Source organism: Streptomyces sp. SID13666 (genome assembly GCF_010548325.1).
Classification (GTDB): Bacteria; Actinomycetota; Actinomycetes; order Streptomycetales; family Streptomycetaceae; genus Actinacidiphila; species Actinacidiphila fildesensis.
In genome coordinates this window covers 112349-169385 of record NZ_JAAGLX010000001.1, presented here as the reverse complement: position 1 = coordinate 169385, position 57037 = coordinate 112349, and the positions used below count along the sequence as shown (strand labels likewise).

The following is a 57037-nucleotide window of genomic DNA, read 5'->3' as shown; positions in this document are numbered from 1 at the left end:
GGCGGCGCGGCCGGCCGTCGACGGCGAAAGGCCCGGGAACATGCGGCGTGTCTGCTTCCTGCTTCAGGTCCGCCAGGACCGGATCGACGCATACCGCCGCCGGCACGAAGCCGTGTGGCCGGAGATGACCGCCGCGCTGTCCGCCACCGGCTGGCACAACTACTCCCTCTTCCTCCGCGAGGACGGGCTGCTGGTGGGCTATCTGGAGACCGAGGACTTCGCCGCGGCGCAGAGCGCGATGGCCGCCACCGAGGTCAACACCCGCTGGCAGACGGAGATGGCCGAGTTCTTCGAAGCCCCCGACGACGACCGGCCCGACCGGGCCATACGCCCCCTCACCGAGATATTCCACCTCATGTGACGGCCGGCGACCCGGCCGGCCCGCTCCCCGGCCGACCCCACGAACGGAGACATCCGCCATGACCCGCACCCCCGCCACCGCGCGCAGGCCGAAGATCGGTCTCGTGGCGGGGGGACTGGGCGCCTACTGGCCCCAGTTCCCCGACCTGCTCCCCCAGTTGCGCCGCTCCGCCGCACGCGTCACCGAACGCATGAAGGACTTCGACGCCGATGTCGTCGACGTCGGGTTCATCTCGGACGCCCAGGAGGGCGCGGTGGCCGCGGAGAAGCTGCGTGCCGCCGGATGCGACCTGATCGTCGGATTCCTCACCACGTACATGACCGCCACGATGCTGGCGCCGGTGGCCCAGCGCTCGGGCGCTCCGGTCCTGCTGATCAATCTGCAGCCGACCGAGGCGATGGACCACGCCACGTTCGACACCGGTCAGTGGCTGGCGTACTGCGGCGCCTGCCCGCTGCCCGAGATGGCCAACTCCTTCGAGCGGGCCGGCGTCCCGTTCCGCTCCGTCTCCGGCTATCTGGAGGACGACCGGGCCTGGGCCCGGATCGGCCGGTGGATCCGGGCGGCCGGGGTGCGATCGGTGCTGCGCAACGGCCGGCACGGCCTGATGGGCCACCTGTACCCGGGCATGTACGACGTCTCGACCGACCTGGCCATGGTCTCGGGCAACCTCGGCGGCCATGTGGAGGTGCTGGAGTTCGACGATCTGCGGGTGCGGGTGGACGACGTCACCGACGCGGAGGTCGCCGACAGGCTCGCCGAGGCCAGGGAGACCTTCGCGTTCGACGATTCCGTCGTCGCGGACGATGTGGAGTGGGCGGCCCGGGTGTCGGTCGGACTCGACCGGCTGGTGGCCGACTTCGACCTCGACAGCCTCGCGTACTACCACCGGGGTCTGGCCGGGGAGATCCACGAGCGGCTGGGCGCCGGCATGATCCTCGGCGCGTCGCTGCTCACCGCGCGTGGTGTGCCGGCGGCGGGCGAGTACGAGTTGCGTACGTCGCTGGCGATGCTGATCGCCGACCGGCTCGGCGCGGGCGGTTCCTTCACCGAGCTGCAGGCGCTCAACTTCCGGGACGGCGTGGTGGAGATGGGCCACGACGGGCCCGCGCACCTCGGCATCAGCCGGCACCGGCCGCTCCTGCGCGGCCTGGGTGTCTTCCACGGCAAGCGCGGCTGGGGCGTGTCCGTCGAGTTCGACGTTCGGCACGGCCCGGTCACCCTGGTCGGTCTCGGCCAGACCCGCGACGGCCGCTACAAGCTGGTCACCTCGCAGGGCGAGGTGGTCGGCGGCCCGCTGCTGAAGATCGGCAACACCACGTCCCGGGTGGACTTCGGCACCGATCCCGGCGAGTGGACCGACGCCTGGAGCGCCACGGGCGTCGCCCATCACTGGGCACTGGCCACTGGCCACATCGTGCCCGAACTGCGCGCGGTGGCCGACCTCACGGGTCTGGAACTGGTCGAGGTCTCTTGACCGGGGACCGGTCGCTCTCCCGCCGCGCGGACGGCGCCGGCGGACCCGGACGGCTTCCCGGCCGCGCGCCGGGCAGCCGGGTGAAGCGCAGCGCGATCGGCATCAAGGACGTCGCCGAGCAGTCGGGGGTCTCGCTCGGCACGGTCTCGAACGTCCTCAACCGGCCGGACACGGTGTCGGAACCCACCCGGCGGCGGGTGCTCGCGGTGATCGAGCGGCTCGGGTACGTCCGCAGTGAGACGGCCCGCCAGTTGCGGGCCGGTCGCAGCAGAATGCTCGCCCTCCTGGTGCTGGACCTGGCCAATCCGTTCTTCGTCGAGCTGGCCCGTGGCGCCCAGCAGGCCGCCCGCGAGGCGGGACTCGCCGTCATGGTGTGCACCAGTGCGGGCGATCCGGCGCAGGAGGCCGAGTACCTGGGCATGTTCGCCGAACAGCGGGTGCGCGGTGTGCTGGTCACTCCCACCGACGGCACCGGCCAGGATCTGCGGGCGCTGCGGAGCCGCGGTATATCCTTCGTCGTCGCCGACCGGGAATGGGCCGGTGACGAGGCCTGCTCGGTGTCGGTCGACGACGTGGCCGGCGGCCGGCTCGCCGTACGGCATCTGCTCGCGTCGGGCCACCGCCGGATCGCCTACGTCAGCGGTTCCCCGCACCTGGCCCAGTCCCGGGACCGGCATCAGGGCGCACTGTCCGCCCTCGACGAGGCGCGGGTCGCGCGGGAGAGGCTGACGGTGGTCGAGGCGGAGCGGTTCGACGTCGCCTCCGGCCGGACGGCGGGCGCCCGGCTGCTGGCCGCCGCGGACCGCCCGTCCGCCGTGTTCTGCGCGAACGACCTGCTGGCTCTGGGCGTGCTGCAGACCCTGTTCGCGGCCGGGATCCGGGTGCCGGACGACATGGCGCTCGTCGGCTACGACGACATCGAGTTCGCCGCGGGCGCCGCCGTCCCGCTCAGCTCCGTGCGCCAGCCCTCGTTCCGCATCGGCCGCACCGCCGCGGAACTGCTGATCGAGGAGACGGACGGGCGCCCCGACGCACACGAGCATCAGAAGATCGTCTTCCAGCCGGAGCTGGTCGTCAGGACATCGTCGCTCGGTGTCCGCGGCGGAGGCTGATCACACAAGATGTGCGTAGCATGAGACCGCGGCCGCGGAGAGCCGCGGGAGACGGTGGTTCGGAGCTCGTGGCGCGCATGATGGGCATCAAGGACGTGGCACGGCAGGCCGGGGTCTCCGTCGGCACCGTGTCGAACGTGATCAACCGCCCCGACATGGTCTCCGAGCAGACCCGCACCCGGGTGCTCGAGGTGATAGACCAACTCGGCTATGTACGCAGCGAGTCGGCCCGCCAGCTGCGCGCCGGCCACAGCCGCATCATCGCCCTGCTGGTCCTGGACATGGCCAATCCCTTCTTCGTCGACGTCGCGTCGGGCGCCGAGCGGGCCGCCCGCGAGGCCGGACTCGGCGTCATGCTCTGCAACAGCGCCGGCAGCGCGACCGAGGAAGCGGAGTACCTGAGCCTGTTCGCCGAGCACCGCGTACGCGGAGTGCTGGTCACCCCCGCCGACGCCACGGGGCGCAACCTCGACGCGTTCCGGCGCCATGACATCCCCTTCGTCTTCGTCGACCGCGTCGTGCCCAGCGCGTCGGCGTGCTCGGTGTCGGTCGACGACATCGCCGGCGGGCGGCTGGCCGCCGGCCATCTGCTGGACCAGGGCCACCGGCGGCTCGTCTACGTCAGCGGACCCATGCATCTGACCCAGTGCCGCGACCGGCGGACCGGGGCCCTCGACGCGCTGGCCGCGGCGGGACTCCCCCCGGAGGCGCTGTCCCACATCGAGACGGACCGGCTGGACGTCGCCGCGGGGCGGGACGCGGGCGCGCGGCTGCTGGGCATGGCCGGCCGCCCCACCGCGGTGTTCTGCGCGAACGACCTGCTCGCCCTGGGCGTGCTGCAGGCGCTGTACGCGGCGGGGGTCGCCGTGCCGCAGGAGCTCGCGCTCGTCGGCTACGACGACATCGAGTTCGCGGCGGCGGCCGCGGTCCCGCTGACCTCGGTGCGCCAGCCCGCCCACCGCATGGGCCGGACCGCCGCCGAGCTGCTCATCGCGGAGACCGGCGACCACGCCGGCGAGCACCGGCACCATCAGATCGTGCTGCAGCCGGAGCTGGTGGTCCGGGGTTCGACACTGGGCAAGCAGCGCTGAAGGCGTAGGAACCTCCCTGCCGGGCCGGCCTCACCCGCGCCGCTCCCGCCTCCCGCCTCCCGCCTCCCGCCTAGGTCGTACCGGGTGGGTCTGACAGACCTACCCTGGGCCCCGGAAAGCGCTCCGGGCGCGGCAATACTTGAGTCATGGGTCTGGACCACAATGTCGAACTGGGTGAGTTCCTCCGTTCCCGCAGGGCCCGGCTGGGCCCTGGGGACGCGGGGGTCGCCGTCAATGGATCCGCCCGCCGGGTGCCCGGGCTGCGCCGGGAGGAGCTGGCCCGGCTGGCCGGGGTCAGCACCGACTACTACGCGCGGCTGGAGCAGGGGCGGCACCACAACGTCTCCGCGAGCGTCCTGGACTCCGTCTCCCGCGCGCTGCGGCTCAACGAGGTGGAGCACATCTACCTCATACAGCTCGCCCGTCCGCAGCCACGCGCCGCACGGCGTCCGACGGCCCGCCCCCAGCGGGTCCGGCCGGGGCTGCACCGGATGCTGGAGACGCTGGACGGACTGACGCCGGCCTTCATCGTCGGCCGCGGGATGCAGGTGCTGGCCAGCAACCGGCTGGCCCGCTCGCTGATCTCCGATTTCGAGGCGCTGCCGCACCGGGAGCGGAATCTGGCCCGGTTCATCTTCCTCGACGAGTCCGCCCGGCAGCTGTACCCGGACTGGGAGCAGATCGCCGCGGAGACCGCCGCGGTGCTGCGTCTCGACGCGGGGCGCAACTGCGAGGACCGGGCCTTCTGCGAGCTGATCGGCGAGCTCGCGGTCAAGAGCGAGGAGTTCCGTACGGCGTGGGCGGCACACGACGTGAGCCGCCGCTCGCACGGAACCAAGCGCTACCGGCACCCCCAGGTCGGGGAGATCACCGTCGCGTACGAGGCCCTCAGCCCGCCGGGCGACACGGACCAGACCCTCTTCGTCTACACCACCGAGTCAGGTTCGCCCTCCGAGACCGCGCTGCAGTTGCTGGCCAACCTCACCGCGTCCCTGACCTCACCGAGTCCGGCCGCGCCACGGCCCGTGCTCACCGATCCCGACGATTTCCTGGAGATCCACGCACGATGACGACCACCGTCCCCGCTTACGCCGCTCCCGCTGCCGACGCACCGCTGGAGCGCACCACGATTCCCCGACGCGCCGTGCGTGAGCACGACGTGCTGATCGACATCAAGTTCGCCGGCATCTGCCACTCCGACATCCACCAGGCCCGGGACGAGTGGGGTGGCGCGAAGTTCCCCATGGTGCCGGGCCACGAGATCGCCGGCATCGTCACCGAGGTCGGCCCGGGCGTCACCAAGTACGCCGTGGGTGACCGGGTCGGCGTGGGCTGCTTCGTCGACTCCTGCCGGGAGTGCGAGAACTGCCTGGCCGGTGACGAGCAGTACTGCCTGAACGGCGGCACCGGCACCTACAACGCCACCGGCCGGGACGGCGAGCCCACCTACGGCGGCTACAGCACCCACATCGTCGTGGACGAGCACTTCGTCCTGCGCATCCCGGAGGGCGTCGAGCTCGATGTCGCCGCTCCGCTGCTGTGCGCCGGGATCACCCTCTACTCACCGCTGAAGCACTGGAACGCCGGCCCCGGCAAGAAGGTCGCCATCGTCGGCATGGGCGGCCTCGGTCACATGGGCGTGAAGATCGCCGCCGCTCTGGGCGCCGAGGTCACCGTTCTGAGCCAGAGCCTGCGCAAGCAGGACGACGCGAAGAGGTTCGGCGCCGAGCACTACTACGCCACCAGCGACGAGTCGACGTTCGAGCAGCTCGCCGGGGCGTTCGACCTGATCGTGAACACCGTCTCGGCCAACCTCGACCTGGACGCCTACCTCGGGCTGCTGCGGGTGGACGGCACCCTGGTCAATGTGGGCGCGCCCGAGCACCCGGTCTCGCTGAACGTGTTCTCGCTGATCGGGGGCCGGCGCAGCCTGGCCGGCTCGATGATCGGCGGCATCCGGCAGACCCAGGAGATGCTGGACTTCTGCGCCGAGCACGGCCTGGGCGCCGAGATCGAGGTGATCTCCGCCGACCGGATCAACGAGGCGTACGAACGCGTCGTCGCCAGCGACGTCCGGTACCGCTTCGTCATCGACACGGCCACCATCTGACGGCAGCCCCGGGCTGCCGAAAGGCCCTGCCCTCCCGCGGAAGCGGGGTGGCAGGGCCTTCGGCGTCGACGCCCGGACATCAGTCCGGGTGTCGTGCCCGGTCAGCGCTTCGCGTACTCCGCCTCCCGGACGGCGGCCTTGCGCAGCTCGGGGACGCTGCCGGTCACCACGACGGACTCCGTGGTCACCGTTCCCCGACGCGGTATCGCCAGTCCCAGCAGCGCGAGCGCCCCGAGGGCCATCACGGCGATCCCGTACTCCCGGGTCGTCGGCAGCAGTCCCCCACCGTGCACGACCAGGAAGCCGCCGATAACCGCGGGCAGTCCCATGGCCAGGTACGACAGCACGTAGATGGTGGAGAGCAGCCCGGACCGCTCGTGCGGCGCGGCCAGCGGGACGATGGTGCGGATCGCGCCCTGGAAGCCGCCGCCGAAGCCGACGCCCGCGATGACCGTTCCGATGAAGAAGCCGGTAGCGGAGTTGTGGTCGATCGCGAGCAGGGTGAGGCCGACGCCCACGATGAGGGCCGCGGTGCCGAGCAGCATGACCCGGCCCGGGGCGGCGTTGCGGAGCAGCAGCACCGACACCGCGCCGCTGCCGGCCAGGGCGAACAGCGCCAGGCCGCCGAGCAGCAGGGAGTCGGAACCGACCACGCTGCGGATGACCGCCGGGATGACGGAGCCGTAGAGCCCGGCCAGTGCCCAGACCGCGACCAGGACCGGGGCGGCCACCAGCAGCGGTCCGCGTGCCGTCTTCGGGACACCGAAGCGGGGCCGCAGCGAGGCGAGCGCGCCCGGCTTGGGCTCGGAGGTCTCGCGCATGAGGGCGACACCGATTCCCTGCAGGACGAACACGGCGAGGAGGGTCAGGTAGACGAGGTGGGTGGGCTCGGGAAGGAACTGGACCAGCAGCCCGGAGGCGAGCGCCCCGGTGGCGGTGCCGGTCATGGGGGCGATCGCGTTGGCGATGGTGCCCTTGACCTTGTCGAGGTCGAGCATCCCCGCGCCGACCGCGCCGACGGCCGCGCCGGTCGACAGGCCCTGGACGACCCGGGCGATCATCAGCTCGGGCACCCCGCCCGCCGTGGTGAGCACGACCATCGCCACGACCTGCAGCACGATCGCCGCGAGCAGCACCGGACGGCGTCCGATGTGGTCCGACAGCGACCCGACGGTGAGCAGTGCGGCGAGCACGGCGAGGGCGTAGATACCGAAGACCATGGTCGTGGTGATCGGCGAGAAGCCCCATTCTCCCTGGTAGACGGCGTAGAGGGGGGTGGGAGCGCTGGAGGCGGCGAGGAAGGCCACCACGATCGACGCCTGGAGGTAGAAGGCGGCACCCGAGCCGAGCCGCCGGCTTCTGCGGACGAAGGGGTCGGTCACGGGGAACGTCGGCGGCAAGGACATCGGCTGGCTTCTTTCGCCTAGCGGGAGCCGGTCCGATCAGACCGGTCTGTCTAGTGGCCCTTACGGTAGACAGACCGGTCTGGTACTGTCAAGTCATGGCTACGAAAGCGATCGCAGACCGGCCCGCCGCCCCGGGGCGCCCCACCGCACGTGAGCGTCTGCTGGCCGCCGCCAACGAGCTCTTCTATGAGGAGGGCATCCATGTCGTCGGCATCGACCGGGTGATCGAACGCGCCGGCGTCGCCAAAGCGACCCTCTACAGCGCGTACGGGAACAAGGACGGGCTCATCAGCGCCTATCTGGCCGGCCGGCACGAGATCCGCCGCCGCCGGGTGACCGCTGCCGTCGACCGCCACGAAGCGCCGCGGGAGAAGCTGCTCGCCGTCTTCGACGCACTCGGCGAGGCGTTCGCCGAGCCGAACTACCGCGGCTGCGCCTTCCTCAACGCCAGCGCGGAGGTCGGCCCCGACAGCCCGGTCATGCAGGCCACCGACACGTACCGCGGCTGGGTCCGCTCGCTGTTCACCGACCTCTCCCGGGCCGCCGGCGCGCCCGATCCGGAGCAGCTGGCGAGCCGGCTGGTGCTGCTCTACGACGGCGCGGGCGTCGCCGCCAGGATGGACCGCAACCCCGGTGCCGCCGACATGGCGAAGACGGTCGCCGCCACACTCATCGACGCGGCGACCGCGCAGCACTAAGGCCTCGCGTTCCGGGGCAGGTCAAGCCGTCACACACCAGCGAACGGGCAGCGAAGAGGGGCGGGCCTCCTGGGAGGTCCGCCCCTCGGTCACACGCTGACGGGTGTCAGCCGATCTGCGCGCCGTACTCGGTGAGTGCGGCCGTCACCGGCTGGAAGAACGTCTCCCCGCCGTTGGTGCAGTCACCGCTGCCGCCGGAGGTGAGGCCGACCGCGGTGTCGCCGGAGAAGAGCGCGCCGCCGCTGTCGCCGGGCTCGGCGCAGACGTTGGTCTGGATCAGTCCGGTGACCGACCCTTCCTGGTAGTTGACGGTGGCGTCGAGTCCGGTGACCGTGCCGTCGTGCACCTGGGTGGTGCTGCCGCTGCGCTGCACCGCCTGGCCGACCGTCGGATCGCCGGCCTTGGTGATCGCCTGCGTGCTGCCGTTGTACAGGTCCACCGAGCTCGGGTGGGCCACGCTCGTGTCGGTGTACTTGACCAGCGCGAAGTCATGGCCGGGGAAGGTGGCGGCCTCGACGTTGCCGATCTCCTGGCCGCCGGACGAGCCGGACCAGCTCTTGAACGCCACACCGCAGTGACCCGCGGTCAGGAAGTACGGCTGCCCGTCCTTCACCACGTTGAAGCCGAGGGAGCAGCGCGCACCATCGGCGAAGATCGCGTCCCCGCCGGCGACGAACGGCTTGAAGCGGCCCGCCGAGCGGTGCAGTTGCGCGGTGCCGCCGAGCGCCTTGACGCTCTTGGTGAGGCTGTCGAGCTGCGCACCCTTCACGGTGCTGTCGGCGGTCACCACCACCTGGTTGGTGCGGGGGTCGATGGACCATGCGGTGCCCGGGATACGCGGCTGCGCCCGCAGGGTCTCTGCCGAGCGGTGCAGTTCGGCCATGGTGTGCTGGACGGTCCGGGCAACTGCTCCCGCGTCCTTCACCTTCTGGTCCGCGGTGGCGTCAAGAACGTTGACGACGAGCTGCTTGGTCTTCGCGTCGTAGTACGAACCCGCGGTGCGGTCACCCAGACGGGAGGTGAGGTCGCCCGCGAGCTGAGCCGCGGCGGCGGGGGCAAATGCCTGGGGGGACGGTGCGGTCGGCTGGGCGGCGTTGGCGTGGGGAAGGAGAACGCCCGCTGCGACGACGGCGGCGGCGCTCGCCCCGGCGATCGCGATACGACGCCTGGTTATCCGACGGTGCTTCAACTCAGTGCCTCCTGTGGGGGGTGGGCCCGCCGGGTCAACGGTGGGCCCGCAGGATGTGCGGTCACGAACGGGCGGAACAGCAAGGTCTGCCCGTCCGTGCCAGTTGGTGCGGCTGAGTATCCCGATACCGGCCAGTACCCTGCAAGGTCATGATCAAGCCCCGCCTGCACATCTGTGAACAGGGCGGAGATACCTCGCAACCCTCGCCATTGACGGCCCCGATCGGGGTTTCCGGACCACGGTGCGACGACCTGTGCGCCCGGGGTGAGGACTACACCTGTCCGAGAACCGACGCTCGAATTCCGTTTGTGGAGCCCGGTTTCTCCCGGTACGTCAGGCGCGGAACGCGCCGTTCACGCCGCCCGTGCGCAGTCAGCCCCCTGGTTCATGTTCTTCCTCATGGATCAGTTCAACGAGTTGTCCCGTAGAGGTTTTGTCAAAGCCGGAGTGGGCGGACTGGGGGTCGCCGCCCTGTCGCTCCCCGCGGGGAACACCCTCGCTTCCCCGCTGCTGACTCCCACCACCGGGCCGTCCGCGGACGCCGCCGGGACCGGACCCTCCATTTCATCGGCCGGCACCAACGCCTCGGTGACCGCCTCCCCCGCCGGCGACCGGCTGATCGTCGAGGTCCAGGGGGCGGTCGCGGCCGGACGCACGGCCGGGCCCCGGCTGTTCACGACCGGTGAACTGCTCGACGGCAGCCGGGTCGCCTACAGCATGAGCCGGGCGCACCGCACCGAGGCCGGGGTGAAGCGCTCCCTGCTGCTCGGAGCACGCGTTCCATCTGTAGCGGGCCGGCGGTCACCAGTGGTTCATGCCGCTGGTGACCGCCCGCCGCGGCCCGCGTCCGTGCGGCTTGGACGCGGGCCGTGGCTTCGAGGGCAGGGCTCCGTTCAGAAGGCTTTGTTCAGTTCAGCAGGCGCCGAGGTCCTGCCAGACGCCCCACTGGCCGGTGGTGCCGGGCTCCTCTCCGGTGGTCCACCACTTGGCCCGCCAGTTGTGGCCCTTCCAGCTGACCTGGTTGCCGCCGACGTAGATGGCGTTCGGGTCCCAGGTCGTGCCGGTGCAGCCGCCGCCCCCGCCGGTGACCGTCAGCGAGTAGGTGGTGCTGTGGGTGGCGGTGCCCGTGCCGGTGACGGTCACGGTGTAGGTGCCCGCGGTCACCGACGCTCCGACGGCCACGGTCATGGTCGCGGAGGAACCGGACTGCACGGAGGCCGGGGCGAACGAGACGTTCACACCGGTCGGAGCGCCGGACGCCGTCAGGTTGACGGTCTGGGCGCTGCCGCTGGTGGTGGCGGTGGAGACCGTCGCGGTGGTGGTGCCGCCCGGCTGGACGCTGCCGGAGACGGGGTTCACCGCGACCGAGAAGTCGTTGGCCGGGGTCGTGGTGCCGACCGCGGTCTTCCACAGCGTGTAGGCGACTCCGTCGGCACTGCGGTCGAGTGCCGTCGCATTGATGTTGGCCGTGGTGTCACAGGACTGGTGGTAGCAGGAGTCGTACGACCGGTTGGCCGTGCCGCCCCACTTGGTGGCCTGGGCCGCGGTCTTGATGGCGTCGGCGCCCGTGGCGTAGGCCGAGGTGGGAATGCCCGCCTGCTGGAAGGAGTGGTCGTCGGACCGTCCCTGGCCCTCGATGTTCTCCTCCGGACGGAGGTTCAGCGAGTCCCAGTACTCCTTCATCGGGGCCGCCGCGGACGAGGTGATGTTGTTGATGAAGTAGCCGGCGTTGGTGGAGCCGACCATGTCGAGGTTGTAGTACGCCTTGATGGCGCCGCGCTGGGCGGAGCCGAGCTGACTCACATAGAACTGCGAGCCCTGCATGCCCTGTTCCTCGCCGTTCCACCAGGCGAAGCGGGCGTGCTTGGCCATCGTCGGGTTCTGCTGGGCCAGGACGAGGGCGTTCTCCAGCAGGGAGGACGAGCCGGAGCCGTTGTCGTTGATGCCGGGGCCGGCCGACACGCTGTCCAGATGCGCCCCGAACATGATGACCTGGTCGGTGGGCCCGCCCGGCCAGTCCGCGATCAGGTTGTTGCCGCGGTTGGTGCAGCCGGTGCAGGGCTGCTCGGTGACGCTGTAGCCGGCCGCCTGCAGCTTGCCCTTGACGTAGGCCAGCGACGCCGTGTAGCCGCCGGTGCCGGCCTGCCGGGTGCCGCCGTTCTGCTGGGCGATCGTGTACAGCTGCGCCAGGTGCGCCTGGACGTTCGCCACGCTGATGTCCGGCGCTGTGCCGCCGGGATCGGTCCCGCCAGGAGTGACGGTGAGGGTGTACTGAGCGGTGTGGCTCTGGGTTCCGCTGCCGGTCACGGTGATGACGTACGAGCCCACCGCGACCGCCGACCCGACGGTGACCTTCATCGTCGAGGAGGCGCCGGACTGCACCGAGGCCGGGGTGAACCCGACCGTCACACCGGTCGGGGCGCCGGACGCCGTCAGGTTCACGGTCTGCGCGTTGCCCGAGGTGATGGTGGTGTTGACCGTGACGTTGGCCGAAGCACCCTGCTGCACCGACCCGGCGGTCGGGCTCAGCGACATCGAGTAGTCACTGTTGCCGCTGGGAGTACAGGTGGGTTCGCCGCTCTGCGCGGGGATGGTGATGGCGTCCCAGGCGGCCTTGGTCCTGGTGTACAGCACACAGCTGGGGTCGAGGTTCTTGGCCGCGGTCAGGGTCGTGGTGCGGTACCGCTTGTAGGTCATACCGCTGGTCTTGAGCAGCATCCCGCCGTAGAAGACCTTGCCGGCCTGCTGGATGCCGACGCCGGTGACGGTGGAGTTGTTGCAGGTCGGGCTGGTCGGCTTGCCGCCGCCGGGGTTCGAGCCCTCGGCCAGCAGATAGAACCAGTGGTTCAGCGGGCCGGCCGCCGCGTGCTCCTCGGTGCTGGGTATCGAGGAGCTGTAACAGTTCGGGTCGCCGAGCTGGGAGGGGTTGTACATGATGCGGATCGGACCGCTGCCGGTGAGGTTGATCTTCTCGCCGACGGTGTAGTCGGGGTTGTCGTACGGTGCCGGCTCATTGGTGTACGCCTCGGTGAGGGCGCCCATGATGTCGCCGGTCGCCTCGCCGAGACCCGACTCGTTGTTGGCTCCGCCGGGGGTGTACTGGTCGATGCCGTGGCCGAACTCATGGCCCACGACGTCGATCGCACCGATCCACTGGTTGGCCGTGTTGTGGCCGATGGAGACGGACGAGCCGTCCCAGTAGGCGTTGACGTCGTTGAGGCCGACCTTCACCGGCCAGCTGCCGCCGTTGCCGTTGTGACCGTTGCGGCCGAGCCAGTCCCGCAGCATGTCCCACTCGTGCTGCGCCGCCCACATGACGTCGACGCAGCCGGTCTCCTTCGAGGTGGCGCTGCCGGTGCCCCAGGAGTCGGTGGACTTGGTGAAGACGCCGCCGGTGGTGTAGTCGGCGCAGGTCAGGCCGGGGCGTCCCGGGTCGCGCAGTGAGTAACTGCCGCCCGAGTTGGTGGTCGCGATGGTCAGCGGGTTCGGGCCGTTCCACTGGCTGTTGCCGGTGCCGGCCTTGACATCGTCGTAGCTGTCGAGCACCGCTCCGGTGGTCGCGTTCACGTAGACGTGCAGATGACTGGGGGCCTTCGCGGTGCGGCCGGTGAGCACCGTCTCCCAGGCCAGCTGGTCGCTGCCGTCCTTGACGCGCACCACGAGGCGGTGCGAGTCGACCTTGTCCACCGTGGCCAGCGCGCGGCGTGCGGTGGTCTCGGCGGTGGTGGCCGGGACCGTCGGTGTGGTCGGGACGTTGATCCGTGTCGAGTCGGCGGACCGGGTGGCCTGCACCCGGCCCTGGCCGTCGGCCAGGACCACCGCGTCCCCGCCGACCACCGGCAGGCCACGGTAGGTGCGCTCGTAGGCGACCGAGTAGAGGCCGTTGACCCAGGGCGTCACCTGACGCCGTTCGTAGCTCTCGCCCGGCCCGTTCACCAGCGTGTCGAAGCCGCTGGCGGCGGCCCGGTCGGCCGCCGACACCGCCAGCGCCAGCGGCCCTGGGGAGACGGTCGGGGCGGCGGCCGCGGCGGCCGGCGGGCCGCTGATGGCGACCATCATCCCGGCGAGGACGGCCAGGGTTGTCCCGGCCGTCACTGCTCTGTGTTTCATCGGAGGCTCCTTGACTAGGGGCATGCCTCGACCACGAAGTCGCCACTCAGCGGCCGGACGATCGGCCCGGACCGGTGAGCGAGGGGCGAGACTTTCGCGTTTCGAGTGAGCGAGCGAAACGTTCACATCGCGCCATGACCCCGTCAATGGACTAGTCCAACTCCGGCAACATCCGGCAACTTCTGGCAACCCGCGAGCTCGATCGCACCGCTCATCGGACACCGAACCGATGGCGGAAGAGGGGTCGCCGAAGGCAGACGCCCCCGTCAACACTCAGACGCGGTAGGGCAGTTGCTCCAGCAGACTCCGTGCCTCCCGGGCGCCGGGGTATCGCGTCGTCAGCCTCGTCCGCAGTCCGTCGAGCTCGCGGTTCACACTCGTCCGGTCCGCGGCGACCGCCTCCGGGAGCACCGACGCGGCGGCAGCCACGGCGGCGTCCAGCTGTCCGGAGCACACGAACGCGTCGGCCAGTCGCAGCGTGAGCAGCAGAACGGTCGGCCGGTGCGTGACGGGCAGACAGCTGAGCGACGCCTCGGTGGCCTTGACGGCCTGCCGGGCGACCCACAGATCCCCGGTGATCGCGGCGGCATCGCGCAGCGTCCCGCCGATCGACGCCTCCACCTGTAAGCGGCCCGTGGCGCCGGCGAGCCAGGGCGCCTCGAGGAAGTCCCGGCCGTCGAGGCGGTCCAGCGCCCGGCGGGAGAGCACGACGCGCTTGCGGCACTCCGCGAGGTCGCCGCCCAGCGCCCGCGCCCGCGCCTGGTGCAGATGCGACATGGCCACCATCCAGACCCGGCGCGGGTCCACCGCCTCCAACTCCTGTGCGTAGGCCAGCGCGGACGCGCCGTCCCCGTCGAGCCGGACCAGGGTGCAGACGTCGCACAGCAAGGTGGCCCGGGCCACCACGTCATCGGCGACGTCCGCCCAGGTCAGGCCGCGCGCGAACCAGGCCATCCCGAGGATGCGCTGCCCTCGCTCCACCCGGAGCCAGCCCGCGATCTGCGCGCATTCGGCGGCGAGCCGCAACTGCGGCACCGGCAGCGTCCCGTGCCGGTTCAGCGTCTCGGCCCACCGCACCACGACGCGCAGCACCCGCTCGACCGAGCCGACGGTTTCGGTGGAGACGCTCTCCAGGCCGTCCTGGGTGTACCCGACGATCAGGGCGGTCAGAGCGTGCATGGCGTCGGCGTCCGTGCCGGGCCACATCGCCGTCCGGCCGTGGTCGCCGTCGGCGGCGGTCAGGAGCGTGAGCGCGTCGGCGAGCGGTGGCACCTCGCAGTCGCCACCACCGTGCAGCGGGCAGGACACCAGCCGGGTGGGCCAGTGGTGGACGGGCTGCGGCGGGGCCGGGTCGGCGGCTCCTTGGGGCGTGGTCGAGAACAGTGTCGCGGGCAGCATCGGCACGGCGTGGTGGACGTCCGGCCGGCCGGCGAGGATCGCGAGGAGTTCGCCCCGGCTTCCCAGTAACGAGTCGAGCCGCAGCGGCAACCCGGCGGGCGGCTCCCGCACGCCGCCCTCCAACTTGCTGATCAGCGTGTGGTGATACCCGACACGCAGCGCCAGTTGACGCTGGGTCAGCCCGGCCGACCTGCGCAGCGTGCGCAGCCGTCGCCCGAACTCCGCCCATGACTGCCGCGCTGCGACCGTGTCGGCGCTCATGGACCCTCCCGGCCGGAAGTCGTCGTACCGCCACTGCCGTCCCCGACACCGGCGTACACCGATCGGCGCTGGATCCTACTAGAAGATTGCGTTCGTCGACGTCGCGAATTCCGGCCGCGGGCGGTCATGACAGGGGTCAGGAGAGGCTGGCGACGAGTTCCTCGCGGCCGGCGACGCCGGTCTTGCGGTAGATGGCCTTCATACGGTCGTTGACCGTGTGGTGGGACAGCTCCGGACGGCGGGCGATGTGCGTGACCGGCAGGCCTTCCAGCACCTGCTCGACCACCGTCTGTTCCCGGGAGGTGACCCCGTACCAGGCGGAGACCGCCGGGAGCAGCGGGGCGGCCGAGGCGGACCGGATCGTGACCGCCACGTCCCGGGCTGCCGATCCTGATGCTCGCGATCATCTTCGGGCTCTCCAGCGACTACGAAGTGTTCGTCGTGCCCCGTATCGCCTCGACATCGAGGGCGACCGTCTCCAGCACCAGCACCAGCACGGGCCGAGCGGCCCCGCCAGGACCCCTGACGAGCAGCCTGTCCGAGGCCGGGCGGTGCCGGGGTTCCGGGCCCGATCGGCCATGGTCGATGATGTCGGCCATGACCAGCCCACGAAGAAGAGCAGAGATGTTCATCGGCCCCGAGCACGATCTCCGGTTCCGCGCTCCCGCCACCGGTGACGAGCGGAGCATGCTCGTCGATTTCCTCACGTCGCAGCGCACGACGCTGGAGCTGAAGTGCGCGGGCCTGGACGCCGAGTTGTCCCGTCGTTCCGTGGAACCGTCCACGCTCTCGCTGCTCGGCCTCGTCCGCCATCTCGCAGATGTGGAACGCCGTTGGTTCCGGGTGGTCCTGGCCGGGCAGGACGTGCCGCTCCGCTTCTCGTCGCAGGACAACCCCGACCAGGACTTCGACGGCGCGGTGCCGGATCCCGCGGTCGCCGCCGCGGCCTGGGCAGCCTGGCGCGCCGAGGTGACGTTCGCCGACGCCTTCGTCGCCGATGCGCCCGACCTCGACATCGAGGGCGATGACGCGTGGCGCGGGACGGTGTCCCTGCGCTGGGTCCTCGTCCACATGGTCGAGGAGTACGCCCGGCACAACGGCCACGCCGACCTGCTCCGTGAGCGGATCGACGGAGCGCGGGGGATCTGAAGGCGAGCCGCTCCGGCTCCCGTCCGCCCGCCCCCGGAGCCGGCGGGAGCCATGGTGGCGCGATACGGGGGCTTGTCAGTTCCCGTCGGGTGCGGCGGTCGCCGCGGCGGTGGCCAGCGGGATGGGTTCCTCGGAGACCCAGGGCATGACCCAGGCGGCGTCCTCGTTGGTGATCCCGGTGTCACAGACGTCGCAGTGGCTTCCGTCGGCGGTCGGCAGGCCGCACGGCAGGTGCACGATCCGCACGGCGATCGTGGGCTCCGCGGGATTCGCGTAGGTGTGGCCCCAGGCGGCGAGTGCTTCCAGGACGGGGCGCAGGGCGACCCCCGCCTGTGTGATCCGGTAGTGCGAGCGGATCCGGTTGCCGTCCTCGTAGGGCTCCTTGGTGAGAACCCCGGCATCGACCAACTTGCCCAGCCGGTTGGACAGGATGTTGTCCGCGATTCCCAGGCCGGTACGGAACTGCTCGAAGCGCGTCGCGCCGAGCGTGGCGTTCCGCATGATCAGCAGCGTCCAGCGGTCACCGAAGATGCCGGCGGCGCGTCCCAGCGGGCAGGGCCCGGAGGCGAGATCTGCGCTGTTCATGTCGGGTTCCCACTTCACTTGCTCTACGACTTGCAGCTTGCAAGCCACAAGCCCCCATGTTAGCTTCCTTTATGCAAGCTTGCAATTTGCAAGCTTGGTCCGAGGCTCCATGAGAAGAGTTCCGTCATGAACATCTCCGAACAGACTGCCCTGGTCACCGGCGCCAATCGCGGCCTGGGCCGGCTTCTGGCCACCGAGCTCGTGGCCCGCGGCGCCACCGTCTATGCCGGAGCGCGCAACCCCGACACCATCGACGTGCCCGGCGTGATTCCGATCAGCCTCGACGTCACCGACCCCGAGTCCGTCGCGGCAGCCGCCAAGACGGCCGGCGCGGTGACCCTGCTCATCAACAACGCGGGGTCCTCCACCGGGGCCGATCTGCTCACCGGCGACCTCGGTGACCTGCAGCTGGAAATCGATACGCACTATTTCGGTTCCCTGTCGATGATCCGCGCCTTCGCACCGGGGATCACGGCCAACGGCGGCGGGACGATCCTGAACATCCTGTCCGTCCTCTCGTGGATCTCCCTGCCCACCGTCGGCGGGTACTCGGCCGCGAAATCGGCCGCCTGGTCGATGACCAACGCCCTCCGGGTCCAGCTCGCCGAGCAGAACATCCGGGTCGCCGGACTGCACGTCGGATTCATGGACACCGACATGGCCGCGCAGGTCACCGCTCCGAAGATGGACCCCGCCGCTGTCGCCGCCCTCGCGATCGACGGCATCGAAGCCGACGCGTACGAGATCCTCGCCGACGACCTCAGCCGACAGGTGCAAGCGGGCTTCGCCGGGGGCGTGGGCGCCCTCTACCCGGCCCTGACCTGATCCACCCGGCCCGCGACACGAAGCGCGAACGGACGACAAGCGGGTGCCCCCGCCCGGCGCGCACGATGCCCGGGCGCGCGAACAACGCCGGACTCACGTACCTGCTGGGCGGGGGCGGTTCGGGTCGTCCCGCGGCATTCCGTCCCCGGGCAGGGAGTGCGGGCAATCCCTGAGCAGCTGGCGAGGCGTCAGCCCGCTGCCCGGAAGTTCTGGTTCACGCGATCAGTTGTGCATCGCGGAGAAGCGCCAGGCCTGACCGTTGAATCCACCGCAGGTGGACTGGTCGAGAGGCTGACCGCTGTTGGTCATACCCCAGGCCGCCGTCAGGCACAGGCCGCTGGAGCGGTTCCTGAGCCGGTAGCTGTCGTTGCCGAGCGACTCGGCCACCCACACCTGCGCGTCGTTGTTGGAACAGTACGACTGGACGACCAGGGCATGGTTGGCCGGGCCCTGCGGGGTGACGCACTGACCGGTCGAACGGACCCGGAGGAAGTAGGCGCTGGTGCCCGCCCAGCCCGACGAGAACTGCTTGTTGTACTTGTTGTCGCACGGAAACTGGATCAGGCCGGCGCCGGGCTGCGTGGAGTTGTTGCCCACCGTGGCGCACATGCCGGAGTTCAGATTGGTCAGCTTGTTGAAGAAGCCGTTGTCGGGGCTGTCCGCCTGGGCGGAGTTGGCAGCGCCGAGCGACAGGAGCGCCGCGGAGGAGAGTGCGGCTAAGACCTTGGTCACGTGTCTCACGAAAGACCCCAGTTCCTGATACCGGATGGATGACAGGGCATGCTCGTGCACCGGTGAGCGAACACCCGGCGCCGAATATGCGATCACCCACGGTGCCCGACCGTGCGCCGTCCGTCCAGGGGCGATTCGGCCCACTCAAGCGCCGTTCCAGGACGGCGTTCCGGCGCGCGGTTCCGCCCGCGCCGCGAGCGGGCCGCTACTCCGGCCCCATCACCGGGTGCGGACCGTAGTCCGCCTCCAGACGCGCCATGTGCGTCGGTGAAAGGGTGACGTCCAGTGCCGCGACGGCGTCCTGGAGGTGGGCGAGCTTGGTCGCACCGACGATCGGGGCGCTCACACCCTCCTTGTTCAGCAGCCAGGCGAGGGCGACCCGAGCCGGTGGCACACCGAGCTCGGAGGCGACAGCACCGAGCGTGTCGACGACGTCGAAGTCGGCTTCCGTGTAGAGCTGGTCGGCGAGCGGATCGGCGCCGCCGCGGGTGGTGGTGCGCTCGCGGCCGCGCCCCCGGCCACCCGCGAGGAGTCCGCGCGCGAGCGGGCTGTACGGCAGGACGCCGACGCCCTGGTCGAGGCAGAGCGGGATCATCTCCCGTTCCTCCTCGCGGTAGACGAGGTTGTAGTGGTTCTGCATGGACACGAAGCGCGTGCCACCCGCGAGCACGGCGGTGTGCTGCGCCTTGGCGAACTGCCATGCGTACATGCTCGATGCGCCGATGTAGCGGACCTTCCCGGCCCGTACGACGGTGTCGAGCGCGTCCATCGTCTCCTCGATGGGCGTCTCCTGGTCCCAGCGATGGATCTGGTAGAGGTCGATGTGGTCGGTGCCGAGACGGCGCAGGGAGCCGTCCACCGAGGCGAGGATGTGTTTGCGCGACAGACCCCGGTCGCCCGGTTTCTCGCTCATCGGGTAGTACACCTTGGTGGCGAGGACGTAGTCGTCGCGGTCGTCGAAGAGCCGCGCGAGCAGCCGTCCGGTGACCTCTTCACTGGCGCCCCGGTCGTACATGTCGGCGGTGTCGAACAACGTCACGCCCTGCTCCACCGCATGCCGCACGATCGGCTCCGCCTCCTCCTCGGAGAGGTGCCAGGCACGCCGGCTGGTGTCGCCGTAACTCATCATGCCGAGACCCAGCCGGGACACGACGAGTCCTGAAGCACCCAGGCGGGTGTATCGCATCGCATTTCTCCTTCAGAACCGCTGGGATAACGCACCGGTTCGGATCGGCTCGGGTTCCCGGACCGATTCAACGCCGAACGGGCCCGGATTCCCATCCGAATAATCGGTTCCGCCGGTCCGCACCATCAGGCACCATCAACCGATGGGCATGTCGGACACACTCCCCGACCGGGATCGGAAGCCAGGACGGTGAATCCCACGATCAGAACCGCGGCCATCGGCACGGAGCGTCTGGAACTGCTGCCCCTCCTCGTGGATCACGCCGGGGAGATGGCCGCCACGCTGGCCGACCCGGCCCTGCACACTTTCATCGGGGGCGCCCCGGACACTCCGCAGGACCTGCGGGCCCGCTACGAACGCATGGTCGCCGGCGCACCCGACCCTGCGGTCTCGTGGTGCAACTGGGTGATCCGGCTGCGCGAGGAGACCTCCCTGGCGGGCACGGTCCAGGCGACGATCGGCCCTTCCGGAGACGGCCTGACCGCCGAGATCGCCTGGGTCGTCGGCACCCCGTGGCAAGGGCGCGGCATCGCCACGGAGGCGGCGCTGGGCCTGGTCGGCTGGCTGGAGCGCCAACCCGTGGAGACCCTCGTCGCCCATGTCCATCCGGACCACCGGGCGTCGGCCGCCGTCGCCGCCGCCTGCGGACTGGCGCCCACCGGCCAATGGCACGACGGCGAGATCAGGTGGCAGCGAAACCTGCGGTGAGGCCTTCGGGCCACGGCTGTGCCGGCCTCACGCAGCGGTGTTGGCACCCCTTCGGCTGCGCCCCGCATCGCGCGCGTCCGCCCGCTGTGCTCCGTGCGTGCTTCTGTCCATCGGTCCGCCGAGCGGTGATGCGGACCGGAGGTGGGCAGGTCTAGATGCTTCCGGGCCTTCGCACGGCATCAGCGAGTGCCGTGCGCGGTCCGAACCGTCGAACCGTCGAAGGACGCCGCCATGACTCGCGCCATACTCACCTGCCGCACGACGCCGCACACCCACCCCGCAGACGCCTGGGCGGTGCGGCGATGAGGAGGTGGTTACGACGGCCACGGCCCGTCGAGAGGGTCGTGTCCGACAGCGAACAGCTGCTGTTCGGCGGGGCACTGCACTACGACTACGGATGGGCCCGGCACGATTTCACGATGCTGGAGCAGTCGGCGCTGTCCATGGCCCGCTCGGCACCGCGGCTGGTGGGCAGCACCGTCCGGCTGGCCTGGCGGGCCGACCGGACCGCCATGCTGACGATGGTCCTCGCCGAGATCTACCAGGGTGCGGCCCATGCCGTCGGGTTGCTGGTCACCAACGAGGTGCTGCAGTCGCTGTTCGGGAGCGGGGACACGGTCGCGCGGGTGCGCGCGGCGGTGCCGGCGCTGATCGTGGGCATGGTCATCGCCGTGACCAGCGCGGTGGCGGCGTCGCTGTCGACGGCCAGCACCGGCCGGCTGGAGCCGAAGGTCGAGCGGCTGGCCACCCAGGAGTATCTGCGGCACGCCGAGCGGGTGGAGCTGGAAGCCGTCGAGGACGGGGCGTTCCGCAAGCTGCTGGACTCCGCGCAGTTCGGCGCCCAGTCCTCCCGCCAGATGATCAGCGCCATGGTGGCGACGCTGAACGGCACGTTCTCCCTGGTCGCCGCGGCCGGGGTGCTCACCGTGCTGCACCCGGTGCTCCTGTTCCTGCTGATGCTGATCGCGGCGCCGCGCGGGTGGGGCGCCCTGCATGTGGCCCAGCGCCGCTATGCCTCCACCATGGCCTGGATCGAGCACGAGCGTGCCGCCCGGGTCATCGGAGAGTCGATCACCGGCCGCAGCGCCGCCCAGGAGACCCGCGTGCACGGCGTCGGGAGCTTCCTGCTGCGGCACTTCGGCCAGATGGCCAGAACCGCGGAGGCGGAGCAGACGCGGCTGGCCAAGGAGAAGGCCGCCACCGAGCTCCTGGCCGCCTCCCTGTCGGGCGCCGCGTCGTTGCTGGCGTACGTCACGCTGGCGTGGCTGCTGCTGTCGGGCCGGATGAGCATGGCGGTCGCCGGTACCGCGGTCATGGCGGTACGGACCGGATCGGCCAATCTCGGCGCGCTCGTCGGATCGGTCAACCGGCTCCATGAGGAGTCCCTGTACGCCGGTGACCTGGAGCGGTACATCGTGGAGGCGACCGCCCGCGCCATTCCCGTCGGCGGCGTTCCGGTGCCCGGGCACCCGGCCGAGATCCGCTTCGAGCACGTCACCTACCACTATCCGGATCGTGAGCGGCCCGCCCTGGACGACATCTCGCTCACCCTTTCCGCCGGCACCGTGGTGGCGCTGGTGGGAACGAACGGATCCGGCAAGAGCACGCTGGTGAAGCTGCTCGCCGGCCTCCACAAGGCCCAGGCCGGCCGGATCCTGTGGGACAAGGTCGATCTGGCGGAGGCCGACCGGGACCAGGTCTTCTCGCACATCGCGCTGCTCGACCAGTCCTTCGCGAGGTGGCCCTTCACCGCGGAGACCAATCTGGCGATCGGCAAGCCCGCTCGGGTCCCTGAGCCTGAGCAGCTGGCCGCGGCGGCCGCGTTCTCCGGCGCGGACGCGGTCATCAACGCCCTCCCCCACGGCATGAAGACCCTCCTGGCCCTGCAGTTCCGCGGCGGATCGGAACTGTCCGGCGGCCAGTGGCAGACCATCGGGCTCAGCCGTACCCGGTATCGCGACGCGTCTCTGATCATCGTCGACGAGCCGACCTCGGCGCTGGATCCTGAGGCGGAGATCGCCTGCTTCGAGAAGATCCGCCGGCTCCGCTCGCCGACCACCACGGTCGTCCTGGTGACGCACCGCATGGCAGCCGTCCAGCACGCCGACCTGATCTACGTCCTCCACGAGGGCCTCCTGGTGGAACAGGGCACCCACCAGGAACTCCTGGCCGACAAGGCCGGTCGCTACCACCGCATGTTCCAGTCCCAGGCGGACCAGTACATCTCCGGCACCGACGGAACCGTCCCCGGCCAGCAGAACCACCCGGCCACGGCCGACCAGCAGGGCCCGGTCGATCGCTGAGTCGGGTGCCGTGGACCGATGGCCTGGAGGGGCGTGGCGGATCGCCGTGGGAAGATCCAGGTAGGTCGGCAGTGAGCCGGTCCAGTGAAGGGGCGCCCTCGCATGGCAGCAGGATTTTCGGACTGGAAAGTCAAGAAGCAGTATTCGGCGAATGACCGGGTGTCGTATTTGGGAAAGGAATACCGCTGCCTGGCCACACACACCTCGAATTCGGCGTGGAATCCCAAAGCGGCCGTCACGAAATGGCAGGAATACAAGCCGTAGCCTCCGCATTTCCGTCCCCGACGGGGAGCAGCGACGGGCTGCGGTCGCGTGCCGCCTGCGGCGGTCGTAGCGTCGAAGTATCGCTCACCGTTGGGAGTACGCCATGTCCGAGCGCGCGGGCTTCGAGCTCACCTTCACCAACCCTCTTCCGGTGGACGGCGCACCCGCCCAGCAGGTCGTCGAGGTCTTCGCGACGACCGCGATCGGGTCGGGCGGATATCCGATCTATGTCGACGCAAGCAAGATCATCCGCGCCGAGATCAGCGACGCGGGCCAGGTCCGCATGATCGCGAGCGGTGGCGGACAGCGCCCGCAGTCCCCCTCCGCGGTCCATCGTCTGCCGCCGGCCGACGACCGATAAGGTCAGGCCGCCGGACGAGGCGACCTGGGCGATCCGGAACGCGGCGGCGGTCGCCGACCTGGTGACCGGCCGACAACGCTGTTCACCCTGCCGAGTCCCCATCTGCACCCGCGACCGCGTCCATGGCCTCGGACAGCCTTTCCAGGACGCGAAGCGTCGCCGCGAAATCCTCCGGACCGAGTTCGTCGGCCAGTCGCGCGGCCAGGTCCGCGTGAGCCGGGCCGATCCGCTGCACCGCGGCTCGTCCCTGCTCGGTCGGGCGCAGCAGTTTCGCCGTGCGGTGGGCCGGATTCGGCACGTACTCGGCGAGGCCCTTGCCGGCCAGCAGGTCGGCGATGCGCTGAACACCCTGCCGGGTCACGCCCATCGCCCTGGCGATACCGGAGACCGGCAGCGGCTCGCGCAGCAGGGCGCCCAGCACCTGCCACCATGCCGCGGTCAGGCCCACCGGCCGGGCCATCCGTTCGGAGACCTCGAGGAACTGGCCGTTGAGCCGGAAGACGGCCAGCGCCGTCCCGGACAGCAGCTCGCCGTCCTTCACGATCCGGCCGCCATCAGCACGGGGAACGCGCTCGGGTCGGAGTGCGCGAACAGCCGGTACCAGGCGTCCAGGACGCGCGGCTCGTAGAGGTCGAGCCTGGCGAAGATCTCGCGGGCGAACGCGACCGGTTCGGTCGGCCCGGCCGTGATCAGGTCGCCGGTCGTCACCGCCGGCGCTTCCAGGTAGCGGTCGCCGCCCTTGTAGCCGGTCGCGGCGAGGTACTCGGCCGCGGCGCTGGTGTGTTCACGGTCGTCGAGCAGCCCTTCACGGGCCAGACCGGCGGTCGCACCGCAGATCGCGGCGACGGGGACACCGGCCGCGAGGAAATCACGCGCCGCGCGCCCGAAGGCGGCGAGATCGTCCGACAGGTCCCACAGGCCGGCGCCCGGCAGGATGAGCAGCGCGGCCTCCTGCGGCGAGATCCCGGCCAGCGCGACTTCGGGGACGATCCGCACACCTCCCGCTGTGGTCACCGGCTCCGTGCTCGTACCCACCGTCCGCACCTGGTACCGGCCGGGCCGGCGCTGCCACTGCGTGCTGTTGATGTGCGCGATCGCATGCCCGACCTCCCAGTCGGACCATGTGTCGTACACCGCCACGTACACCGTCTTCGTCTCGTGCTCTCGCGTCTCCATACGCAACATGTTGTCACATCGACAGCATGTTGTCGAGTACTGGCCCCACTGGCCCCACTGGCCCCGCTGTCGTGTCCGCTGCCTGTCGTGACACGGCGCACCCCCGCCGCCCACTTCGGTCCACGTCAGAACGCGTGCGGTTCCCGGAGTGAACCGCCGTGGCCCGCCAGGGAGATGGCGCCGCCGTCGAGGAGCTGGAGCCCCAGCGGCGTCCGCTGTCAGCGCCCGCCTTGGCGGCCGCCGGACCCGCACTCGGACTGCGGCGACGCGGATCAGGCCGAGGTGAACAGTACGTCCCGCAGGGCCGCGCCAGGCCGCACAGGCGGCGAAACGGCTCAATCCTGACCCTCGCCGGCATCGATCGGCGGCGATCCGGCCGGTCAGAGCAACCGCAGCACTTCGGGTGTCCTGCCACCCTCCGTCATGATGTCCACCAGCCAGTCGAAGACCGTCCTGCCCTGTTCCGCCTCGGCGCGCTCCAGGTCCCGTTGGACCAGCCCCCGGTTGGTGGGGTGGCAGCGCCCCAGCCGGATGCGGAGCTGCCGCACGGTCTCCGGGTAGCCGAGGGCCTGCCGGGAGAGCTGGTGGTCGCGCCACTCGATGAAGAAGTCGTCGTCATCGGGTGTTCCGAACCCGCCGCGCAGGCAGTCGTTGAACGCGTCGAGGTTGCGGCCGAAGTACCCGCCGGGGCCGTTCACCGCCTCGCCGATCAGCTGCCAGAAGCGCTCCAGGTCCGTGACCTCGCCGCCGTCGATCACATAGCTCACCGTCATGGGCCGAGCATACGAAACCCCTCGTGCAGCCGGCTCCCGCGGGGGAACTCCGGTCGGATAATCAGCCGCGATGCCGGCGGGATTTTTCGACACCAAATCCAAAACCTTTTCCAGAATTCCTTTCATGGGACCCGCGTGGAATACTCCACGCCAGCGTGGATCACTGATGGGTCGTCACCCCGACCGGCCCCTGCCGAATTGCGGGCGCGAGCGCCGCCACTCCTGTGCGGCCCTGCGACGCCGCCGCTGCCATCGCCACCGTCGCGCTCCGAAAGGCCGATCGATGACTCCGCTCAGCCGCCGTACCTTCCTGTCGGCCACCGCCGCCGGCGCGGCCACCATGGTCGGTCTCGCCCAGGACGCGGCCGCGGCCCCCACCGGCACCGTGGCCGACGTGAAGCACGTGGTCATCCTGATGCAGGAGAACCGCTCCTTCGACCACTACTTCGGAACCCTGAACGGCGTCCGCGGCTTCGGTGACAAGCAGGCCCTGCAGTTCCCCGGCGGCGGCGACGTCTTCCGCCAGCCCGACCCGGCCCGCACCGACGGCGGCGTCATGCTCCCGTACCGGATGGACACGTCGAAGTACAACGCGCAGAACGCCGCCGGCCTCCCGCACGACTTCTCCACCGGGCACCAGGCCGTCAACAACGGCGCGATGAACGCCTGGATCGCCGCCAAGGGCGAGCGCACCATGGGCTACTTCACCCGCGCGGACATCCCGTACCAGTACGCGCTGGCCGACGCGTTCACCCTCTGCGACGCGTACTTCTGTTCACTGGCCGGCCCCACGATCCCGAACCGGCTCTATCTGTGGAGCGGCACCTCAGGACCGGGCCGGGACGGCACCACCGGTCCCTGGACCGACAACACGGCGAGCGCGGACAATCCCGTCACCGACTGGACGACCTATGCGGAACGGCTGGAGGCCGCCAAGGTCAGCTGGCGCGTCTACCACAATCCGACCGAGGACGACCTGACCGGGGACTACGGCGACAACGCCCTCGCGTACTTCAAGCAGTTCCACACCTACGCCAAGAACGATCCGCGGTACATCAACGCGATGACGAAGTTCGATCTCACCGTCTTCGACCAGCACTGCAAGGACGGCTCGCTGCCCACCGTCTCCTGGCTGGTCGCGCCGTACGTGTACTGCGAACACCCCACCGCGAGTCCGGACTACGGCGCCTGGTGGGTCAACTCCGCCCTGCAGTCGCTGATGGCGAATGCGCAGCTGTGGAAGGAGACCGTGTTCCTGGTGATGTACGACGAGAACGACGGCTACTTCGACCACATGATCCCGCCCACCCCCGAGCCCGGCACCCCTGAGGAGTTCGCCCAGGGCCGGCCGGTCGGGCTGGGCAGCCGGGTGCCGCTGTGGGTGGTCTCCCCCTGGTCGCGTGGCGGGTACGTCAATTCCCAGGTCTCCGACCACACCTCCGTACTGCGCTTCCTGGAGAAGGTGACGGGTGTCCAGGAGCCCAACATCAGCGCCTGGCGCCGGACCGTGTGCGGCGACCTCACCAGTTGCTTCGACTTCACCACACCGGACTACAGCATCCCCGAACTGCCCGACACGGTCGCGCTGATGGCCAAGGCCGACGCCGGAACGCAACTCCCCGCCGTCGCCCTGCCCGCCCCCGGCACCCAGTACGTACCCGCGCAGGAGACCGCGGCGCGGCCGCATCGCCGACTGCCCTACGCCCCGGGCGCCGACCTCGCGGTCGACCGCGCGACCGGTGTACTGACCTGCACCATGACCAACGCCGGTGCGGCCGGCTTCCACTACACCGTCTACCCGAACATCACGTACACCTTCGCCGGCACCCCGTTCACGGTCGCCCCGGGCGCCTCGAAGACCTACACGTGGGTCACGTCGGAGGCCGACGCACGCTACGACTTCACCGTGCACGGCCCCGACGGCTTCGTCCGCCTCTTCGCCGGAACGGTCGTCCCCGCCGGCCGGAACGACGCCGCGGTGCCGTCGGTGACGGCGTCCCTCGGCACATCCCTCAGCCTGAACCTCGTCAACGACGGACTGACCGGAGTCTCCTTCGCCATCACCCCGAACGACTACGCCGGCACCGCGCAGACCGTTACGGTGGCCCCCAACTCCCGCACCACCCTCACCTGGCCGCTGGACGGCGGCCGCTACGACGTCACCGTCACGGCCGGCACCGGCACCGGGTTCGTCCAGCGGTACGCCGGAACCGTGCACTGACGCGACGCAGCCGCCGGACCCGCGGCTCCGGGCTGATCGGAAAGTCACCTGAGGGTGCCAGGGAATGCCTCCGTCACGGGCTTCGGCGAAGGCGTGGGCGACCGGGTGCGCGGGGTCGGGGGTGAGGGCGCCAGGCCCCCGGCGCGGGCCTGCAGAGCATCCCCTGGCGCCTCCGTCAAACCCCATCTGACCTGGCCTTTCACCGTCTTCTGGCATAGGATTGCCCTTCGCGAAAGGGGGTCCGGATGGACCGGAACATACGCACGGTCGACGACGTTCTGCAGCTCCTGGACGGCCTGTTCGCGCCCGGGGCCGATCGCTGGACGGCCGGCGCGGCCGACTGGTGGGACGGCTTCTACGCGGACCGCTCCAGGCCGGTGCCGTTCTTCGTCGCGAGGCCGGACGAGAGCCTGGCCTCCTACCTCGACCGTGGCCTGATCGCTCCGGGCCGCGCCCTCGATCTGGGCTGCGGCCCTGGCCGTAACGCCCTCCACCTCGCCTCGCTGGGCTTCGAGGTGGACGCCGTCGACCTCTCCCCCGCCGCCATCACGTGGGCCGAGGACCGCGCCCGCGAGGCAGGGGCCGACATCCGGTTCCACTGCGCCGACGCCTTCGCCCTCGCCGAGGCCGAACTGAGCGGCCCGTACGACCTCATCCACGACTCGGGCTGTTTCCACCACCTGCCGCCCCACCGCCGCATCAGCTACCTCGCCCTCCTCGACCGTGCTCTCGCCCCCGGCGGACATCTCGCCCTGACGTGCTTCGCGGCCGGCGAGGCCGGCATGGGCTCCGAACTCCCCGACACGGACTTCTACCGCGAATCCGGCCTCCAGGGCGGACTCGCCTACACCCCGGAGTCCCTGCGCTGGATCTTCTCCGACCTGACGGAGATCGAACTGCGCCGCATGCACGACGAACCGCCGGAGTCCGCGTACTTCGGCGAGCCCTTCCTGTGGACGGCCCTGTTCCGCCGCGACACCGGGGCCCGGTAGTCCGCCCGGCAGCCCGGACCGGATCGCCCTGTCCGAACATCGCCCTCGGCCTGAGGGCGGGCGGGCCCTAGGCTCAGGCGCATGCCGATACCGAACTGCTACGCGTGCGCCAAGGAGTCCGGGTTCGACGACCTGCCGCCGCGCGAGCGCATCGTCGCCGACGAGCACTGGCGCGTGGTCCACGCACTCGACACCGCGCTGCCCGGCTGGCTGGTGCTGCTGCCCCGCCGCCACGTCACCGCGGTGCACGAGCTCACCGACGCGGAGGCCGCCGCCCTCGGAAGCTGGCAGGTCAGGCTCTCCCGGGCCCTGCACCGGGTGACGGGGTGCGCGAAGACCTACGTCGTACAGTTCGCCGAGGCCGAGGGCTTCGCGCACGTCCACTTCCACATCGTGCCGCGGATGCCGGACCTGCCCCGGGAACTGCGTGGCCCCCACGTGTTCGGCCTGCTCCAACGCCCTGAGCGGGAGTGTGTGCCGGCCGACCAGGCCGACGGGATCGCCCACGCCCTCCGTCGTGAACTCACCTCGTGACCAGCCATCATGACCAGCACCCCGGGTCACCCCTCAGCGGAGGAGACAACCCCATGCGCATACCGCGATTCCCTGAGGCCGCAGCGACCGGCACGGTGACCATCCGGGTGCCCCCGACCGAGGCGTACCGCATCATCAGCGATCCACCTGTCATGATCCGCTTCGCCGAGGAGGCGCACCGGGCCCGTTGGCTGAACGGCGCGGGGACCCCGGCCGTCGGCGCACGCTTCCAGGGCTACAACCGGAACGGTCTCCGGCGCTGGGCCACCACCTGCCGCATCACGGACGCCGACCCCGCACGGCGCTTCGCCTACGAGGTGACGGCGCCGCTCAGGATCCCCATCTCCCGCTGGCAGTACGACATCGAACCCAGCGCCGAAGGCTGTACCGTCACCGAGACCAACTGGCTGCGGGTCCCGCTGTGGTTCATCCCCTTCGCCATCGTGATCACCGGCGTGTTCGACCGTATCGGCGCCAACAACTCCAACATCACCACCACGCTGCAGCGCCTCAAGGCACACCTGGAGTCAGCCCCGGTCTCCTGAGGGATCCGGGCCTTCATCCGGGACGGTCGGCCTGGAGCGGTTCGCCGGGGTTCATGAGGTGGCGGTCGTCCGGAGCGTGGCCACCAGCCCCGGGCCGAACTCCGCGAGCAGCAGCCCGGACGCGGCCATCAGCAGGACGCCGGACCCGGCGAGTGTCCAGCGGAAGCCCCGCGTTCCGATCCGGTGCCGGGCGCGGGCGATGACGAGGGCCAGCGACGCCTTGCTGCCCACCAGCAGGAGGTAGAACCCGAACAGGAACGACCCGGCCTCCAGGGACCCGTGCCGCCAGGCCGCGACGAGCAGCGGCGCGCCCGTGGTGAGCCAGAACATCCACGGGTGCGGGCTGAGGAGGTTGGCCAGCGCCCCCTGCCACAGGGCCCGCTTCGCCTGGTCCCCGGCATCCGACCCGTCACGGCTGGGCAGTTGCGCGGTCCGGGCCTCGCGCAGCGTGGACAGCGCCAGGTACAGGAGGAAGAACCCTCCGACGACGCCGCCCATGGAGGTCGCCGCGTCCGGCAACATGGCCAGTACCGTCACGGCCGACACGATCACCGGCAGGTCGGTGAGGAGCGGAACGGCGGCGACCCTCAACCCGATCCCCAGACCGCCCCGCAGCGTCCCGGACAGCACCAGCGCCAGCAGCGGTCCCGGGCTGATGCCGGCGCTGAAACCCAGAGCGATCCCCAAAGCGAGCTCTCGCACAGCGCTATGTCTCCTCGAGATCGTGCGGCGTCGTCGTGCGGCCGCCCCGTGCCCGGTCGCCCCCGTCGCCAAGGTAGCGGGTCGGCCGTGGCGCGCCGGACGGTCCCGCCGTCACTCCCACAGCCGGTCGGCGGCCGCGCGCACCGCTTCCCCCCTGAGCAGCGGCGCGAAGGCCAGCCAGACCAGCAGGCCGGTGCCGGCGCCTGCCAGCAGCCCCGCGACGGTGTCGCTGAGCCACTGCGCGTGCAGCCAGGTACGGCTCCACATCATCGCGGCGACATAGGAGCCGCCGATCAGCCACCACCAGCGCCGCGCGCGGGGCCGGAACGCTACCACCGCGACCGCGATCACCAGCGTCGTCGCGGTGAAGACCTCCCCGGAGGGGAACGAGCCGCTGTTCACCAGAACCCACGGCCGGGGCGGACGCGGCCGGTCGACCACCTGCTTCAGCGGCAGAATCACCAGGATGTTCGCGAGTACGGCGGATGTGAAGACGAAGATCGCGGACCTCCAACGCCCGTACACACACAGACAGCCGATCAGGCCGAGGGGGAAGACGAGGCCCAACGGCCCGCCCAGCCGGTCGAGATCGCGGGCCAGGTCGGAGGCCGTACCCGTACGCTCCCCGGTCATCCACACCAGCCAGCGGTCGTCGAGACCTTCGAAGAACGGGGGCCGGTCACCGCGGAGCATCAGTCCGATGCCCGCGGCCAGCGACAGCAGGGTGATGCCCGCAACCAGAGCGCCCCGGGGCGGGATGGCGGGGAGATGGTGCCGAGGCGGCGCCACCGGTGGTGGTGGCGGTGGATCGGACAGGTGAGTCGCGTTCTGCATGATCGGCCTTTCACGGTCGGCTCACCGGGCGGACGGGCCCGGGGCACGTGGCGAGGGGACGGACGGCTGTACGCAGTGCTGTGCTCAGGGGTCCGCGCAGGATGTGCGCAGGGGGTATCGCCGCCGCGCGGCCGGCTCGTGGCGGCCCCCGGTGCGGAGCGAGGGGATGCGGAGCGGGCGGGTACGGGGCGGTGCGGGCCGAGGGTGTCCCCGCGCGTTCGCGTCTGGGGTGCACCGGGCTCCCGGGCGGTCTCGCGCCGCCGGTAGGCATTGCGCATTTTTGACCGTCGCAACGAAGACGATACACATCGAAGCGCTTCCCGCCGACCCCGAGGCGGTACGAGATCCGCCCCCATCCGACCGGGGAGCGTGGAATCCCAGGCCCGCCCGGGCCGAGAGTGCGGATTTCCGGGCCCACCCCAGCACAGCGGCTCACGTCTGCACAGTGCCGCGACCGGATTAGTTACACGTGCATATATTCCGGCCCGACCGATCATCACGATCCGTATCGCGGTTCGGAAACAGATCTGGTGCGGGAAGCGGAAGGGTGCTACACAGTGCTTACCGCGTTGGATAACACGTGTAACCAATCATGGCGATGACGTGCCCGCACCGCTCGGGTCACCCCGCCACCACCGCTCGAACCCGGGCCCCTTTCCCTCCCCCGCTCCCGTTCCACGCCACCGCTCCGTCCCTCAAGGAGTCGACATGTACGCCCTCAGCATCCGCCGCGCCCCGGCCGCGGCCCTCGGACTCCGGAGGACGCCGTGACCGCGACCGAAGTGCTCCAGCCGCCCACCCGCCCGGCACCGGAGACGCCACGACACCGTGGACTCCTGACACTGCTGCTGGTGGCCAACGCATCCATGCTGGCTGTGTACATGGGTGTCGGCGCGGTTCTGCTGCCGACCCAGATCGAGTCGATCGATCCCGCCCACAAGGTCGCCATCCTGGGCGTGGTGGGCGGCATCAGCGCGGTCTTCGCCACCGCGTTCAACCCGATCGCCGGCGCGTTGTCGGACCGGACCGGCCGGCGCAACCCCTGGATCCTGGGCGGCGCCTTCGCCTCACTCGCGGGCCTCGCGTTCATCGGCAGTGTGCACACCGCGCTGCTGGTGGGCATCGGATGGTGCCTGGTGCAGGCGACGATGAACGTCTACCAGGCCGCGGTCACCGCCGTGGTGCCCGACCGCATTCCCGCCGCCCGCCGCGGAACGGCGTCCGCACTCGTCGGGCTGGCGCTGCCGATCGGCGGCACGGTCGGCGTGCTGATCGGCTCACAGACCGCACACCATCTGCGCACCGGCTACCTGGTGTTCGGGGTGCTCGTCGCCGGCGCCGCGGTCCTGCTGACGACGCTCTGCCGCGATGTGCCCCGGCGCGAGCCCGCACCGGCCGTACCGCGCCGCGAACAGCTGGCCGCGTTCCTGTCGGCGCTGTCCCATCACGACTTCCGCTGGGCCTTCATCGGCCGGGCCCTGATGGTGCTCGGATACTTCTCGGTCGCCGGATACCAGCTGTACATCCTGGACGATCACATCGCGCTGCCCGCCGGTCTGGAACCGGCCGCGGCGATGGCGATCCTCACCCCGGTCTCGATGGTCGCGATGGCCGTCTCGACCGTGGTCGGCGGTCTGCTCTCCGACCGATGGAACCGGCGCAAGGTGTTCGTCGCCGTCTCGGCCGCCCTCGCGGGACTGGTCATGGCCGTCCCCGTGATCAGCCCCACCTGGACCGGGATGATCGTCTTCAGCGCGCTCAACGGTCTGGCCTTCGGCTGCTTCATGGCGGTGGACACCGCTCTCGTCACGCTCGTCCTGCCCAGGGCGGAGGACGCCGCCCGGGACATGGGCGTGCTCAACATCGCCAACGCCGGGCCGCAGATCATCGCCCCGTTCGTCGCGTCCGCGATCGTCACCACCCTCGGCGGCTACACCCCGCTGTTCCTGGTCGGCGGCGCCCTGTCGCTGCTGGGCGCGCTGGCGATCCTCCCGATCCGCAGCGTCCGCTGACCGGCTGACCCGGCTGCCACCACTCACTCCGGCATCCACGGCATCACCCCTGTTCCCGGTATCCGCGTCGTCCGCCGGATCCGGAGACCTGATCCGACAAGAACTCCGGCGGGTCGCGGACCGTCCACCGGTCCGCCACCCGCCGGTCCCACCGCTGCCCCGACTCAAAGGAGCAACACCGTGAGACGTCAGCACGTGCTGTCCTCGGCCGCCCTGCTGTTGTGCTTGTCCGCCGCCTCTGTGACACTGCCCGCGGCCGCGGCCCAACCCGCCGCGCCCTCCGGCCCGCTGCGCATCCTGCTCACCAACGACGACGGCTACAACGCGCCCGGTATCCGAGCCGAGTACGACCGGCTGACCGCCGCCGGCCATCAGGTCACCATCGTCGCCCCGCTGCAGAACCAGAGCGGCGCCGGAACGAAGATGATGAGCGCGACCAGCGTCGTGGTGCAGCACCCCGAGGCCCAGGTGTGGGCCGTGGACGGCACCCCGGGCGACGCGGTGGCCTTCGGGCTCTCCCAGGTGTTCGCCGACCGGGCCCCCGACCTGGTGATCTCGGGCACCAACTTCGGGACCAACGTGGCGGGCTTCGCCACCCACTCCGGCACCGTCGGAGGCGCCATCGCCGCCCTGGAACGGGGCATCCCCGCCATCGCGGTGAGCACCGGCAGTTTCTCCGTGCCCGCCCCCGGGCCCACCCTCAACGCCATGCGCGTCACCGCCGACTTCACCGTCAAGCTCATCGACCGGCTCCAGGCCCGCGCGAAGTCCGGGCACCTGCTGCCCGACGGTGTCGGTCTGAACGTCAACCACCCCATCGTCGGCACGGACGGCACCGGCACCGCGCGCGGTGTCTCCCTCACCTTCCAGGACGCCCAGACGGTGCTCACCCCGCACTACACCGACGCGGGCGACGGCACGTGGAAGGTCACGGTCTCGTTCGACCCGCTCACTCCCGCGAAGGGCTCCGACGTGGCGGCGGTCAACGCCGACAAGGTCTCCATCGCCCCCATGAACGCCGACTGGAACAGCGGCCCGGCCAACTTCGCGGCGGCCACCGCCCTGCTCGCCGGGCTGCGCCCGTGACCGGCCACGCCGCAAGATCCGGGCCCCGCTCCCGACGGCCCCTCCGCCTCGTGGTTCTGTTCGCGCTGGCCGCCCTGTTCCTCCAAGCGCTGCCCGCTTCCGCCGCGCCGTCCGCCAAGGGGTCCGCGAGCCCGCCGGTGGTGGCGGTCTCCGACGGCATCCTGCGGGGGCAGGTCCATGACGGGGCGCAGGAGTTCCTCGGCATTCCCTATGCGGCGCCGCCCGTCGGCAACCTGCGGTTCCAGGCGCCGGAGCGGCCGGCCCGGTGGAACGGGGTACGGGACGCGACGACGCAGGCACCCGCGTGTCTGCAGTTCTCACCGTTCGGGCTGCGGGACCCGCAGGCCGTCAGCGAGAACTGCCTCTTCCTCGACGTGTACCGCCCTCGGGACGCCCGTCCGGGAGCGAACCTGCCGGTGCTCTTCTGGATGCACGGGGGCGGCTACAGCCAGGGCACCGGGACCCAGTTCGGTGGCCGCACCATGGCCGACCTCACCCATACCGTGGTGGTCAGCATCAACTACCGGCTCGGTCAGCTCGGTTACCTGGCGCTGCCGGAGCTCGCACGGCAGAACGCGCTGCGCTCCGGGTCCTGGGGCCTCATGGACCAGCTCGCGGCCCTGCAGTGGACCAAGCAGAACATCGCGGCGTTCGGCGGTGCACCGGGCAACATCACGATCTCCGGGCAGTCCGCGGGCAGCGGTTCGGTCTGCTCGCTGCTCGCCGCACCGCAGGCGGCCGGGCTGTTCTCCCGCGCCGTCCTGCAGAGCGGTCCGTGCACGCTGCTGGCCGCACCGGACCGTGCCCAGGCGGAGACCGCGGCCCGGACCTACGCCACCGCGGCCGGCTGCCCCGCCCCGAAGGTGAGCGCCGGCTGTCTGCGGGCCGCCCCGGCGGACCGGCTGACGGCGGCCGCCGTCACGCTGCCGACGAGCGGGCCCGCGTTCGGTGATCTCCTGCTGCCCGCGCAGCCATCCGAGGCGATCGCCGCCGGGGCCTGGAACAAGGTGCCGGTCCTGATCGGCAGCAACCGCTCCGAGAGCAGGCTCTTCGTGGCGCTGACCCAGCCGTATCTGACCGCGCAGCAGTACACGGACCAGATCACGGCGACGTACGGGCCGGCGGCGTCCCAGGTGCTGGCACGCTATCCGCTGGCCGGATACGCCAGCCCGTACCTCGCGATGTCCGCGCTGCTCACCGACTCCACCTTCGCCTGCCACACCTACTGGACGGCCGACACCTTCGCCGGACAGGTGCCCACGTACGTCTACGAGTTCGACGACCCGGACTCACCGACGCTGTACGGGGCGCAGGTCCCGGGAGTGGACATGGCCAACGCGCACAGCGCGGAACTCGCCTACCTCTACGACTTCACCATGGGCGACCGCCCGCTGACCGGTGCCCAGGTCGGCCTCGCCGACCGCATGAAGCGCTACTGGGCCGCGTTCGCCCGCTCCGGCAACCCCGGCGTGGCCGAACAGACCCCGTGGCCGGCGGTCGGCCCCCGGCATACGGTCCTCACCCTCAACCCCGTGGCCGACCGTACGTCCACCGCTTTCGCGGCGGATCACCAGTGCGGGTTCTGGGCCGGGGCGACCGCGCAGGGCACGAGCCCGGCCCGGAGGTCGTTCCGCTGACCGGCTGAAGCGCCGACCGGACGCACCGCCGACCCGAACCCCGTGCGGGTCGGGTCGGCGGTGCGATGGTCGGCCACCCCGGCGGATCGCGTCAGGTGACGACGGCGACCACGCGTACCGGAAGGTCCGTGTCGTCCTGGATCGCACCCCGCAGGAAGACGCGCCGGCCGGCGCGCCAGGCCCGGTGCGCGATGTAGTCCAGACCGCCGGTCGCGTCCTCGTCCGCGTCCCCGCTCTCGTCGACAGCGGTGAATCCGGTGGCGGCGAGCGGTGCCTCCGCCTCGTTCACCAGACCGGCCAGTGCCGCCTCGGCCGCCTCGTACGCGGCGTCCAGATCGTCCGCGTCGGCGTCCGGGTCCCAGTCGTCGGCATCTCCGTCCTCGTCGCCGTCGACGGCCCGCAGCCACAGGCTGAACTCGACCCGTGCGTCAGGACCGTCCCCCTGGATCCCGGCCACCAACTCGCCGCGCTCCCAGTGCCGGGTGAAGGACTCCCCCGCGAACTGCCGATTCACGGCCCACCCGGCTGCCCCGAGCGCGTCGGCGGCGGTCTCGCCGGAGAGTTCGCCGGCGTCGCGGAGCTGGTCGAGGACTGCGAGAACCTCGTTCATCTGTTCATTCCCATCGCAGGAACATGGAAGATCTTCAGTCTTTGCCATCAGCGAAGTGCTCCGGGAACTTCCCGCTGAGAAGCTCCGTGAAGGGGGTGGCGCCCTGCGGGCTGGAGATGGCGTACCGCAGTCCGTTGCCGCCGAGCGCGTCATTGAGGTCGAGCAGTTTCTCCGTCTGACTGGTGATCTTGCTCTCGTCGTAGTGCGTGTGCGCGGGGTTGTACTGCGAGGACGCCCACTGGTTCTCGTTGCCGGTCCACTTGCTCTCGACCATGAACCGTTGGCGTCCGGTCCCCCGTCCACATGGATCTTGCGGTCGCCGAGCTTCCGGACCTGCTCGTAGTCGGCCGGTCGAGCCGCCGGACGAGGGAGGGTCTAATCGGTTTGCCAGTGCCCCGGCGACCCACCATGATCGGGCACATGTACGACAGCAGGGACGACCTCATGAACGACCATCACCGGAAGGGCGGCCACCGCCCGTCCCGATGAGCGCCGCGGCACGGCCCCGTGAGGCGGCCGGCCCGCGCGCCCTGAGTCGTCACGCACCTTTTCCCGCCGTCAGGCAGCACCCCGGCGGGTCGAGGAAGCTCGCCGACCACTCAGGAGGAGAACGATGACCACCGAACTGTCCAAGGCCTGGGAGCTCTTCGACTCCGGCGACCCGCAGGGCGCGATGCGGACCCTCCGGTTCGCGGCGGACGCACTGCCGTCGGCCGAGATCGCACCACTCGTCGAGAAGCTGGCCCAGGGAGCCGGGTTCGCCGACCTCGCCGCGGCCTCGGCCGCTCTGACCGCCGACCCGGCCGGGGCCGGAGCGCTCTACGAGTTCGGTTATGCCTGCATCGGACGCGGTGTCTCCCACCTCGCCGTGCCGGCCCTCCGGGAGGCCCTGCGCCTCGCACTGGCTCCGCGCCGCGGCCTCCTCGGCCGGGCCCGCCGCACCCCCGCGCCACGGCAGGTCCTGCTGGAGCTGGCCGTCGCCCTGGAGGACGGGCAGCGGCACGCCGAGGCGGTCGGCCTCCTCCAGGAGCACGACGTGCTGACGGAGGACTGGCCGGACCGCTATCTGCTGGTGCACAACGCACTGATGGATGGTCAGGTCGAGCTCGGCCGCCAGGTGTTCGGCGCGCTCGGAGACCCTGACGAGACCTGGCGGCCGGCCGCCGAACGTATCCGCCACCTCCTCGCCCGCGCCACCGTCGCCACCCCCGTCGACCGCCAGGACCTGCGCGGATGGCACTACACCCTCACCGGCGGCCTGCTCACCACCGTGTCGCCCGCCGGCTTCCACCAGGGGATGACCGGCCGCTGGGCCTATCTGCAGGACGACTTCGGAGCGTGCCGCCACGGGTTGGAGCGACTGCGCGCCGTGCTGGCGGCCATGGACCGGAAGCCCGCGTCCGTCGCACTGCTGCCGGACCGCGGCAGCCGTGCCCTCGGCCTGGCGGCGGCCCGGATCCTCGGCCTGCCCACCGCACCGTACCGGCCGGGTACCGCGGACACCCTGGTGGTGGCGTACGACCTGAACGAGTGCGACCAGGAGCTGGTCGCGCACTTGCACGACCGCGCGCCGGGTGAGGTCCTGTACGAGCACGCGACCTGCTGGACGGATCCTCCCGCGGTCCCGGCCGATGTCTCCACCCTGCTGGTGCAGACCGTGATCGCCCCCTGGGCGTCCCGGATGCGGTTCACCGAGGACGGGGAGCGCGACGACATCCCGGCCGACGAGCGCTCGGCCGAGGAGCTGGCCGACGCGATCTGCGCCGCGGACCCGGAGCCCGACGCGGGCGACGACGATGCCCCGGCCGACCCCGACGAGCTGCTCGTGGCGTTCGCCGTACGGGTGAACGCCACCTGGCTCACGGGAGCCCGGGACCGTGTCCGCTCCTCCGGACCGGTTACCAGCTCGCGTTTCGCCTGATCACGACCGGTCCTGGTGCCGGGGATCGGTCCCCGGATCCAGGACCGGTGGGTTGGTCCGGTCCGGGACCGGGTAGCTGAGTCGGGCGTCCGCTTCCCGGAGGGAGGAGGCCCACCGGCCCCGTACACCGGCCGCTCACCGCACCCAGCCGGCAAGGAGCCAGCGTGACCGCGAAGCCCCTCCTCCTCATCGATGTGGACGGCCCCCTCAACCCGTTCGCCGCGCGGCCCCACCAGCGACCGGACGGCTACACCACGCACCGGATGCGACCCGCCGGCTGGGACCTGCCCTGGCAGAAGCCGCTACGGGTGTGGCTCAATGCCGCCCACGGCCCGCTGCTGATGGCGCTGCCGTTCGACCTGGTGTGGGCGACGACGTGGGGCGCGCAGGCCAACCGCTGGATCGGTCCGCGCCTCGGCCTGCCGGAACTCCCCGCCATCGACTGGCCGGAGCTGCACGCCCGACGCGACGACGGCACCTACTTCAAGACCCACGACATCGTCAGGTACGCCGCCGGCCGGCCCTTCGCCTGGATCGACGACGAGATCCGGCCCCCGGACCGCGAGTACGTCACCGCCCACCACTCCGCGCCGTCCCTGCTCCTCCGCATCGAACCGAGCCTCGGACTGCTCGCGGCGGACTTCGACGCACTCGCCGACTGGGCGCGTGAACTGGCCGGAGGAGCGACGGGTAGCCCGGAGTGAACGTGCTGAACGCCCTCTGACCTCGACGTCGGAGGAACGGAGGATGACAGGACTGTCGCGGAATCTTGTCTTCACCATGAATATGTCGGCACCTGTCCCGGTCCGTGGATTGACGCGCCAGTGGTCTATACCTTTGCGGGTAGGGTGATCACTGGATCGTCCATCACGCGCCCGTGGGGGGACACTTGACCGTCGACCATCTGCCTCAACCACCGTCGGATCACGAGCTCTACTGGTACTTCGGACCACAGCGCCGGTGGGTACTGATCTGCACCTCACTCGCCTTCGTGTTCACCGCGGCGACCATGTTCACCTTCGCGCTGCGAACTCCGGCCCTGTGGGCCTTCCTTGCCGTGCTCGTGCTCAACCTGGTGGCGCTGGCCCTCTCGTCGGTCAACAGCCTGCGCCAGCGGCGGTTGACCAGGCACTCGCACGAAGTGCTGACCAAGGCCTGGCAGCCGGCCGAACTGCCGGACGTCGACCTCTATCTGCCGACCTGCGGTGAGCTGCTCGCCGTCCTGGAGAACGCCTACCAGGCCGTCGCGGCCGTCGACTGGGCCGGGGCGCTGACCGTCTGGGTGCTGGACGACGCGGACCGTTCCGAAGTGGCCGCTCTGGCGGCCACACACGGCTACCGGTACGTCGTCCGGCCGGACCGGGGGCACCTCAAGAAGGCCGGCAACCTCAATCACGCACTGACCGTGAGCACCGGGCAGTACATCGCCATCCTGGACGCGGACTTCGCTCCCAGGCCGGACTTCCTGCACCATCTGGTGCCGTACTTCGCCGACCCCGGTGTCGGCATCGTCCAGAGCCCGCAGTGCTTCGACACCGACGAGTCGATGGACTGGATCCAGCGCGCCGCGGGCTCCGCCCAGGAGTGGTTCTTCCGGTGGATCCAGCCCTCGCGGGACGCCAGTGACGCGGCCATCTGCTGCGGCAGCAACGCCGTCTACCGGCGCACCGCGATCGACGCGGCCGGCGGCTTCGCCAAGCTCGACCACAGCGAGGACCTGTACACCGGACTCGCCCTCTACGAGCAGGGGTTCCGTACTCTCTACGTCCCGGTGCTGGTCGCCAAGGGCACCTCACCGGACAACCTCTCGTCCTTCGTCAACCAGCAGTACCGCTGGGCGATGGGCAACCTGCACCTGATCAAGAACTCCGACCTCAAGCGCATGGGCGCGCCCTGGCGGATGCGTCTGTGCTTCTACGAGGGCATCGTCGGCTATCTGACCGCCGCGGTGAACACGTTCGCCGCGCCGCTGCCGCCGCTGGTGATGATGTTCTGGTACCCGGACCAGATCCGCCCCTGGCACGTCCTGCCGCTGCTCGCGCCGCTGTGGCTCTGGCATGTGCTGCTGCCCCGGATCAGCCACACCCGGTGGCGGGTCGAGGTCATCCGCGCCAACGTCCTGACGAGCGTCGCCGCCGCGGCCGCGTTCCTGCACACGCTGCGCGGCCACAGCGCCGTCTGGGTCCCGACCGGCGTCGGCCGGGTGAAGCCCAGCGGCATGGCCCGCAAAGTGGTGCTGGTCTCGCTCGCCTGGCTCTGCGGTTCCATCGGCGCGGCCGCGGCCGGACTCGCCCTGTCCGTCGCCCGCAACGGCTGGTGGCCCAACTGGGGTCTCGGCCTGTACCTCCTGGTCCAGTGCCAGATCGTCCTCCCGCTGGTCCGTGATCTGATCGCCGAACTGCGGCCGGCGAAGACCGAATCCAAGGCCGTACGAGCCGCTCGGCCGGTCCGCCTCGGCATGCTGCCCCGGCGCTGGCCCGAAGCACTGGCCGCCACCTCACTTCTCCTGCTCACCGCGCTGCTCGCCTCCGGATGGGTCACTCCCATGCTTCCCTGGCTGAGCTGAAAGGCCATCACACCCATGCCTTCCACCACGGTTCCGGACCGACATCCGGAAACCGCCGACCGCGCCGGCCGTCCGACCCCCGGGGCGGGCTCCACGGGAAACCGATTCCGGAAAGCCGGACCGACCGGGTCCAGGCCACCCGCTCCCGGCTTCCGCCCCGACATCGAGGGCCTGCGCGCCGCGGCGGTCCTCGCGGTGCTCGCCTTCCACGCCGAACTGCCCGGGCTGACCGGCGGGTTCGTCGGTGTGGACATCTTCTTCGTCATCTCCGGCTATCTGATCACCGGGCTGCTGATCCGTGAGGCGGCCACGACCGGCCGCATCCGCCTCGGGGAGTTCTTCTCCCGCCGGGCCCGCAGACTGCTGCCCTCGGCGGCGGTGGTCCTCGGCGCGACCGCGCTGGCCGCCGCCTGGCTCACCGTCCCGCTGCGCCGTACCGACCTGGAGTACGACGTACTGGCCGCCGCACTGTCGACCGCCAACTGGCGCTTCGTCTCCCAGCAGACCGACTATCTGGCCGCGGGACGCGATCCGAGCCCGCTGCTCCACTTCTGGTCGCTCGCCGTGGAGGAGCAGTTCTATCTGTTCTGGGGTCCACTGCTCGCCCTGATCGTCTTCGCGGTGCTTAGGACGTCCCGCCGGGGTCGGGCCGTGCGGTCGGCCGTGTTCGCGGTCACCGCACTGCTGACGCTCGGCTCCTTCCTCCTGGCACTGCACTGGACGCACACCTCCGTCTCCCTGGCATACCTCGGAACGCCGTCCCGCGCTTGGCAGTTCGGGGTCGGGGCGCTGCTGGCACTGACCCCGTGGCACCGGTTGCGCGGACTGTCAGCGATACGTCCGGTGTGCGGGTGGGCCGGAGCCGCGGCCATCGTGTGGTGCGTGGTGCGCTACGACGGCGGCACGCCGTACCCCGGATACGCCGCGCTCGTGCCGACGCTCGCCACCGCCGCGGTCATCCTGGCGGGGACCGGCGACGCGGACGCGACGGACGGCGCGACCGCGTACGGCGTGGGCCGGATCCTGCGCGGCCGGATACCGCGGGCGATCGGCCGCCTCTCCTACACCCTCTACCTGTGGCACTGGCCGGTGCTCGTCCTCGCCGAGGCCCGGCTGGGAACGCTCGGCTGGCCCGCCAGGGCTGCGCTGACCGTGGCGTCCGCACTGCCCGCCTTCGCGACCATGCGCTGGATCGAACAGCCACTGCGCCGCAGCAGGACCGTCTCCGAATTCCCGCGGCGCGGACTCGCGCTGGGGGTCGCCGCGGTCGTCCTGCCGGTGGTCCTGGCGCTGGTGGTCGGAACCGGAACGATGAATCTGCTCGCGTCGGCTCCGGAGTTCGACCTGAAGGGACTGCCGCCGGGCGCGGCCGACGGCAGGTCGCTGCTACTGCGGACCGGTACCCCGCTCAAGGACGGCCCGCCGGTACCGGGCGCCGTCCAGGCCCGTAAGGACTTCCCGCCGGACGGCGCGTGCGAGGTGGCACCCACCGCGACCACCAGCCCGCCCTGCCTGTTCGGCGCGACCGCGAGCCCGGACCGGATCGTCCTGCTCGGCGACTCGCACGCCGGCCAGTGGTTCTCCCCGTTGCTGGGCATCGCGGCCCAACGCGGGTGGGCGTTGCAGGAACTGGTGAAGCAGGGCTGCCCGCTGCCCCAACTGACGGTGAGGAACCCCCAGTTGGGCCGGACGTACACCGAGTGCGACACCTGGCGCGCGGACAGCCTGTCCCGACTGCGCCAGGGTCCGAAGCCCAGACTCGTCGTCGTCGCGTCCCTCAACCGCTACACCGACGACCAGCAGCTCCTCACGGCGGGCTGGGAGAAGACCCTGTCGCCGCTGCGCGCCCTCGGGGTGCCCATCGTCTACATCCAGGACACCCCGATCCCCGGGACGGACATCCCCGCCTGCGTCTCCGGACACACCAAGGACCCGGACGCCTGCGCATTCGACCGTGCCACCGCGCAGTGGCCCGATCCGCTCGCGGCATCGATCGCGGCCGGCCGGCTGCCGGGCGTGCGGGCCGTCGAGATGAACTCCGTGCTGTGCCCCGGAGCGGGTGCCACCTGCCCGGCGGTACTGGAACGGATCCTGCTGTACCGGGACGACGCGCATCTGACCAACGTCGCCGCCACCGTACTGGCGCCCCGGCTGGAGCGGCTGCTGACGGACGCGGGAGCCCTCCCCGACCGCGACGCGGTGCCGTCCGGCCGGTGGACCCAGCTCCTCAGGGACGACTTCGACGGACCGGCCGGCAGCCGCCCGTCGGCCGCGAAGTGGCAGTACGACCTCGGCACCTGCTATCCCGGCTGCCCGGCCGCGCAATGGGGAACCGGGGAGATCGAGACCATGACCGATTCGACGGACAACGTCCGGCTGGACGGGAAGGGCTCGCTGGAGATCGTGCCCCGGCTGCGGAACGGCCGCTGGTCCTCGGGCCGCATCGAGTCCAAGCGCTCCGACTACGCCCCACCGCCCGGCGGCGTCCTGCGGATCGAGGCATCGATCGCGCTGCCCGACGTCACCGGTCCGGCAGCGGCCGGCTATTGGCCGGCGTTCTGGACCCTGGGCTCCGGACTGCGCAACGGCTACACCGGCTGGCCCGCGATCGGTGAGCTCGACGTCATGGAGAACGTCAACGGCCGTGACTCCGTCTTCGGGACGATGCACTGCGGCACGCTCGAAGGAGGCCCCTGCAAGGAGCCCCAGGGACTGGGATCGGGGGACCGGTCCTGCCCCGACTGCCGGACGGGATTCCACTCCTACGCGGTCGAGGTCGACCTCACCGCCGGTGCGGAACAGGTGCGCTGGTACCTGGACGGACGCGAGTACCACAAGGTCACGGCGGCCCAGATGGATCCCAGGACCTGGGACGACGCCGTGCACCACGGGTTGTTCCTGATCCTGAACGTGGCCGTCGGCGGCAATCTCCCCGCCGCGTTGGGCGCCCCCGCAGGGCCCACCACCGAACCGGGCCATCCGATGCGCGTGCAGTACGTCGCCGTCTCGGCCCGGGGAGCCGCCCGCTCCTGACCGTTGTGTTGTCCGCCGGCCCGCACGGTCACCACCGTGCGGGCCGGCGGATTTCTCCTCAAGGACGCCTCCGGGGTGCAACTCGCCGAAGCCGTCCGCATCGTGTCCGCCGGGGAGGCCTTGCTTTCCCCCGGCATCACCATGCGCCTCATCGCCGAGTTCTCCCGCCAGGGCGGCACCTCGCGGCCGCCCGCGCAGGTGCGGATCGCCGAACTCACCGCGCGTGAGACCGAAGTGCTGGCGCTGGTGGCCCAGGGGCTGTCCAACGCGGAGGTGGCGAAGGCGCTGGTCCTCGCCGAGCAGACCATCAAGACCCATATGGGCCGCATCCTGCAGAAGCTACGGCTCCGCGACCGCACGCAGGCGGCCGTCTTCGCCTACGAGACAGGTCTGGTGACCCCGGGCCGCACCCACCTCTGACCCCCGCCGTCGCGAACGGCGAAGGGTCAGCTGCGGGAGGTCCGTCGGAGGCCGTCGGAGCAGGTCAGCTGGGGAACATTCCGGCGGTGGCGTTGACCCAGGTGCCGGTGATGGAGATCCCGGCGTCGGAGGCGAGGAACGTCGCCAGCGCGGCGATGTCCGCGATCCGCGGCGAGCGCTTCGTCATCCGCATGCTGTCCAGATGTCCGACCAGCCCCTGCACGGCGGCCTCGTCCATACCGGTCGCGCCCGCTGCGGCGAGCTTCTCCGGCGTCAGGCTGTCAGCGACACCGGCGGTCCAGATCCCGCAGACACGGACTCCGGACGGACCGATCTCCTGGGCGAACTGGCGGATCAGCGCGTCCAGCGCGCCGTCGGCAGCGGCGGTGCCGCCCATCATCGGGCTGCCGTTGGCCGAACCGCTGTTCAGCGACAGGATCACGCCCGAGCCCTGCGGCACCATTCGGCGGGCGGCCGCCCGCGCCGTGATGAACTGGCACGCGATGCCCTGCACAACCGGTCGGGTGTAGTCCTCGAGCGTCATGTCCATGAGCGGCACGCCCTGGAAGTCTCCCCTGGGCACGAGGTTGACGGAGATGTCCAGCCGGCCGGCCCGCTCGACGACCGAGGCCGCGTGAGCCTCGACGGCCAGTTCGTCACGGGCGTCGAGCACGTCGTACTCGGCGCCGACCTCGGCGGCGGCCTTCTTCAGCGTCGCCTCGGTACGGCCGACGATGAACACCCGCGCGCCGGCCTCCGCGTATGCCTTGGCAACTCCCGAGCCCAGCGAGCCGGCTCCCCCGTAAACGACCGCGACCTTGTTCTTCAGCATGGTTCTCATTCCCTCGATCAGGGGCGCTCCGTGCGCCCGTCACCCCGTACGACGTACCCGACGCGGAAACTCATCGGTCGCTGCCTCATCGGTCGCCGTCTCATCCCCCGCCGTCTTGTCAGAGGGTCATCGGCAGCCCGAACGCGGTGAACAGGTGCGGCTCGAACGTGGTGATCTCGGCGATCCGCCCCTCCTCCACCCGCAGGACGTCGATCAGCTGGGCCCGGAAGACGCTGGTGCCGGGCCGCTGCAGATAGCCGGCGACCGCGAGCTGGCCGTTGGCGTGCACGGGCAGGTGCCTCCAGTACCCGGCGAACATCGGCGACGCCGGATCCAGGTTCGGCCGGACGAACGCGAAGAGCGCCTCGCGGTTGGTGAACCAGAAGGGGTTCGGGGGCATGGTGAGCACCGCGTCCGCGCGCACCAGCTCGGTCATCGCATCGATGTCGCAGCGGGCGGCGGCCTCCATGTAGCCCTGCAGCAGCGCCATGTCCTCGGCGGTCGGCTCCGCCGCCGTCCAGTCCTCGCGCCGCCCCGGCAGCGCCTCGCGCAGCGCGGACCTGCCCCGCTGGACGGCGCTGTTCGCCGAGGCCAGGCTGCCGCCCAGCAGGTCGGCGGTCTCCTGGGCGGACCAGCCGGCGACGTCACGCAGGATCACGGCCGCCCGCTGCCGTGGCGGAAGCTGCTGGATCGCGGTCAGGAAGACCAGCTCCAGGGTCTCGCTCGCCACCGCCTGCTCGTCCGGCTCGTGCTGGGGTGCGGGTGTCTCGGGCAACTGATCGTCGGGGAACGGCTGGAGCCACGGCAGTCGCGGCGGCGGAGGCCCGTCACCGGAGTCCATGCCCGGCACGGGCTCGTACGTGGTCGGGCGCCGGTTGTGCTTGCGCAGGAAGTCCAGACAGGCGTTGGTGGCGATCCGGTAGAGCCAGGCCCGTGGATTGCCCACGTCGGCGAGCGTCTCGCGGGCCCGCCAGGCCCGCAGGAACGCCTCCTGGGTGAGGTCCTCCGCCTCGTCGTACGAACCGAGCAGGCGGTAGCAGTGCACCCGCAGCTCCCGCCGGTGCTCCTCGGTGAGCGCGGCGAAGCCCTCCTCGTCGAGAATCGTCACGCGGCCGGGTGTGACGTTTTCCGCGGCCGCGGCGGAAGTCGCCGGTGTTGCCGGTGCCGATGTTGTCGGTGCCGGTGTCGTCGGTGCCGGTGTTGCCGGTGTTGCCGGTGTCGTCGGTGCCGGTGTTGCCGGTGCCGGTGTTGCCGGTGCCGGTGTCGAGAACTCCTCGCGCGCCTGGCGGGCCAGCCGCCGGAGCTGTGCGAAGCGGGCCGAGAGCGACTCGACGTCGGCGTGGAACGCGAGTGCGGGAGCCAGCCGCAGCCGCCGCACCCGGTCCCCGATATCCGTGACCAGCTCCCCGGCCGGGACCCCGGCCGGCTGCCGCCGCTCCCGGTAGGCGCGCTGCCGGCACGCCTGGGAGCAGTACACCGCGGCCCTTCCGGACCGCTCACCGGCCTCGATCGGCGCTCCGCAGATCTGACACTTCCCCGTCATGCCTCACACCCTAGAGGCCTACCCCCACACCCTCACCGGACTTCACCGCGCCCGATCGAAACCGCCCCGGGCGTCATCCGGGCGGGTGCGCCCTCTAGGGTGCTGGGATGATCGCGCAGGGATATCTCTCCGACCTCTTCTCGCTGGACGGCCGCGTCGCCGTGGTGACCGGCGGGAGTTCCGGCATCGGCCGGGCCATCACCGGGGCACTGGCCCGCGCGGGGGCGAGCGTCGTGATCGTGGCGCGCCGGGAGAAGGAGCTGGCGGACACGGTCGGTGAGCTGGCTGCCGACGACTGCCGGGCGGCCTGGGTGAGCGCGGACCTGAGTACCGGCGACGGAGTCCGCACGGCGGCCGACGAGGCAGCCGCGGTCTTCGGGGAGCCCGACATCCTCGTCAACTGCGCCGGGATCAACCTGCGGCCGCCGATGAGCGAGCTGGACGACGCGGTGTGGGACACCACGATGGCGGTGAACCTCAAGGCTCCCTTCCTGCTGGGACAGCGGTTCGGTCCCGGGATGGCCGAGCGGGGCTTCGGGCGGATCATCCACATCACCTCGCAGCAGGCCCACCGGGCGTTCGTCCAGAGCGGCGCCTACGGCGTCTCCAAGGGGGCGCTGGAGTCGCTGGCCCGGTCGCAGGCCGAGGCGTGGTCGCCGTTCGGCGTCACGTGCAACACGCTCGTGCCGGGGTTCGTGATGACGCCGCTCAACGAACGGCTGTCGTCGGACCCCGAGAAGGTCGCGGCGCTGGCTGCCCGCACGATGGTGGGGCGCAACGGCCTGGCCGAGGACTTCGCGGGCGCCGCGGTGTTCCTGGCGAGCCGCGCCTCCGCCTACGTCACCGGGCAGTCGATCTTCGTCGACGGCGGTCTCTCCGTGCACTGAGACCGGAGCCGGAACAGGGACAGGAAGCGGCGCCCGAGCCGGGTCGGGACGCGGTGGTGAACGGGCCGGAACCGCTCCCCGACCCGTTCACCACCCGATCGACGGTCCCCGGTCGCGGTCAGATCCAGCCGTCGAGCGACGCCATGAAGCCGGCGAAGTCGTCACGGTGGATGCAGTGCCCGGCACCCTTGACCGTACGGATCTCGAACCCGTTGGCCAGCAGTTCCTCGGCGGTCTCCGGACTGATGCACAAGCTGGGATCGGCCAGCTGCACCAGCGACGGCACGACGGCGCTCGCGGGCAGGTATCCGAGGGCGGTGCCCTTCTCGGTGAGCGCGAAGAAGTCACGGTCGAAGAGGGCGAAGCCCGCCAGCTCGGCCGCGACGTCGGCGTCCGACCAGCGCGGATTCATCGTGCGCACGCTGTCGCCGGTCGCGTTCGCGACCATGGCCAGCATGAACGCCGACGCGTTCGGCGGCATGTTCTCCAGCCGGAAGCCCGGGTCCGAGTAGACCGCGCGGGCCGGCCGCAGCCGGTCGGCGGCGAGGGCGAGGGACAGACCGCCGAGCGAGTGGCCGATGGCGACGTCCGCGCCGGTCGGCAGGTTCTCCACCAGGTCGTCGGCCAGCAGCTCGGGCTGGTACTCGCCCCGCGGGCTGAGGCCGTGTCCGCGCAGGTCAGGAGCGATGACGCGGTAGCCGCGGGCGATCAGGTCGTCCTCCACGGCGTGCCAGGTGCGGTAGTCCGACATGCCGCCGTGGATCAGCAGCGCGACCTTGTCGCCGTCACCGCGTTCATGGACGTTGAGCTTCATGATTCTCCTGCCCCGGGCCGGCCCGCGACCCCCTGAGTTACACGTGTAAGCACACGCTACACCCGACCCCTCCTCCCGCATACGCCGCCTTCCGGCCCTTCGGACGATTTCCAGCAGATCCTGGGCCACCCGCAGATCAGTGGGTCCGGCCGCCCAGCAGCCCGGCCAGCACCTCGGCCTCGCTGATCTCCGGGCGCTTGGTCGCCGTGAGCAGCGTCAGCGGACGGCCCTCGGATTCGGGACAGGTACGCGTCTTCGGCCAGGACCCGCGCGACAACCCCTCGGTGCCGGCCGACATCGGCTTCGTCGCGCTGGCCGCCCTGCTGCTGTATCTCGCGGTCCGCCGCATCAGCCGCGTCGCCTGATCAGGCGTCAGGATCGGACACCGCGAGCAGGGGCCGAGGGACCCCCGGATCGTACGGAGCGACCGGCGGTCCCTCCGCCCGGGCGCTCGGACAACGCGCCGCGTCAGGCCCGCTCGTAGCGCAGCAGGACGACTCCGTTGCCGAAGGCCTGGGTCTCCACGAGCCGGAGACTCCGCATTGTGTCCGAGTCCCGGAACAGGGGGTTGCCCTTGCCGATGAGGACCGGATGGACGTAGATGCGGTACTCGTCGACCAGATCCAGCTTCAGGAACGTCTCCGCGAGATCGGCCCCGCCCACAACCAGGTCTCCGCCGGGCTGCGCCTTGAGTGCCCGGATGTCGTCGGCGACGACCTCCCGCACGATCGTGGTGTTCCAGTCCGCCCGCTCCAGGGTCCGGGAGTACACGATCTTCGGCATGTCCCGCCAGATCCCGGCGAAGTCCACCATGGTCTCGCCGGCCGCGGGGTCCTGGTCCGCGGTCGGCCAGAACTCGGCCATCAGCTGATAGGTGACCCGGCCGCTCAGGAAGGCGCCCATCACCCTGAGCCGGTCGTTGAGGTCGCGGTGCAGCTCCTCGTCGACCTGATGCCAGTCGATCTCGCGGTTCGGCCCCTCGAAGTAGCCGTCAAGGGAGACCGACATCATCAGAACGACTTTTCTCATCGAGGTCCTCGCACCGGCGTCGTCAGGGCAGAAGCGTTCGCGGCACCGGATTCCGGCGAGCACGGCACCGCCGAGCCGACTGTACGCCGCGCCCTCTCAGACTTCGTTGTTCCACATGCGGAACATGCTGCGTTTCCCGCGCTGGTCGAAGGTCACGGTCCAGAGGTTGGAGAAGGTGCCGAGTTCCGTCGATCATGCGGTTCCACTCGTCGACCTTCAGGGCGCCGAGGGTCGACAGCGGGATGACGCCCGCGTTGTTGACCAGCACGTCGACCCGACCGTGCTGCTCGTGCGCGGCCCGGACGAACGATCGCATGCTCTCCAGGCTGGTCACGTCCAGCTCATGATGGCCGGCGAACGCGCTGGCCGACGCTCTGCTCTCCCCGCTGACCGACCTCGTGACATGATCCGCTCGCTCTCCCACGATCCTGCCGCCCGCGAACTCTTCGCCGACTGGCAGACCGTCGCGAGGAACGCCGTCGATGCCCTGCGGCTGGCCGCGGGATACGACCGGAACGACCCGCGATCGCCGCCGTCGTCGATGAGCTCCTCGCCGACAGCGAGGAGTTCGCCGCGCTGGGGCACCACCACAACGTCGGCGCCTGGGCAGCAAGAGCAAGGTCTTCAACCATCCGGACGTCGGCCGGATCGAGCTGACGTACCAGAGCTTCGACGTCCAGAGGGCGCCCGGACAGCATCTGCTGGTCGGCACCGCCGAGCCGGGCAGTGCGAACGCCGACTCCCTCGCCCTCCTCGGTTCGCTGCACGCCGTCGGCCGCACCGGCCCGCCGCGGCCGAACAGCGGCTGAGCCGGCCCGGAACTCGATCACCCGTACGAGGGGCGTGCCGGTGCGTCATGCACACGGCGCGTCGTGCACTCGGTGGGGTGAAGGGCGGCCGAGGGGGATTGCCTGTCCGGTACGAGGTCGTTGGTCGGGGCGTGACAGCGATCCAGGAGGCCGGGGTTCCTACCGGCCGGCGGCGGAGGACAGGCGACAGCACGGCCGAAGAATCGGTTCTTCGTGTGAACGGGCCTCCGATCTTTGCCGCGCTCGCCCTGCAGTGGCACCAGGCCGGGCGCATAGTGCCCGGCCAGCACGACCGCGAGTGGTCCGCACTGGTGGCCGCCGCACCGGGAGCTGGTGGTCACTGACCCGAGCGGGGTGCCGGACTTCCCCCCGGCATCCCGCAAACGGTCCGGGCCGGACCGGGCCCCCGACAGCCCCCGGATCTGCGGCCGCGCCCGGACACCGATAATGGCCCCATGCAAAGCCGCCTCGCCCCGCCCGCCTGGCTGGTCAGGACACTCACCCCGCAGACCGCACCCATCCCTTGGCCCGCCGTCTGCCGCGCCGGCATCGCCATGGCGGCGCCGCTCGCCGTGGGTCTGGCCGCCGGACAGCCGGCGTACGGGGCGCTGGTGTCGATGGGAGCCCTGTCCGGGGTCATCGGCGACACCGCCGACGCCTATCGCATGCGGGTCTTCAACATCGCCGTGCCACAACTCTTCGGCGCCCTCGGCGTCATGCTCGGCACCATCGTCTTCGGTCACGGCTGGTTCGCGGTCGGCGCGCTCACACTGATCGCGCTCGTCTCCGGGATGATGTCGACCATCGGCGCGGTGGCCTCCGTCTCGGGGTTGCTGCTTCTGCTGAACTCGGTGATCGGGGCCGGGCTCCCGTTGCCGGGGCCGTGGTGGAAGGCCCCGCTGCTGCTCGCCTGCGGCGGCCTGTTCGTCCTGTTCCTCGCCCTGCTCGCCTGGCCGTTCCGCAGACAGGAACCCGAGCGAGCCGCCGTCGCCGCCGCCTACCGCGCGGTGGCCGATCTTCTCGAAGCGGCGGGCAAGGACACCTACGACGCCAAACGGCAGGCGGTCACCCAGGCCCTCAACACGTCGTACGACCTGATCCTCGCCCGGCGCGCCCGCGCCCACGGTCGCAGCGGCCCGTTCGTACGGCTGCTGTCCGCGCTCAACGTGCTGATCCCGCTCGTCGAGGCGGCGCCCGCCGCCCATCTGCACGGCGCACCACTGCCCGCCGGAATCCCCGCTGCCGTACGGGACCTGGCCGACGCGGTCGAGACGGGCACCACGGGGAAGCCGGACCTCGGGGCACCCGAAGCGGACGGACCCGCCCGCCCGTCACCCGGCCACCGCCCATCGGCAGGTGCTGCACAGGCGCCTTCCGAACTGGCCGTCGACGTCGCGCTCCGTCACGCGGCCACCGTCGTGTACGAGACGGGTCCCAACCCGTACAACGTCGACGACCGCCTGGGCCTCCCGGCCGCGCTGCGCATCCGGGTCCGCCGTGCGACGCGCAATGTGCTGCTCTCCGAGGGGTCCTGGCGGTACGGTCTGCGGCTCGCGCTCTGCATCGGCATCGCGCAGAGCCTGGTCTCACTGATCGCCGTGCCCCGCTCCTACTGGGTCGCGCTCACCGTCACCTTCGTCCTCAAGCCCGACTTCGGCTCGGTCTTCTCCCGCGCCGTGCTGCGCGCACTCGGTACGGCGGTGGGCCTGGTCACCGCGGCGGCCGTGCTGAGCCAGGTGCCGCGCGGCTGGTGGGACGTGCCGGTGATGGTGGTGCTCGCGGCGCTGATCCCGGCCGCGTCGGCGAAGGGGTACGCCTACCAGACGGCGGCCATCACCCCGGTGATCCTGCTGCTCTCCGACGTTCTCAACCACCAGGGATTCGCCCTGGTGGTCCCGCGCCTCGTCGACAGCCTGATCGGGTGCGGCATCGCGCTGATCGCGGGGTATCTGCTGTGGCCCGAGAGCTGGCAGACCCGTATCGGGGACCGGCTCGCCAGTGCCGTCGACGACACCGCGCACTATGTGGAGACCGCCTTCGGACCGGCCACCGACCATGCCTCACGCACCCGGCAGCGCCGCCGCCTCTACCGTGATCTGTCCACCGTGCGCACGGAGTTCCAGCGCGCCCTGACCGAACCGCCGCCCACCGGCACCCGGGCCGCCGCCTGGTGGCCGCTGGTCGTCGCCGTCGAGCGGATCGTCGACGCGACGACCGCCGCCCGGGTCCGCGTCAACCACGGGGCACCGGACCCCGCGCCGGCCGAGGTCGAAGCCGTCGCGTTCCACCTGCGGGAACTGGCGGTCGGCGTACGGAGCTCGGACCGGCTGGTCGAGGTCCGCGCCGACCTGGCGGGGGACGAGGAGGGGGTCCTCGCCCCGCTCCGCCAGGAGGTGAGCGCCGCGCGGGCGATCACCTCCCCCGACGCCTGACAGCGCGGTCACACGACTGCGCCGACAGGTGCCGGGGGGTGGCGACTGCCGGGATCAGGATGACTTGATCATGTCGGCGCACTTCTCGCCGATCATCATCGTCGTGATGCACGGGTTGACCGCCGGCAGGAACGGCATCACCGAGGCGTCCGCCACCCGCAGCCCGGTGACACCCTTCACCCGCAGCTGCGGGTCGAGCGGCGACTCGGGGTCGTCGACCGCGCCCATCCGTACGGTGCCCGCCGGGTGGTAGACCGTGTTGTGGGTCTTGCGGATGTAGTCCAGCAGTTCCTCGTCGGACTTGGCCGCGGGACCGGGGGCCAGTTCCGCACCGGCCCAGTCGGCCATCGGGGACTGCGCGACGATCTCCCGCGCGAGACGCAGCCCGTGGGTCATCACCCGCACGTCGTGCTCGTCGGTGAAGTACCGCGGGTCGACCCGCGGCTTGTCCCGGAAATCGCGGGTCCGCAGCCGGACGGTGCCCATCGAGCGGGCCCGGGTGACGTTCGGGGTGAGACAGAAGGCGTTCTCGGAGGTCGGGTAGCCGTAGCGGTAGGTGTTCAGGTCGAACGGCACCTGCCCGTAGTGGAACATCAGGTCCGGCCGGTCCAGGCCCTCCTGGGTGTCGGTGAAGATGCCGATCTCCCACCACTGGGTGGACGTGGCGACCATGGGCTGCTTCGCCTCCCACATGACCAGGCCCTCCGGGTGGTCCTGGAGGTGGGAGCCGACTCCCGGGGAATCGGCGAGGACGTCCACACCGGAGTCCTTGAGATGCCCGGCCGGACCGATGCCCGACAGCATCAGCAGCTTGGGCGAGTCGATGGCCCCACAGGCGACGATCACCTCGCGCCGCGCCCCGACCTCCAGCGAGTGGATGGTGTCGGGCGCCAGGTACTCCACCCCCGTGCAGCGCTTGTCGGCGTCGAACAGCAGCCGCTTGGCCTGCAGGCCGGTGCGCACCTCGAGGTTGGGCCGCTTGCCGAGGATCGGGTGCAGATAGGACACCGACGCGGAGGACCGGGTGCCGTCCTCACGGGCGTTGATCTGGAACCAGTGCGCACCGCGCACCACGGTGGTGCCGGTGTTGAACGGTGTGGTGGGGATACCGGCCGCCGCACAGGCCTCCAGCAGCGCCGTGCCGCACGGGTCGTTCGGCGGGACGCTGCGGATGGTGACCGGGCCGGAGCGGCCGTGGTGGTCGCCGGGCGCGTCGTTGGTCTCCAGCCGCCGGTAGAGCGGGAAGCAGTCCGCGGCGCTCCAGCCGGTGCAGCCCAGCGCGCCCCATTCGTCGAGGTCCTCCGCCGGTGCCCAGAAGGCGATGCAGGAGTTGTGCGAGGAGCAGCCGCCCAGCACCTTCGCGCGGGCGTGGCGCATGAAGCTGTTGCCGTTCTCCTGCGGCTCCACCGGGTAGTCCCAGTCGTAGCCGGACTCCAGCAGCCCCATCCACTTGTCGAGTCGCAGGATGTTGTCGTCACCGACGTCGGAAGGTCCGGCCTCCAGGACGCAGACGCTGACGCTCGGGTCCTCGGTCAGCCGGGCGGCCACCACGGCGCCTGCCGTACCGCCACCGACCACAACATAGTCGAACTCGTCCATGTCAGTTCTTCCTCGTTTCCCAGTGCGTGCTCACGGTGCGGTCCCACGGTCCGGTCGTGCGGCCCGTGTCAGGGCCCGCCGTGGACCGGTGCGGGCTCCGCTCCGAAGGCGTGTTCGGCGAGAACGCCGGTCTTCTTGCGCTGCACGAACCAGTAGTAGACGAAGCCGCCGAGGGCGACAGCTCCGACGAACAGGACACCGCCCCACCGCAGGTACCAGTGCTGGGGGCCGGTGGCGTTGTAGACCTCGGCGCGCGGCCACAGCAGGTTGACGGTCATCGCGGTGCCCCAGAGCACGGCCAGGATGTTGACCGGCAGGCCCCACCGGCCGAGCGAGAAGTGGTCCGTCGACGGTGTCCACTTCCTGCGCAGCCGCTGCACCAGCATGGGCATGGTGACCAGCAGATACGCGACGTAGATCATGATGATGGCGATGCTGGTGACCACCGAGAAGATCTGCGGCTGGTTGATGTTGACGACCAGGATGGCGATCGCCAGGATCCCGATCACGCAGGTGGCCAGCACCGGCGTCTGGAACCGGTGGTGGAGCTTGGCCAGCTTGTGGCCGGCCGGCAGGTTGTTGTCCCGGGCCATCGCGAAGGCCAGCCGCAGCCCCGCGGTCTGCACGGACAGCGCGCACACGGTGATGGCGATGACCACGCACCACAGCACGGCCTGGCCCATCGTCTCGCCGAGCACGGCCTTCACCACGTACTGGAGCCCGTCCACGGACAGCTCCTTCGCGTGCAGATCAGGGGTGGACAGCAGCGCGAAGAGCAGGATCAGCCCGCCGAGGATGAAGGAGGCGATGAGGGCTCGCAGGATGGCCCGCGGAGCGTTTCTTGCCGGGTCGATCGACTCCTCGCCGAGCGAGGAGGCGGTATCGAAGCCGTACATCACGTACGCCGAGGCGAGCGAGGCGGTCAGGAACGCGCCGAAGTAGCCGAGTGTCTGCCCCTGCCCGAGGCCTTCGGTCGTCATGATGGCGCTCGGGCCGCGGGTGATGTGTGCGGCGAGCAGGATCACCAGGACGACCGCGGCGATCAGCTCGATGAAGACCCCGGTGGAGTTGATGGTGGCCATCAGCTTCACTCCGAAGGCGTTCACCACGGTGGTGAAGATGATCAGGATCGTGCCCAGCAGCACGGCGTTGGCAGCCGCGTCGTACTTTCCGGTGCCGTCGCCGATGATCTGGAACCAGCTGGAGATCTGCGGGAGCGTCAGCTGGTAGGCGAGGGCCACGGCGGCCAGCGACACCACGGTCGCGACCGTCATCATCCACCCCGCCAACCAGCCGATGTGCGGGCCGCCGGTCTGCTTGGCCCAGTTGTAGACCGAGCCCGCGACGGGGAAGCGCGCGGCGAGTTCGCAGAAGCACAGCGCCACCATCAGCTGTCCGATGAAGACCATCGGCCAGGACCACCAGTAGGCAGGCCCGCCGAAGCTGACACCGAAGTAGAACAGCTGGAAGGTACCGGTCAGGATGGAGATGTAGCTGATGCCGGCGGCGAAGGTGTGGAAGTTGCCGAGCGTGCGCTTGAGTCCGGGCTTGTAGCCGAGCTCGGTGAGCGCCGCGTCGTTGTCGATCTCGCCGCTCACCGGCTCGGGGGCCGGGCCGGGGGCGCTCATTCGAACCACCGCTGCGGGCGCGCCGCGGTGTTGCGCCAGATGTGCTTGGCCTCCTGGTACTCGGCCAGTCCGGCCGGGCCCAGTTCACGGCCGACGCCGGACTGCTTCATACCGCCCCATTCGGCCTGTGGCACATAGGGATGGAAGTCGTTGATCCATACGGTTCCGACGCGCAGTCGGGCGGCCACCCGGTGCGCACGTTCGCCGTCCTGCGTCCAGACCGCTCCGGCCAGTCCGTAGACGGTGTCGTTGGCGAGCGCGACCGCCTCGGCCTCGTCGCGGAACCGCTCGACCGTCAGCACCGGGCCGAACGATTCGTCGCGGACCACGGACATGCCCGGGGTGCACTCGTCCAGCACGGTCGGCGGGTAGTAGTAGCCGTTGGCCAGCTCCGGGTCCTCGGGCCGCGCACCGCCGCAGCGGAGCACCGCCCCTTCCGCCAGGCCGGCCGCGACATACGCCTCCACCTTGTCGCGGTGCGCGGCGGAGATCAGCGGGCCGGTGCGGGCGTCCTTGTCGAAGGGGCCGCCGAGCCGGATCTCCTGGGCCCGTCGCACCAGCTCGTCCACGAATCTGTCGTGCAGCTCGTCCTGTACCAGCAGTCTGGCGCCGGCCGAGCAGACCTGCCCGGAGTGCAGGAACACCGCCATCAGGGCGAAGTCGACCGCGGTGTCGAACTCGGCGTCGGCGAAGACGATGTTGGGGTTCTTGCCGCCCAGTTCCAGGGCGATCTTCTTCACGGTGGGCGCGGCGGCGGCCATGATGTGCCGCCCGGTGACCAGCCCGCCGGTGAAGGACACCAGGTCGACGCGCTCGTCCGTACTGAGCGGCGCTCCGGCGACGGCCCCGGCGCCGAGCACCAGGTTGGCGACGCCGTCGGGCAGCCCGGCCTCCTTGAGCAGCCCCATCAGGAGGATGGCGGTGTGCGGGGTCAGCTCGCTGGGCTTGAGCACGAAGGTGTTGCCGGCCGCGAGCGCGGGGGCCACCTTCCACGCGGTCTGCAGCAGCGGGTAGTTCCACGGGGTGATCAGGGAACAGACGCCGACCGGCTCGTGCACCACCCTGCTGTCCGTCTC

The 57037-nt window shown here is 70.8% G+C and carries 50 protein-coding genes and 4 pseudogenes (1 of these 54 only partly in view); 30 read left to right on the top strand and 24 right to left on the bottom strand.

Features of this window, described 5'->3' with window-relative positions; all coding sequences use genetic code 11:
• The first annotated feature begins 40 nt into the window (after positions 1-40).
• The 6 genes from G3I60_RS00790 to G3I60_RS00765 all read left to right on the top strand — a co-directional run bounded on the left by G3I60_RS00790 (position 41) and on the right by G3I60_RS00765 (position 6151).
• Positions 41-361, top strand: coding sequence for an L-rhamnose mutarotase (locus tag G3I60_RS00790; protein ID WP_138351611.1), 321 nt, complete (start codon positions 41-43; stop codon positions 359-361).
• Between the two features lie 58 nt (positions 362-419).
• Positions 420-1838 carry an L-fucose/L-arabinose isomerase family protein gene (locus tag G3I60_RS00785; RefSeq protein WP_164292644.1) on the top strand — a complete coding sequence of 473 codons (1419 nt, stop codon included), beginning with the start codon at positions 420-422 and terminating at the stop codon, positions 1836-1838.
• Between the two features lie 80 nt (positions 1839-1918).
• Positions 1919-2950 (top strand): LacI family DNA-binding transcriptional regulator, encoded by a 1032-nt coding sequence (locus G3I60_RS00780; protein WP_164606511.1) that lies wholly within the window; start codon positions 1919-1921, stop codon positions 2948-2950.
• A 77-nt stretch (positions 2951-3027) separates the two neighbouring features.
• Positions 3028-4041 (top strand): LacI family DNA-binding transcriptional regulator, encoded by a 1014-nt coding sequence (locus G3I60_RS00775; RefSeq protein ID WP_138351609.1) that lies wholly within the window; start codon positions 3028-3030, stop codon positions 4039-4041.
• A gap of 146 nt (positions 4042-4187) precedes the next feature.
• Entirely contained in the window at positions 4188-5111 is a 924-nt protein-coding gene (locus tag G3I60_RS00770; protein ID WP_203671814.1) for a helix-turn-helix domain-containing protein, read from the top strand.
• On the top strand, positions 5108-6151 hold the full coding sequence (locus G3I60_RS00765) for an NAD(P)-dependent alcohol dehydrogenase (protein ID WP_164292645.1): 1044 nt from the start codon (positions 5108-5110) through the stop codon (positions 6149-6151). The genes G3I60_RS00770 and G3I60_RS00765 overlap by 4 nt, the downstream gene beginning before the upstream one ends.
• A gap of 101 nt (positions 6152-6252) precedes the next feature.
• Here G3I60_RS00765 and G3I60_RS00760 read toward each other — a convergent pair whose 3' ends face one another.
• Entirely contained in the window at positions 6253-7557 is a 1305-nt protein-coding gene (locus G3I60_RS00760; RefSeq protein ID WP_203671812.1) for an MFS transporter, read from the bottom strand.
• Positions 7558-7652: 95 nt separating this feature from the next.
• On the opposite strand from G3I60_RS00760, the gene G3I60_RS00755 reads away from it, so the two are divergent.
• Complete coding sequence (locus G3I60_RS00755) at positions 7653-8255, top strand: TetR/AcrR family transcriptional regulator (protein ID WP_138351442.1); 603 nt, start codon at positions 7653-7655, stop codon at positions 8253-8255.
• A gap of 106 nt (positions 8256-8361) precedes the next feature.
• Here the strand turns inward: G3I60_RS00755 and G3I60_RS00750 are convergent, their stop codons facing one another.
• The 5 genes from G3I60_RS00750 to G3I60_RS00730 form a co-directional block, all read right to left on the bottom strand.
• Positions 8362-9444 carry a S1 family peptidase gene (locus G3I60_RS00750; protein ID WP_164292646.1) on the bottom strand — a complete coding sequence of 361 codons (1083 nt, stop codon included), beginning with the start codon at positions 9442-9444 and terminating at the stop codon, positions 8362-8364.
• 912 nt (positions 9445-10356) lie between these two features.
• Positions 10357-13554 carry a M28 family peptidase gene (locus tag G3I60_RS00745; protein ID WP_203671809.1) on the bottom strand — a complete coding sequence of 1066 codons (3198 nt, stop codon included), beginning with the start codon at positions 13552-13554 and terminating at the stop codon, positions 10357-10359.
• A gap of 273 nt (positions 13555-13827) precedes the next feature.
• Positions 13828-15213, bottom strand: coding sequence for a helix-turn-helix domain-containing protein (locus G3I60_RS00740; protein ID WP_164292648.1), 1386 nt, complete (start codon positions 15211-15213; stop codon positions 13828-13830).
• 136 nt (positions 15214-15349) lie between these two features.
• The gene (locus G3I60_RS00735) at positions 15350-15586 is read right to left on the bottom strand and encodes a LuxR C-terminal-related transcriptional regulator (protein ID WP_164292649.1); all 237 of its coding nucleotides are present in this window, start codon (positions 15584-15586) and stop codon (positions 15350-15352) included.
• 52 nt (positions 15587-15638) lie between these two features.
• Positions 15639-15812, bottom strand: a complete 174-nt coding sequence (locus tag G3I60_RS00730) for a hypothetical protein (protein ID WP_164292081.1) — start codon at positions 15810-15812, stop codon at positions 15639-15641.
• Here G3I60_RS00730 and G3I60_RS00725 point away from each other — a divergent pair.
• Positions 15802-16362, top strand: coding sequence for a DinB family protein (locus G3I60_RS00725; protein WP_164292890.1), 561 nt, complete (start codon positions 15802-15804; stop codon positions 16360-16362). The two genes, G3I60_RS00730 and G3I60_RS00725, sit on opposite strands and share 11 nt — an antisense overlap.
• Positions 16363-16437: 75 nt before the next feature.
• Here the strand turns inward: G3I60_RS00725 and G3I60_RS00720 are convergent, their stop codons facing one another.
• Positions 16438-16947: a helix-turn-helix domain-containing protein gene (locus G3I60_RS00720; RefSeq protein ID WP_164292650.1), complete on the bottom strand. Its 510-nt coding sequence runs from the start codon at positions 16945-16947 to the stop codon at positions 16438-16440.
• A 126-nt stretch (positions 16948-17073) separates the two neighbouring features.
• On the opposite strand from G3I60_RS00720, the gene G3I60_RS00715 reads away from it, so the two are divergent.
• Positions 17074-17772, top strand: coding sequence for an SDR family oxidoreductase (locus G3I60_RS00715; protein WP_164292651.1), 699 nt, complete (start codon positions 17074-17076; stop codon positions 17770-17772).
• Positions 17773-17994: 222 nt separating this feature from the next.
• Here G3I60_RS00715 and G3I60_RS00710 read toward each other — a convergent pair whose 3' ends face one another.
• Positions 17995-18504, bottom strand: a complete 510-nt coding sequence (locus G3I60_RS00710) for an RICIN domain-containing protein (protein WP_164292652.1) — start codon at positions 18502-18504, stop codon at positions 17995-17997.
• 205 nt (positions 18505-18709) lie between these two features.
• Entirely contained in the window at positions 18710-19690 is a 981-nt protein-coding gene (locus tag G3I60_RS00705; RefSeq protein ID WP_164292653.1) for an aldo/keto reductase, read from the bottom strand.
• A 189-nt stretch (positions 19691-19879) separates the two neighbouring features.
• Here G3I60_RS00705 and G3I60_RS00700 point away from each other — a divergent pair, with 189 nt between their 5' ends.
• The 4 genes from G3I60_RS00700 to G3I60_RS00685 all read left to right on the top strand — a co-directional run bounded on the left by G3I60_RS00700 (position 19880) and on the right by G3I60_RS00685 (position 23326).
• Entirely contained in the window at positions 19880-20398 is a 519-nt protein-coding gene (locus tag G3I60_RS00700; RefSeq protein WP_343240787.1) for a GNAT family N-acetyltransferase, read from the top strand.
• 344 nt (positions 20399-20742) lie between these two features.
• Complete coding sequence (locus G3I60_RS00695; protein WP_343240788.1) at positions 20743-22701, top strand: ABC transporter ATP-binding protein; 1959 nt, start codon at positions 20743-20745, stop codon at positions 22699-22701.
• Between the two features lie 102 nt (positions 22702-22803).
• Positions 22804-22965, top strand: coding sequence for a carbohydrate-binding protein (locus tag G3I60_RS00690; RefSeq protein ID WP_138351434.1), 162 nt, complete (start codon positions 22804-22806; stop codon positions 22963-22965).
• A gap of 103 nt (positions 22966-23068) precedes the next feature.
• Entirely contained in the window at positions 23069-23326 is a 258-nt protein-coding gene (locus G3I60_RS00685) for a DUF6296 family protein (protein WP_138351433.1), read from the top strand.
• A gap of 82 nt (positions 23327-23408) precedes the next feature.
• Here G3I60_RS00685 and G3I60_RS00680 read toward each other — a convergent pair whose 3' ends face one another.
• The 3 genes from G3I60_RS00680 to G3I60_RS00670 form a co-directional block, all read right to left on the bottom strand.
• Positions 23409-23870 carry a MarR family winged helix-turn-helix transcriptional regulator gene (locus G3I60_RS00680; protein WP_164292892.1) on the bottom strand — a complete coding sequence of 154 codons (462 nt, stop codon included), beginning with the start codon at positions 23868-23870 and terminating at the stop codon, positions 23409-23411.
• Positions 23864-24502 (bottom strand): DJ-1/PfpI family protein, encoded by a 639-nt coding sequence (locus tag G3I60_RS00675; protein ID WP_164292655.1) that lies wholly within the window; start codon positions 24500-24502, stop codon positions 23864-23866. The genes G3I60_RS00680 and G3I60_RS00675 overlap by 7 nt, the downstream gene beginning before the upstream one ends.
• Before the next feature lie 380 nt (positions 24503-24882).
• A complete protein-coding gene (locus G3I60_RS00670) occupies positions 24883-25275 on the bottom strand; it encodes a barstar family protein (RefSeq protein ID WP_164292656.1) in 393 nt (130 codons plus the stop codon).
• A gap of 283 nt (positions 25276-25558) precedes the next feature.
• Between G3I60_RS00670 and G3I60_RS00665 the strand changes: the two genes are divergently transcribed.
• From G3I60_RS00665 to G3I60_RS00650, 4 genes are all read left to right on the top strand, one after another.
• Positions 25559-27496 carry a phosphocholine-specific phospholipase C gene (locus G3I60_RS00665; RefSeq protein ID WP_164292657.1) on the top strand — a complete coding sequence of 646 codons (1938 nt, stop codon included), beginning with the start codon at positions 25559-25561 and terminating at the stop codon, positions 27494-27496.
• A gap of 245 nt (positions 27497-27741) precedes the next feature.
• Positions 27742-28488 carry a class I SAM-dependent methyltransferase gene (locus G3I60_RS00660; RefSeq protein ID WP_164292658.1) on the top strand — a complete coding sequence of 249 codons (747 nt, stop codon included), beginning with the start codon at positions 27742-27744 and terminating at the stop codon, positions 28486-28488.
• 81 nt (positions 28489-28569) lie between these two features.
• Positions 28570-29022, top strand: a complete 453-nt coding sequence (locus G3I60_RS00655) for an HIT family protein (protein ID WP_138351426.1) — start codon at positions 28570-28572, stop codon at positions 29020-29022.
• 53 nt (positions 29023-29075) lie between these two features.
• Positions 29076-29567, top strand: coding sequence for an SRPBCC family protein (locus G3I60_RS00650; protein WP_138351425.1), 492 nt, complete (start codon positions 29076-29078; stop codon positions 29565-29567).
• Between the two features lie 51 nt (positions 29568-29618).
• Here the strand turns inward: G3I60_RS00650 and G3I60_RS00645 are convergent, their stop codons facing one another.
• Together G3I60_RS00645 and G3I60_RS00640 are read right to left on the bottom strand one after the other, a co-directional pair.
• Positions 29619-30269 (bottom strand): LysE family transporter, encoded by a 651-nt coding sequence (locus tag G3I60_RS00645; RefSeq protein WP_164292659.1) that lies wholly within the window; start codon positions 30267-30269, stop codon positions 29619-29621.
• Positions 30270-30380: 111 nt separating this feature from the next.
• Positions 30381-31103 carry a phosphatase PAP2 family protein gene (locus tag G3I60_RS00640; RefSeq protein WP_164292660.1) on the bottom strand — a complete coding sequence of 241 codons (723 nt, stop codon included), beginning with the start codon at positions 31101-31103 and terminating at the stop codon, positions 30381-30383.
• 767 nt (positions 31104-31870) lie between these two features.
• Here G3I60_RS00640 and G3I60_RS00635 point away from each other — a divergent pair.
• The 3 genes from G3I60_RS00635 (at position 31871) to G3I60_RS00625 (ending at position 35838) form a co-directional block, all read left to right on the top strand.
• Positions 31871-33115, top strand: a complete 1245-nt coding sequence (locus G3I60_RS00635) for an MFS transporter (protein WP_343240789.1) — start codon at positions 31871-31873, stop codon at positions 33113-33115.
• Between the two features lie 180 nt (positions 33116-33295).
• On the top strand, positions 33296-34201 hold the full coding sequence (surE, locus tag G3I60_RS00630; RefSeq protein ID WP_164292661.1) for a 5'/3'-nucleotidase SurE: 906 nt from the start codon (positions 33296-33298) through the stop codon (positions 34199-34201).
• A gap of 50 nt (positions 34202-34251) precedes the next feature.
• Complete coding sequence (locus G3I60_RS00625; RefSeq protein WP_164292662.1) at positions 34252-35838, top strand: carboxylesterase family protein; 1587 nt, start codon at positions 34252-34254, stop codon at positions 35836-35838.
• 91 nt (positions 35839-35929) lie between these two features.
• Here the strand turns inward: G3I60_RS00625 and G3I60_RS00620 are convergent, their stop codons facing one another.
• Together G3I60_RS00620 and G3I60_RS00615 are read right to left on the bottom strand one after the other, a co-directional pair.
• Positions 35930-36448 carry a hypothetical protein gene (locus G3I60_RS00620; protein ID WP_164292663.1) on the bottom strand — a complete coding sequence of 173 codons (519 nt, stop codon included), beginning with the start codon at positions 36446-36448 and terminating at the stop codon, positions 35930-35932.
• Between the two features lie 34 nt (positions 36449-36482).
• Positions 36483-36722, bottom strand: a complete 240-nt coding sequence (locus G3I60_RS00615) for a hypothetical protein (RefSeq protein WP_164292664.1) — start codon at positions 36720-36722, stop codon at positions 36483-36485.
• 339 nt (positions 36723-37061) lie between these two features.
• Here G3I60_RS00615 and G3I60_RS00610 point away from each other — a divergent pair, with 339 nt between their 5' ends.
• The 5 genes and pseudogenes from G3I60_RS00610 to G3I60_RS00590 all read left to right on the top strand — a co-directional run.
• Complete coding sequence (locus G3I60_RS00610) at positions 37062-38369, top strand: hypothetical protein (protein ID WP_164292665.1); 1308 nt, start codon at positions 37062-37064, stop codon at positions 38367-38369.
• 164 nt (positions 38370-38533) lie between these two features.
• A complete protein-coding gene (locus G3I60_RS00605; RefSeq protein WP_164292666.1) occupies positions 38534-39073 on the top strand; it encodes a hypothetical protein in 540 nt (179 codons plus the stop codon).
• 185 nt (positions 39074-39258) lie between these two features.
• Positions 39259-40935, top strand: coding sequence for a glycosyltransferase family 2 protein (locus G3I60_RS00600; RefSeq protein WP_203672058.1), 1677 nt, complete (start codon positions 39259-39261; stop codon positions 40933-40935).
• A 15-nt stretch (positions 40936-40950) separates the two neighbouring features.
• On the top strand, positions 40951-43968 hold the full coding sequence (locus tag G3I60_RS00595; protein WP_164292667.1) for an acyltransferase family protein: 3018 nt from the start codon (positions 40951-40953) through the stop codon (positions 43966-43968).
• Between the two features lie 36 nt (positions 43969-44004).
• A pseudogene (locus G3I60_RS00590) lies at positions 44005-44388 on the top strand (LuxR C-terminal-related transcriptional regulator); the annotation flags it as partial.
• Between the two features lie 64 nt (positions 44389-44452).
• On the opposite strand, the gene G3I60_RS00585 reads toward G3I60_RS00590, so the two are convergent.
• Both G3I60_RS00585 and G3I60_RS00580 read right to left on the bottom strand, forming a co-directional pair.
• The gene (locus tag G3I60_RS00585) at positions 44453-45220 is read right to left on the bottom strand and encodes an SDR family NAD(P)-dependent oxidoreductase (RefSeq protein WP_198357877.1); all 768 of its coding nucleotides are present in this window, start codon (positions 45218-45220) and stop codon (positions 44453-44455) included.
• Positions 45221-45338: 118 nt separating this feature from the next.
• Complete coding sequence (locus tag G3I60_RS00580) at positions 45339-46763, bottom strand: RNA polymerase subunit sigma-70 (RefSeq protein WP_164292668.1); 1425 nt, start codon at positions 46761-46763, stop codon at positions 45339-45341.
• A gap of 107 nt (positions 46764-46870) precedes the next feature.
• On the opposite strand from G3I60_RS00580, the gene G3I60_RS00575 reads away from it, so the two are divergent.
• Positions 46871-47650: an SDR family NAD(P)-dependent oxidoreductase gene (locus tag G3I60_RS00575; protein ID WP_164292669.1), complete on the top strand. Its 780-nt coding sequence runs from the start codon at positions 46871-46873 to the stop codon at positions 47648-47650.
• 118 nt (positions 47651-47768) lie between these two features.
• On the opposite strand, the gene G3I60_RS00570 is transcribed toward G3I60_RS00575, so the two are convergent.
• Positions 47769-48464: an alpha/beta fold hydrolase gene (locus G3I60_RS00570; protein WP_164292670.1), complete on the bottom strand. Its 696-nt coding sequence runs from the start codon at positions 48462-48464 to the stop codon at positions 47769-47771.
• A 206-nt stretch (positions 48465-48670) separates the two neighbouring features.
• On the opposite strand from G3I60_RS00570, the gene G3I60_RS00565 reads away from it, so the two are divergent.
• Entirely contained in the window at positions 48671-48829 is a 159-nt protein-coding gene (locus G3I60_RS00565) for a hypothetical protein (protein ID WP_164292671.1), read from the top strand.
• 103 nt (positions 48830-48932) lie between these two features.
• Here G3I60_RS00565 and G3I60_RS00560 read toward each other — a convergent pair whose 3' ends face one another.
• Together G3I60_RS00560 and G3I60_RS46215 are read right to left on the bottom strand one after the other, a co-directional pair.
• The gene (locus G3I60_RS00560) at positions 48933-49493 is read right to left on the bottom strand and encodes a dihydrofolate reductase family protein (protein WP_164292672.1); all 561 of its coding nucleotides are present in this window, start codon (positions 49491-49493) and stop codon (positions 48933-48935) included.
• Positions 49494-49680: 187 nt separating this feature from the next.
• A pseudogene (locus tag G3I60_RS46215) lies at positions 49681-49833 on the bottom strand (SDR family NAD(P)-dependent oxidoreductase); the annotation flags it as partial.
• A gap of 3 nt (positions 49834-49836) precedes the next feature.
• Between G3I60_RS46215 and G3I60_RS46660 the strand changes: the two are divergent.
• The 3 genes and pseudogenes from G3I60_RS46660 to G3I60_RS00545 all read left to right on the top strand — a co-directional run.
• Positions 49837-49959: pseudogene (locus tag G3I60_RS46660) on the top strand (hypothetical protein); the annotation flags it as partial.
• Between the two features lie 115 nt (positions 49960-50074).
• A pseudogene (locus G3I60_RS46205) lies at positions 50075-50302 on the top strand (hypothetical protein); the annotation flags it as partial.
• Between the two features lie 455 nt (positions 50303-50757).
• The gene (locus G3I60_RS00545) at positions 50758-52734 is read left to right on the top strand and encodes an FUSC family protein (RefSeq protein WP_164292673.1); all 1977 of its coding nucleotides are present in this window, start codon (positions 50758-50760) and stop codon (positions 52732-52734) included.
• A 54-nt stretch (positions 52735-52788) separates the two neighbouring features.
• Here G3I60_RS00545 and G3I60_RS00540 read toward each other — a convergent pair whose 3' ends face one another.
• From G3I60_RS00540 to G3I60_RS00530, 3 genes are all read right to left on the bottom strand, one after another.
• A complete protein-coding gene (locus G3I60_RS00540; RefSeq protein WP_164292674.1) occupies positions 52789-54333 on the bottom strand; it encodes a GMC family oxidoreductase in 1545 nt (514 codons plus the stop codon).
• A gap of 68 nt (positions 54334-54401) precedes the next feature.
• Positions 54402-55961, bottom strand: a complete 1560-nt coding sequence (locus G3I60_RS00535) for an APC family permease (protein ID WP_164292675.1) — start codon at positions 55959-55961, stop codon at positions 54402-54404.
• Positions 55958-57037 carry the 3' portion of an aldehyde dehydrogenase family protein gene (locus G3I60_RS00530; protein ID WP_138351406.1) on the bottom strand. 390 nt of this gene lie beyond the right edge of the window, so 1080 of the gene's 1470 nt are visible here — the last part of the coding sequence; the start codon falls outside the window, past its right edge; the stop codon is at positions 55958-55960. The genes G3I60_RS00535 and G3I60_RS00530 overlap by 4 nt, the downstream gene beginning before the upstream one ends.

Bases quoted from the DNA above. Each gene is read 5' to 3' on its own strand.
- G3I60_RS00790 (WP_138351611.1), top strand. From the start codon at position 41: ATGCGGCGTGTCTGCTTCCTGCTTCAGGTCCGCCAGGACCGGATCGAC.
- G3I60_RS00785 (WP_164292644.1), top strand. From the start codon at position 420: ATGACCCGCACCCCCGCCACCGCGCGCAGGCCGAAGATCGGTCTCGTG.
- G3I60_RS00775 (WP_138351609.1), top strand. From the start codon at position 3,028: ATGATGGGCATCAAGGACGTGGCACGGCAGGCCGGGGTCTCCGTCGGC.
- G3I60_RS00770 (WP_203671814.1), top strand. From the start codon at position 4,188: ATGGGTCTGGACCACAATGTCGAACTGGGTGAGTTCCTCCGTTCCCGC.
- G3I60_RS00765 (WP_164292645.1), top strand. From the start codon at position 5,108: ATGACGACCACCGTCCCCGCTTACGCCGCTCCCGCTGCCGACGCACCG.
- G3I60_RS00760 (WP_203671812.1), bottom strand. From the start codon at position 7,557: ATGTCCTTGCCGCCGACGTTCCCCGTGACCGACCCCTTCGTCCGCAGA.
- G3I60_RS00755 (WP_138351442.1), top strand. From the start codon at position 7,653: ATGGCTACGAAAGCGATCGCAGACCGGCCCGCCGCCCCGGGGCGCCCC.
- G3I60_RS00745 (WP_203671809.1), bottom strand. From the start codon at position 13,554: ATGAAACACAGAGCAGTGACGGCCGGGACAACCCTGGCCGTCCTCGCC.
- G3I60_RS00740 (WP_164292648.1), bottom strand. From the start codon at position 15,213: ATGAGCGCCGACACGGTCGCAGCGCGGCAGTCATGGGCGGAGTTCGGG.
- G3I60_RS00725 (WP_164292890.1), top strand. From the start codon at position 15,802: ATGTCGGCCATGACCAGCCCACGAAGAAGAGCAGAGATGTTCATCGGC.
- G3I60_RS00730 (WP_164292081.1), bottom strand. From the start codon at position 15,812: ATGGCCGACATCATCGACCATGGCCGATCGGGCCCGGAACCCCGGCAC.
- G3I60_RS00720 (WP_164292650.1), bottom strand. From the start codon at position 16,947: ATGAACAGCGCAGATCTCGCCTCCGGGCCCTGCCCGCTGGGACGCGCC.
- G3I60_RS00715 (WP_164292651.1), top strand. From the start codon at position 17,074: ATGAACATCTCCGAACAGACTGCCCTGGTCACCGGCGCCAATCGCGGC.
- G3I60_RS00705 (WP_164292653.1), bottom strand. From the start codon at position 19,690: ATGCGATACACCCGCCTGGGTGCTTCAGGACTCGTCGTGTCCCGGCTG.
- G3I60_RS00690 (WP_138351434.1), top strand. From the start codon at position 22,804: ATGGCAGCAGGATTTTCGGACTGGAAAGTCAAGAAGCAGTATTCGGCG.
- G3I60_RS00685 (WP_138351433.1), top strand. From the start codon at position 23,069: ATGTCCGAGCGCGCGGGCTTCGAGCTCACCTTCACCAACCCTCTTCCG.
- G3I60_RS00675 (WP_164292655.1), bottom strand. From the start codon at position 24,502: ATGGAGACGCGAGAGCACGAGACGAAGACGGTGTACGTGGCGGTGTAC.
- G3I60_RS00670 (WP_164292656.1), bottom strand. From the start codon at position 25,275: ATGACGGTGAGCTATGTGATCGACGGCGGCGAGGTCACGGACCTGGAG.
- G3I60_RS00665 (WP_164292657.1), top strand. From the start codon at position 25,559: ATGACTCCGCTCAGCCGCCGTACCTTCCTGTCGGCCACCGCCGCCGGC.
- G3I60_RS00660 (WP_164292658.1), top strand. From the start codon at position 27,742: ATGGACCGGAACATACGCACGGTCGACGACGTTCTGCAGCTCCTGGAC.
- G3I60_RS00655 (WP_138351426.1), top strand. From the start codon at position 28,570: ATGCCGATACCGAACTGCTACGCGTGCGCCAAGGAGTCCGGGTTCGAC.
- G3I60_RS00650 (WP_138351425.1), top strand. From the start codon at position 29,076: ATGCGCATACCGCGATTCCCTGAGGCCGCAGCGACCGGCACGGTGACC.
- G3I60_RS00640 (WP_164292660.1), bottom strand. From the start codon at position 31,103: ATGCAGAACGCGACTCACCTGTCCGATCCACCGCCACCACCACCGGTG.
- G3I60_RS00620 (WP_164292663.1), bottom strand. From the start codon at position 36,448: ATGAACGAGGTTCTCGCAGTCCTCGACCAGCTCCGCGACGCCGGCGAA.
- G3I60_RS00615 (WP_164292664.1), bottom strand. From the start codon at position 36,722: ATGGTCGAGAGCAAGTGGACCGGCAACGAGAACCAGTGGGCGTCCTCG.
- G3I60_RS00610 (WP_164292665.1), top strand. From the start codon at position 37,062: ATGACCACCGAACTGTCCAAGGCCTGGGAGCTCTTCGACTCCGGCGAC.
- G3I60_RS00595 (WP_164292667.1), top strand. From the start codon at position 40,951: ATGCCTTCCACCACGGTTCCGGACCGACATCCGGAAACCGCCGACCGC.
- G3I60_RS00585 (WP_198357877.1), bottom strand. From the start codon at position 45,220: ATGCTGAAGAACAAGGTCGCGGTCGTTTACGGGGGAGCCGGCTCGCTG.
- G3I60_RS00580 (WP_164292668.1), bottom strand. From the start codon at position 46,763: ATGACGGGGAAGTGTCAGATCTGCGGAGCGCCGATCGAGGCCGGTGAG.
- G3I60_RS00575 (WP_164292669.1), top strand. From the start codon at position 46,871: ATGATCGCGCAGGGATATCTCTCCGACCTCTTCTCGCTGGACGGCCGC.
- G3I60_RS00570 (WP_164292670.1), bottom strand. From the start codon at position 48,464: ATGAAGCTCAACGTCCATGAACGCGGTGACGGCGACAAGGTCGCGCTG.
- G3I60_RS00560 (WP_164292672.1), bottom strand. From the start codon at position 49,493: ATGAGAAAAGTCGTTCTGATGATGTCGGTCTCCCTTGACGGCTACTTC.
- G3I60_RS00545 (WP_164292673.1), top strand. From the start codon at position 50,758: ATGCAAAGCCGCCTCGCCCCGCCCGCCTGGCTGGTCAGGACACTCACC.
- G3I60_RS00540 (WP_164292674.1), bottom strand. From the start codon at position 54,333: ATGGACGAGTTCGACTATGTTGTGGTCGGTGGCGGTACGGCAGGCGCC.
- G3I60_RS00535 (WP_164292675.1), bottom strand. From the start codon at position 55,961: ATGAGCGCCCCCGGCCCGGCCCCCGAGCCGGTGAGCGGCGAGATCGAC.